At 48.0% G+C, this 57,671-nt stretch carries 50 protein-coding genes (1 of these 50 running past the window's edge); 17 read left to right on the plus strand and 33 right to left on the minus strand.

Annotation, left to right across the window (positions count from 1 at the left end):
- Positions 1-106 precede the first annotated feature (106 nt).
- Both pgm and seqA read right to left on the minus strand, forming a co-directional pair.
- Positions 107-1,747, minus strand: coding sequence for a phosphoglucomutase (alpha-D-glucose-1,6-bisphosphate-dependent) (gene pgm / locus ACN0UN_RS04220; RefSeq protein WP_417658867.1), 1,641 nt, complete (start codon positions 1,745-1,747; stop codon positions 107-109).
- The gene (gene seqA, locus ACN0UN_RS04225; protein ID WP_417658868.1) at positions 1,747-2,274 is read right to left on the minus strand and encodes a replication initiation negative regulator SeqA; all 528 of its coding nucleotides are present in this window, start codon (positions 2,272-2,274) and stop codon (positions 1,747-1,749) included. The genes pgm and seqA overlap by 1 nt, the downstream gene beginning before the upstream one ends.
- 121 nt (positions 2,275-2,395) lie before the next feature.
- On the opposite strand from seqA, the gene ACN0UN_RS04230 reads away from it, so the two are divergent.
- The 4 genes from ACN0UN_RS04230 (at position 2,396) to fur (ending at position 4,495) form a co-directional block, all read left to right on the plus strand.
- Positions 2,396-3,178, plus strand: coding sequence for an alpha/beta fold hydrolase (locus tag ACN0UN_RS04230; protein WP_417658869.1), 783 nt, complete (start codon positions 2,396-2,398; stop codon positions 3,176-3,178).
- A gap of 69 nt (positions 3,179-3,247) precedes the next feature.
- On the plus strand, positions 3,248-3,463 hold the full coding sequence (locus ACN0UN_RS04235; protein WP_417658870.1) for a DUF2788 domain-containing protein: 216 nt from the start codon (positions 3,248-3,250) through the stop codon (positions 3,461-3,463).
- 26 nt (positions 3,464-3,489) lie between these two features.
- Positions 3,490-4,014: a flavodoxin FldA gene (fldA, locus tag ACN0UN_RS04240; protein WP_417658871.1), complete on the plus strand. Its 525-nt coding sequence runs from the start codon at positions 3,490-3,492 to the stop codon at positions 4,012-4,014.
- A 31-nt stretch (positions 4,015-4,045) separates the two neighbouring features.
- A complete protein-coding gene (gene fur, locus ACN0UN_RS04245; protein WP_417658872.1) occupies positions 4,046-4,495 on the plus strand; it encodes a ferric iron uptake transcriptional regulator in 450 nt (149 codons plus the stop codon).
- On the opposite strand, the gene ACN0UN_RS04250 is transcribed toward fur, so the two are convergent.
- The 8 genes from ACN0UN_RS04250 to ACN0UN_RS04285 all read right to left on the minus strand — a co-directional run bounded on the left by ACN0UN_RS04250 (position 4,492) and on the right by ACN0UN_RS04285 (position 11,353).
- The gene (locus tag ACN0UN_RS04250; RefSeq protein ID WP_417658873.1) at positions 4,492-6,186 is read right to left on the minus strand and encodes a PAS domain-containing protein; all 1,695 of its coding nucleotides are present in this window, start codon (positions 6,184-6,186) and stop codon (positions 4,492-4,494) included. The two genes, fur and ACN0UN_RS04250, sit on opposite strands and share 4 nt — an antisense overlap.
- An 86-nt stretch (positions 6,187-6,272) precedes the next feature.
- Positions 6,273-7,943: a glutamine--tRNA ligase gene (gene glnS, locus ACN0UN_RS04255; protein WP_417658995.1), complete on the minus strand. Its 1,671-nt coding sequence runs from the start codon at positions 7,941-7,943 to the stop codon at positions 6,273-6,275.
- A gap of 85 nt (positions 7,944-8,028) precedes the next feature.
- Entirely contained in the window at positions 8,029-9,009 is a 981-nt protein-coding gene (locus tag ACN0UN_RS04260) for a biotin-dependent carboxyltransferase family protein (RefSeq protein ID WP_417658874.1), read from the minus strand.
- Entirely contained in the window at positions 9,002-9,694 is a 693-nt protein-coding gene (pxpB, locus tag ACN0UN_RS04265; protein WP_417658875.1) for a 5-oxoprolinase subunit PxpB, read from the minus strand. Before pxpB ends, ACN0UN_RS04260 begins: the two co-directional genes overlap by 8 nt.
- A gap of 2 nt (positions 9,695-9,696) precedes the next feature.
- Positions 9,697-10,461, minus strand: coding sequence for a 5-oxoprolinase subunit PxpA (locus ACN0UN_RS04270; RefSeq protein ID WP_417658876.1), 765 nt, complete (start codon positions 10,459-10,461; stop codon positions 9,697-9,699).
- Positions 10,458-10,871, minus strand: a complete 414-nt coding sequence (locus ACN0UN_RS04275) for a hypothetical protein (protein ID WP_417658877.1) — start codon at positions 10,869-10,871, stop codon at positions 10,458-10,460. The genes ACN0UN_RS04270 and ACN0UN_RS04275 overlap by 4 nt, the downstream gene beginning before the upstream one ends.
- A 22-nt stretch (positions 10,872-10,893) precedes the next feature.
- Positions 10,894-11,184, minus strand: coding sequence for a hypothetical protein (locus tag ACN0UN_RS04280; protein ID WP_417658878.1), 291 nt, complete (start codon positions 11,182-11,184; stop codon positions 10,894-10,896).
- A complete protein-coding gene (locus tag ACN0UN_RS04285; RefSeq protein ID WP_417658879.1) occupies positions 11,171-11,353 on the minus strand; it encodes a hypothetical protein in 183 nt (60 codons plus the stop codon). The genes ACN0UN_RS04280 and ACN0UN_RS04285 overlap by 14 nt, the downstream gene beginning before the upstream one ends.
- A gap of 150 nt (positions 11,354-11,503) precedes the next feature.
- On the opposite strand from ACN0UN_RS04285, the gene ACN0UN_RS04290 reads away from it, so the two are divergent.
- Both ACN0UN_RS04290 and ACN0UN_RS04295 read left to right on the plus strand, forming a co-directional pair.
- Positions 11,504-12,427: a pirin family protein gene (locus ACN0UN_RS04290; RefSeq protein WP_417658880.1), complete on the plus strand. Its 924-nt coding sequence runs from the start codon at positions 11,504-11,506 to the stop codon at positions 12,425-12,427.
- A complete protein-coding gene (locus ACN0UN_RS04295) occupies positions 12,427-12,903 on the plus strand; it encodes a hypothetical protein (protein ID WP_417658881.1) in 477 nt (158 codons plus the stop codon). Before ACN0UN_RS04290 ends, ACN0UN_RS04295 begins: the two co-directional genes overlap by 1 nt.
- Here the strand turns inward: ACN0UN_RS04295 and ACN0UN_RS04300 are convergent.
- From ACN0UN_RS04300 to ACN0UN_RS04315, 4 genes are all read right to left on the minus strand, one after another.
- Positions 12,900-13,652 carry an SDR family oxidoreductase gene (locus ACN0UN_RS04300; protein ID WP_417658882.1) on the minus strand — a complete coding sequence of 251 codons (753 nt, stop codon included), beginning with the start codon at positions 13,650-13,652 and terminating at the stop codon, positions 12,900-12,902. The two genes, ACN0UN_RS04295 and ACN0UN_RS04300, sit on opposite strands and share 4 nt — an antisense overlap.
- A 4-nt stretch (positions 13,653-13,656) precedes the next feature.
- Complete coding sequence (locus ACN0UN_RS04305) at positions 13,657-14,730, minus strand: phosphotransferase family protein (protein ID WP_417658883.1); 1,074 nt, start codon at positions 14,728-14,730, stop codon at positions 13,657-13,659.
- Positions 14,731-15,957, minus strand: coding sequence for an acyl-CoA dehydrogenase family protein (locus ACN0UN_RS04310; RefSeq protein WP_417658884.1), 1,227 nt, complete (start codon positions 15,955-15,957; stop codon positions 14,731-14,733).
- An 87-nt stretch (positions 15,958-16,044) separates the two neighbouring features.
- Entirely contained in the window at positions 16,045-16,977 is a 933-nt protein-coding gene (locus ACN0UN_RS04315) for a LysR family transcriptional regulator (protein WP_417658885.1), read from the minus strand.
- A gap of 132 nt (positions 16,978-17,109) precedes the next feature.
- On the opposite strand from ACN0UN_RS04315, the gene ACN0UN_RS04320 reads away from it, so the two are divergent.
- The gene (locus ACN0UN_RS04320) at positions 17,110-17,670 is read left to right on the plus strand and encodes an FMN-dependent NADH-azoreductase (protein WP_417658886.1); all 561 of its coding nucleotides are present in this window, start codon (positions 17,110-17,112) and stop codon (positions 17,668-17,670) included.
- A 63-nt stretch (positions 17,671-17,733) separates the two neighbouring features.
- On the opposite strand, the gene ACN0UN_RS04325 is transcribed toward ACN0UN_RS04320, so the two are convergent.
- The 11 genes from ACN0UN_RS04325 to sdhC form a co-directional block, all read right to left on the minus strand.
- The gene (locus ACN0UN_RS04325; RefSeq protein ID WP_417658887.1) at positions 17,734-19,122 is read right to left on the minus strand and encodes a hypothetical protein; all 1,389 of its coding nucleotides are present in this window, start codon (positions 19,120-19,122) and stop codon (positions 17,734-17,736) included.
- Between the two features lie 20 nt (positions 19,123-19,142).
- Positions 19,143-19,427 (minus strand): excalibur calcium-binding domain-containing protein, encoded by a 285-nt coding sequence (locus ACN0UN_RS04330; protein WP_417658888.1) that lies wholly within the window; start codon positions 19,425-19,427, stop codon positions 19,143-19,145.
- A gap of 139 nt (positions 19,428-19,566) precedes the next feature.
- The gene (locus tag ACN0UN_RS04335) at positions 19,567-20,424 is read right to left on the minus strand and encodes a DMT family transporter (protein WP_417658889.1); all 858 of its coding nucleotides are present in this window, start codon (positions 20,422-20,424) and stop codon (positions 19,567-19,569) included.
- 87 nt (positions 20,425-20,511) lie between these two features.
- Entirely contained in the window at positions 20,512-21,384 is an 873-nt protein-coding gene (sucD, locus tag ACN0UN_RS04340) for a succinate--CoA ligase subunit alpha (protein ID WP_128351866.1), read from the minus strand.
- The gene (gene sucC, locus ACN0UN_RS04345) at positions 21,384-22,550 is read right to left on the minus strand and encodes an ADP-forming succinate--CoA ligase subunit beta (RefSeq protein WP_417658890.1); all 1,167 of its coding nucleotides are present in this window, start codon (positions 22,548-22,550) and stop codon (positions 21,384-21,386) included. The genes sucD and sucC overlap by 1 nt, the downstream gene beginning before the upstream one ends.
- Before the next feature lie 145 nt (positions 22,551-22,695).
- A complete protein-coding gene (gene odhB, locus ACN0UN_RS04350; RefSeq protein WP_417658891.1) occupies positions 22,696-24,240 on the minus strand; it encodes a 2-oxoglutarate dehydrogenase complex dihydrolipoyllysine-residue succinyltransferase in 1,545 nt (514 codons plus the stop codon).
- 13 nt (positions 24,241-24,253) lie between these two features.
- A complete protein-coding gene (sucA, locus tag ACN0UN_RS04355) occupies positions 24,254-27,061 on the minus strand; it encodes a 2-oxoglutarate dehydrogenase E1 component (protein ID WP_417658892.1) in 2,808 nt (935 codons plus the stop codon).
- A 101-nt stretch (positions 27,062-27,162) separates the two neighbouring features.
- Positions 27,163-27,882, minus strand: a complete 720-nt coding sequence (locus tag ACN0UN_RS04360; RefSeq protein ID WP_417658893.1) for a succinate dehydrogenase iron-sulfur subunit — start codon at positions 27,880-27,882, stop codon at positions 27,163-27,165.
- Positions 27,883-27,897: 15 nt separating this feature from the next.
- Complete coding sequence (sdhA, locus tag ACN0UN_RS04365) at positions 27,898-29,664, minus strand: succinate dehydrogenase flavoprotein subunit (protein WP_339877652.1); 1,767 nt, start codon at positions 29,662-29,664, stop codon at positions 27,898-27,900.
- Positions 29,665-30,021 (minus strand): succinate dehydrogenase, hydrophobic membrane anchor protein, encoded by a 357-nt coding sequence (gene sdhD, locus ACN0UN_RS04370; RefSeq protein ID WP_339877650.1) that lies wholly within the window; start codon positions 30,019-30,021, stop codon positions 29,665-29,667.
- Positions 30,015-30,389 carry a succinate dehydrogenase, cytochrome b556 subunit gene (gene sdhC, locus ACN0UN_RS04375; RefSeq protein WP_128351873.1) on the minus strand — a complete coding sequence of 125 codons (375 nt, stop codon included), beginning with the start codon at positions 30,387-30,389 and terminating at the stop codon, positions 30,015-30,017. The genes sdhD and sdhC overlap by 7 nt, the downstream gene beginning before the upstream one ends.
- 477 nt (positions 30,390-30,866) lie before the next feature.
- On the opposite strand from sdhC, the gene ACN0UN_RS04380 reads away from it, so the two are divergent.
- From ACN0UN_RS04380 to ACN0UN_RS04395, 4 genes are all read left to right on the plus strand, one after another.
- Positions 30,867-32,147 (plus strand): citrate synthase, encoded by a 1,281-nt coding sequence (locus ACN0UN_RS04380; RefSeq protein ID WP_339877646.1) that lies wholly within the window; start codon positions 30,867-30,869, stop codon positions 32,145-32,147.
- A 233-nt stretch (positions 32,148-32,380) separates the two neighbouring features.
- Entirely contained in the window at positions 32,381-33,469 is a 1,089-nt protein-coding gene (locus ACN0UN_RS04385) for an efflux RND transporter periplasmic adaptor subunit (protein WP_417658894.1), read from the plus strand.
- Positions 33,466-36,705, plus strand: a complete 3,240-nt coding sequence (locus ACN0UN_RS04390; protein ID WP_417658895.1) for an efflux RND transporter permease subunit — start codon at positions 33,466-33,468, stop codon at positions 36,703-36,705. The genes ACN0UN_RS04385 and ACN0UN_RS04390 overlap by 4 nt, the downstream gene beginning before the upstream one ends.
- Positions 36,702-39,758: an efflux RND transporter permease subunit gene (locus ACN0UN_RS04395; RefSeq protein ID WP_417658896.1), complete on the plus strand. Its 3,057-nt coding sequence runs from the start codon at positions 36,702-36,704 to the stop codon at positions 39,756-39,758. The genes ACN0UN_RS04390 and ACN0UN_RS04395 overlap by 4 nt, the downstream gene beginning before the upstream one ends.
- Here the strand turns inward: ACN0UN_RS04395 and kdsB are convergent.
- From kdsB to ACN0UN_RS04420, 5 genes are read right to left on the minus strand one after another with little or no spacing between them, the layout of a single operon-like run.
- Positions 39,736-40,488: a 3-deoxy-manno-octulosonate cytidylyltransferase gene (gene kdsB / locus ACN0UN_RS04400; RefSeq protein WP_417658897.1), complete on the minus strand. Its 753-nt coding sequence runs from the start codon at positions 40,486-40,488 to the stop codon at positions 39,736-39,738. The genes ACN0UN_RS04395 and kdsB overlap by 23 nt on opposite strands.
- The gene (locus ACN0UN_RS04405) at positions 40,485-40,682 is read right to left on the minus strand and encodes a Trm112 family protein (RefSeq protein ID WP_417658898.1); all 198 of its coding nucleotides are present in this window, start codon (positions 40,680-40,682) and stop codon (positions 40,485-40,487) included. The genes kdsB and ACN0UN_RS04405 overlap by 4 nt, the downstream gene beginning before the upstream one ends.
- 2 nt (positions 40,683-40,684) lie before the next feature.
- Positions 40,685-41,671 (minus strand): tetraacyldisaccharide 4'-kinase, encoded by a 987-nt coding sequence (gene lpxK, locus ACN0UN_RS04410; protein ID WP_417658899.1) that lies wholly within the window; start codon positions 41,669-41,671, stop codon positions 40,685-40,687.
- Positions 41,671-43,446 carry a lipid A export permease/ATP-binding protein MsbA gene (msbA, locus tag ACN0UN_RS04415; RefSeq protein WP_417658900.1) on the minus strand — a complete coding sequence of 592 codons (1,776 nt, stop codon included), beginning with the start codon at positions 43,444-43,446 and terminating at the stop codon, positions 41,671-41,673. Before msbA ends, lpxK begins: the two co-directional genes overlap by 1 nt.
- Positions 43,447-43,503: 57 nt before the next feature.
- The gene (locus ACN0UN_RS04420) at positions 43,504-45,795 is read right to left on the minus strand and encodes a DNA internalization-related competence protein ComEC/Rec2 (RefSeq protein ID WP_417658901.1); all 2,292 of its coding nucleotides are present in this window, start codon (positions 45,793-45,795) and stop codon (positions 43,504-43,506) included.
- A 55-nt stretch (positions 45,796-45,850) separates the two neighbouring features.
- Between ACN0UN_RS04420 and ACN0UN_RS04425 the strand changes: the two genes are divergently transcribed.
- Entirely contained in the window at positions 45,851-46,396 is a 546-nt protein-coding gene (locus ACN0UN_RS04425) for a DUF2062 domain-containing protein (protein ID WP_417658902.1), read from the plus strand.
- A gap of 1 nt (position 46,397) precedes the next feature.
- On the opposite strand, the gene ACN0UN_RS04430 is transcribed toward ACN0UN_RS04425, so the two are convergent.
- Genes ACN0UN_RS04430 through ACN0UN_RS04440 form a run of 3 tightly spaced genes read right to left on the minus strand, consistent with a single transcriptional unit; the run spans position 46,398 to position 49,566 of the window.
- On the minus strand, positions 46,398-47,627 hold the full coding sequence (locus ACN0UN_RS04430) for a lipoprotein-releasing ABC transporter permease subunit (protein WP_417658903.1): 1,230 nt from the start codon (positions 47,625-47,627) through the stop codon (positions 46,398-46,400).
- Complete coding sequence (gene lolD / locus ACN0UN_RS04435; RefSeq protein WP_417658904.1) at positions 47,624-48,307, minus strand: lipoprotein-releasing ABC transporter ATP-binding protein LolD; 684 nt, start codon at positions 48,305-48,307, stop codon at positions 47,624-47,626. Before lolD ends, ACN0UN_RS04430 begins: the two co-directional genes overlap by 4 nt.
- A gap of 17 nt (positions 48,308-48,324) precedes the next feature.
- Positions 48,325-49,566 carry a lipoprotein-releasing ABC transporter permease subunit gene (locus tag ACN0UN_RS04440; RefSeq protein WP_417658905.1) on the minus strand — a complete coding sequence of 414 codons (1,242 nt, stop codon included), beginning with the start codon at positions 49,564-49,566 and terminating at the stop codon, positions 48,325-48,327.
- 131 nt (positions 49,567-49,697) lie between these two features.
- On the opposite strand from ACN0UN_RS04440, the gene mfd reads away from it, so the two are divergent.
- The 5 genes from mfd to ACN0UN_RS04465 form a co-directional block, all read left to right on the plus strand.
- Positions 49,698-53,165: a transcription-repair coupling factor gene (mfd, locus tag ACN0UN_RS04445; RefSeq protein WP_417658906.1), complete on the plus strand. Its 3,468-nt coding sequence runs from the start codon at positions 49,698-49,700 to the stop codon at positions 53,163-53,165.
- 2 nt (positions 53,166-53,167) lie between these two features.
- Complete coding sequence (locus ACN0UN_RS04450) at positions 53,168-54,253, plus strand: CsiV family protein (protein ID WP_417658907.1); 1,086 nt, start codon at positions 53,168-53,170, stop codon at positions 54,251-54,253.
- 30 nt (positions 54,254-54,283) lie between these two features.
- Positions 54,284-54,784, plus strand: coding sequence for a MarR family winged helix-turn-helix transcriptional regulator (locus ACN0UN_RS04455; RefSeq protein WP_128351888.1), 501 nt, complete (start codon positions 54,284-54,286; stop codon positions 54,782-54,784).
- Positions 54,747-56,537: an ExeM/NucH family extracellular endonuclease gene (locus ACN0UN_RS04460; RefSeq protein WP_417658908.1), complete on the plus strand. Its 1,791-nt coding sequence runs from the start codon at positions 54,747-54,749 to the stop codon at positions 56,535-56,537. Before ACN0UN_RS04455 ends, ACN0UN_RS04460 begins: the two co-directional genes overlap by 38 nt.
- Before the next feature lie 99 nt (positions 56,538-56,636).
- Positions 56,637-57,671: the 5' portion of an alkaline phosphatase gene (locus ACN0UN_RS04465; protein WP_417658909.1), read on the plus strand. Its footprint extends 330 nt past the window's final position; only the first 1,035 of its 1,365 coding nucleotides appear in the window; it begins with the start codon at positions 56,637-56,639; its stop codon lies off the right edge, out of view.

Here is a 57,671-nt window from a genome sequence, read left to right on the forward strand (position 1 = left end):
CAACGCAGACTTCTGATGAGCTATTAACAACCCTTGCGGATGAGCAGGCTCACATAATCGAAGAAGAAGAGGCTGAAGCGGAAGCGCAACAGCCTAAAGCAAATGCCTAAGCTTGTAACCAACTGGTAACCAGTTGCTGGGCTTGTCCGGCAAGCTCATCAAGGTGGGCTTCGCTGACAAAGCTTTCACAATAAATTTTATAAACCGGCTCTGTCCCTGACGGGCGAGCTGCAAACCAACCGTTAGCCGTGGTCACTTTAACGCCACCAATGATGGCGTCATTGGCCGGTGCTTTAGTCATGATAGCGGTCACTTCATCACCTGCCAGTTCAGTCAATTTAAGTTTATAACCACGAATACCGGCAAAGCCTGCATTCATTTCGGCCGACGACGTAACATCAATACGACGATAATAAGCTGTGCCATATTGCTCACACAAACCATCATAATATTGGCTTGGATTCTTACCCGTTTTGGCACAAATTTCAGCGGCCAACAATGCCAAAATGATGCCATCTTTATCGGTTGACCAAGGCTGTCCTTTTTTATCCAGAAAACTGGCGCCAGCGCTTTCTTCACCGCCAAATGCAGTGGTTCCGGCAAACAGTTCTGGTGCGAACCATTTAAATCCAACTGGCATTTCACGCAGTGGACGTTGGTAGTTGTTTACCACCCTATCAATCATCGCGCTGGAAACCAAGGTTTTGCCAATGGCTAAATCTTTTGACCACTGCCGATGACTGCACAAATAATCAATGGCCACCGCGAGGTAATGGTTTGGATTCATCAAGCCATGCGTAGGGGTAACAATGCCATGACGATCATAATCAGGGTCATTGCCTAGCGCGATGTCATAGTCATTTTTTAATTTCACCAGACTAGCCATGGCATATGGCGATGAGCAATCCATACGAATTTTGCCATCTTTGTCGAGTGTCATAAATCTAAAGCTGGCATCAACATCAGCATTATGAACGTCAATATTCAACTTATAATGTTCAGCAATTGGCGCCCAGTAGCTGGCCCCTGCACCACCCATAGCATCGACACCGATACGTAGGTTAGCTGCAGCTATCGCCGACATATCAATCACGTCATCAAGGCTCTCAATATAGTCCTTACGCCAATCGATTTGCTTTAATTTATCGCTGGCACGTGCTTCGGCGTAAGTCACCGCATTAACCCCCATCAACTGCGATGATAACAGCGCGTTGGCATATTTTTCGATGGTTCGCGTCGCGTTCGTATCGGCCGGTCCGCCATGCGGTGGGTTGTATTTGAAGCCGCCGTCAGTCGGCGGGTTATGAGACGGTGTTATGACCACCCCATCACACAACCCTTCGCTACGGTTACGGTTATAACGCAATATTGCATGACTGATTACCGGTGTCGGTGTATAGCCGTCATCGGTTTGGATGTGCACTTCAATACCGTTACCGATAAAAACTTCCAGTGCCGTCATATAAGCAGCTTCGGATAAGGCGTGGGTATCACGCCCCAGCAACAACGGCCCAGTAATCCCCTGCTCTTCGCGGTAGGCAACCAAAGCTTGGCTAATTGCTAGAATGTGAGCTTCGTTAAACGAGCTATCAAACGCACAGCCACGATGGCCTGACGTACCAAACTTCACTTTCTGGGCGCCGTTGCGCGGGTCAACTTCATTCACAAAATAAGCGCTTACAAGCTGCGCAATGTTCGTTAAATCAGCGGCAATAGCCGGTTGCCCGGCGCGTGGATGCAAAGCCATTATAGAAAGTCCCTTATTTTTTCAGCTTGTTCCTGCGAATAGCCCAATTCCTGCGCAACTTGCGTCAGCATGGATTTTTTGCGCGTAGTATTGTTGTTCGTTACAACGAAATACGGTGCATCAGGAATTTGTTTTGGATTTGTACTTGTGCCAGAAGCCTCAAGTTCGGCTTCCGTTTTGGCGAAATATTGACGGTCTCGTCCGCTAATGTGCAGTACGCTGTCGAATTGGTTAGCGTGACATTTGTACAGCATGCTCAAAATGTAGAGAAAGCGCGCCACAATACTGCGTTGTCCGGCAAGGTCAGCTCGGGTCATCACATCAAAGATACTGCGGCCGGTTATACCTGCTCTGGTTTCTTCGTCCGTTGCCTCAGGAATTGCTATGACAGGTTGCCCCGTTGCTACTTCAGCGGCGGACAAGCCAAGCAAGCGGCGTAATATGGCCGAAGCACTTTCACCGATATGTTGTGTGTGGCTGGCAATATAGCGGTATAATTCGTCATCTATTTCAATGCGTTTGGTCATCACCCGATCACTTTTTGTTAGCGTTTAGTTTAGCTTTTGATTTAAACAAGGGTTGGTGCTTTAAGACACGTGTTCTGCACGCTATTATACCCAAGCACACGCTAGGGTACAGGAAATCAATATGAGCACAGCACAGATTCTTAACTACGAAGTTCTTGGCAGCGGCGAGCCGGTGGTTTTATTGCACGGATTATTCGGTGATTTGGATAATCTTAAAGGGCTAGGCCGCGACTTAAGCGCTGATTTTCAAGTCATCCTCGTTGATGCACGCAATCATGGTGATTCATTTCATAGTGACCACATGAATTACGCCGACATGGCCGCAGATTTAGCAGCAACGCTTGACGCGCTAAATATTGAATCTGCGCATATTGTGGGACATTCAATGGGTGGTAAAATTGCGATGGAATTCGCACTCACCTACCCTGACCGCGCGCGCAGTGTTATTGCAGCAGATATTTCGCCCGTGGCCTACGACCCAAAGCACCGCCACATCCTCGATGCTTTAAAAGCAATCGATTTGAGTACCGTTAGCAATCGCACTGATGCCGATAAGCAACTTGCGCAACACATTGACACCCGTGGTGTGCGCCAGTTTCTATTAAAAAACCTGAGCCGAGAAGACGGACATTACACCTGGCGCATTAACCTTGACACCCTAAACAATTGTTATGAGGAAATATCGGGCGCAGTACGCCAAGGAACCTACAATGGCCCTATATTATTCATTAAGGGTGGCGATTCTGATTATTTAGCGACAGCGCACACCGATGAAATTAAGGGACGATTTAGTAACGTAGAAGTAAAAATTATTGAAGGAACAGGCCATTGGCTTCATGCTGAAAAACCGCGCATTTTCAACCGGCTGGCACGCGCCTTCATTGAGAATCATTCTCGCACCTAAGCACGCAGCATGCTATACTCTGCGTTCTTTTGAAATCATATAAACAACCATACATCAGGTGTTGCTGTTATGCTGTCAGAACATTATGAATTGATTGAAACGCTAGGTACCAACTTTGCTATCGCAATATTATTTGTACTTATCGGGTTAGCAATTCAAGATGTTTTGAAGAAAGGCGATGTTCCTAAGTTTGGTCGTTGGTTTGTTTGGTTAGTTCTATTTTTGGGATGCGCTGGCTTTATTGCGAAAGGCATTATTCAAGCATTCTGGGAATCAGGTCTTTAATTCTCTAGAGCAGGTAGTACGATTCTATGGCAAGTGTAGGTATATTTTTCGGTAGCGACACGGGAAACACTGAAGCTGTCGCGCAGATGATCCAAAAAGATTTAGGCAAGCATCTAATCGACGTATTTGATATCGCAAAATCAAGCAAAGAAGACATCGCGTCGTATGATTTGCTCATGTTCGGCATCCCTACTTGGTATTACGGTGAAGCCCAATGTGATTGGGATGACTTTTTCCCTGAGCTCGAAGAAATAGACTTCAATAACAAATTGATCGCTATCTTCGGTTGCGGTGATCAAGAGGATTATTCTGAATACTTTTTAGATGCCATGGGCACTATCCGTGATATTGTTGAAGCACGTGGCGGTATCATCATTGGTCACTGGCCAACAGAGGGCTACGAGTTTGACGCATCACGCGCTCTAGTTGATGACAACCATTTTGTAGGCTTGGGAATTGATGAAGACCGTCAACCTGAGTTAACCAAAGAACGTGTACACAAGTGGTGTGCACAAATTCGTGATGAAATGGGCTTAGACCAATTAGACTAAGCATAAATAAACCACTCACAGCGAAGATATCATGAGCAGCAAAGACGAATTACAACTAAAAAAAGCAGGCCTTAAGGTCACGTCGCCGCGGATTAAAGTTCTCGAGATTTTGAAGAACCCAAACAATCAGCACATTAGCGCTGAAGACGTGTATAAAATCTTACTCGAGAACAACGAAGAAATAGGTCTTGCAACAGTTTATCGCGTACTCAACCAATTTGATGATGCGGGAATTGTAAGCCGGCACCATTTTGAAGGTGGTCGTTCCGTGTTCGAATTAAGCGCGAAAGATCACCATGATCATCTGGTTTGCTTAACCTGTGGTCACGTATTCGAGTTTGAAGACGATGTCATCGAGCAGCGCCAGTTGCAGGTTGCAGAAGCCAACAATATCAAACTAACCAATCACAGTTTGTATCTTTACGGCGAATGCAAAACCCCTGAAACCTGTGTTAACAATTTAGAAGCTGACGCTGACTAGTCGATTTCTGACCATACTACGCAGTTTCGTCCATCACGTTTGCCGCGATACAACGCTTCATCAGCACGGTGTAAAACATCATCGCGGGTGTCTTGCGGGGTCAGCATCGTCATACCAATCGTCGCGGTTACTTGATAGCTTTCACCGTTATGACAAAACGCCAGCTCACTGATTAACTGGCGAATTGCATTCAAGCGGCGTTTTGCATCCGCGCCTTCCACCCGGTGCAGTAACAATGCGAATTCTTCCCCACCAATACGCGCAAACACATCGCCAGGACGCAATTGTTCGTTAATAAAAGCAGATACAGTTTTCAGAACCAAATCGCCCTCGGCGTGGCCGTATTGATCGTTAATGATTTTAAAGTAATCGATATCGATAATCGCGACGCAAATTCGTGATGCGGTTACGATTGATTTTAGCTCGCGTTCAAGGCTGGCAATAAAAAACCGACGGTTGTTCACTTTCGTCAATTCATCGGTCACATTCAAGCGCTCCAGCTCACGCTGGTAAAGTTTTTGCTCGGTCACATCGCGAACGGTACCAATCATCACATCGCGACTGTCATCCCCCCGAAAACCTGCTAACTCATGCACCCATCGAATCTCTCCATCCGCGCGCACAATGCGATGCTCCACGTCGTGAACGCCGGTTTCACGCGCCCGTTCCATACTGGCTTTTACGGCCTTGAAATCATCGGGATAAATAGCCCGATCAAACACTTCAATCGTCGGCTTTACGTGCTCTTTATCCAGCCCGAAAATACGATATATTTCGTCCGACCATGCCAACTCACCCGTCGTTAAATCGACACGCCAATAACCAATATTGCCAAGTTCCTGCGCTTTTTCTAAAGTGATCTTACTTTCAAGCAATTCCAGCTCGAGTTCTTTATCTGCAGTCGTATCAACAATCTGCCCATACCAACGAATCACGCCTGACGCATTATCGCGCTCAGGAACCGCGTAGCCCGTTAACCAGCGTTCACTATCACCTTTAATCAAACGGTATTCACAAAACCATTCATTAAGCGACTGGGCGGACTCCAGAATACTGTGCTGCACTTTGCCTATATCATCTGGATGGATCAGACTAAAAAGTACACTCACATCATCACGAATTTGTTCTGGCGAAACGCCCGCAATATCGATAATTCCCGCGCTGGAATACGGGAAGCGCATGGTGCCGTCGGGATAAAGCTCGAATTCATAGATAACACCAGGAATGGTGCGGGTTATCTTGCGCAGCCGTTGACTTGATTCAACCATATCGTTCACATCAAACCATGAACCTACGATTTTTTCAGCACGCCCATTGGGGGCCATGCCCACTGCAGTGCCTATGTCGCGAATCCAATGCCAGCTACCGTCAGCAAATTTAACGCGAAATTCCACCTCGAAATCTTTGCTTTCCCCGCCAAGATACTGTTTAAATTGTCTCGTAGCGCTTGAACGATCATCAGGATGAATGATCTTAAGCACGTCATCGAAGGTAAAGGTTAATTCAGGATGCCAGGTTAGCCCGAGCAGCTCCGCAAAGTATTCATTAACTGACAGTTCGCCGCTGGCGACACACAACTGCCAAACTCCAACTTTTGACTTCGCAACCACAGCCTCTAAGCAATACAAACGCTCCCGCAGTTGGTCTGCAGTGAGATTGTTATAGCGTTCGGTCAAATCCTTCATTGGCATTAAAAAATCCCTAGTAACAGTATGCTACTAGGGATTCTGGCATGATCGTGATAGCAAACGCAAACGTGCACGTGTTGACAGTACACTTAAGCGGCGGCTTCACTCTCTGACCAAGTATCGCGTAAACCAACGGTCTGATTGAATACGAGATGGCCTTCATGGCTATCCTGACTGTCGGCACAGAAGTAACCAATGCGTTCAAACTGATAAGCTTTTTCAGGCTCCGCAGTGGCTAAACTTGGCTCAACAAAGCCATGTTTAATTTGCAACGAAGCCGGATTCAACGTGCTGAAAAAGTCTTCTTCGGCACCCGGATTAGGCACTTGGAATAACCGATCGTACAAGCGGAATTCACACGGCACAGCGTGGGCTGCAGCCACCCAATGAATCACACCTTTTACCTTGCGGCCATCAGCTGGGTCGGTTCCCAACGTTTCTGGATCATAGGTGCAATAAATGGCAGTAATGTTACCTTCAGCGTCTTTATCAACACGTTCGGCTTTAATGACATACGCATTGCGCAAGCGCACTTCTTTACCTAGTACCAGACGCTTGTATTTTTTATTGGCTTCTTCACGAAAATCTTCACGTTCTATCAGAATTTCACGTGCAAACGGCACTTGGCGTGTGCCCATGGCTTCATTATTTGGATGATTTGGCGCATTGAGCTGTTGCTCATGCTCTTCCGGGTAATTTTCGATGACTAAGCGCACCGGATCAAGAACTGCCATAGCGCGTGGCGCGTCTTGGTTGAGTTCATCGCGAATACAGGCTTCAAGCATACTCATTTCAACCTGGTTATCCATTTTTGTCACGCCAATGCGGTGGCAAAACTCGCGCACCGATGCTGGCGTATAGCCGCGACGACGCATACCCGCAATGGTTGGCATCCGCGGATCATCCCAGCCACTCACCTTGCCTTCTTCAACCAGTAAATGAAGCTTACGCTTACTCATCACGGTGTACTGCAGGTTTAAACGTGAGAATTCAATTTGCTGCGGATGACAGTCAATGCTGATGTTATCCAGTACCCAGTCATACAAACGACGATTGTCTTGGAACTCGAGTGTACACAACGAGTGCGTGATGCCTTCAATCGCATCCGAGATACAGTGCGTGAAGTCATACATTGGATACACACACCATTTATCACCCGTTTGATGATGGTGTGCAAAACGAACCCGGTAAATTACTGGGTCACGCATACACATGAACGGTGAGCTCATATCAATTTTGGCGCGCAGGCACACTTCGCCTTCCTGGTATTTGCCCGCTGTCATGTCAGCAAATATCTTGAGGTTCTCTTCTATGGCCGTGTCGCGGTATGGACTATTTTTGCCCGGTTCTTTCAATGTACCGCGCAGTTCACGCATGGTTTCCTGGCTTGAAAAATCGCAGTACGCCAAACCTTTTTCAATCAGTTCGACTGCGTAGCCGTGTAACCGATCAAAGTAATCGGAAGAATAACGCGGTTTACCTTCCCAGGTATAACCTAACCATTTCACATCAGATTGAATGGAGTTTACATAGTCCACTTTTTCTTTCAGCGGATTGGTATCATCGAAACGCAGATTGCACGTGCCATGGTAGTCTTGCGCAATACCGAAGTTCAGCACAATGGACTTAGCATGACCTATATGCAAAAAGCCATTTGGCTCTGGTGGAAAGCGCGTGTGCACCATTTTATGCTTACCACTAGCAAGGTCTTGGTCGATAATTTGACGGATAAAATTACTGCGCGGCGCGTTTGCTGCCATGTCTGCGGCCATGGATACCTGTACTCCAATTCTAATTCGATAAAGTGGGCGCTATGATCGCAGTTTCTGCCAGACTGCGCAAGGGCTATACACTAAGGTTAAAAAACCGATAAGCCTGCCTTAATTCGTCTTGTGCTTCGCCTAATTCGGCACGTACAAAGCGAACTTGAGTGCCCGCCGTTGCTTGCGCGAGTGCCATTCGAGCCGACCAACTCAACACACCTATTTTCGGATAGCCGCCCAGCGTCTGACAGTCATTGAGCATAATGATTGGCTGCCCATCGGGCGGAACCTGAATAGCCCCAATAGGCAGGGGTTCAGAAATGATTTCGCCATGCGACCACTGTAACGGTTGATCGGTATGTAGCCGAACACCCATGCGGTCTTGCTTGGCAGTAACCGCAAACGTTTGCTCGAAAAATTTTGCGGTTTCGGACTCAGAAAATTGCCCATACTGAGCAATCGGAATCACCCCTAATGCAAGCGTTGAGGTGGCCGATATGCGTGGGATAAACGCGTGTTTCGGTCGTCGGTGGACAATCACGTGCTGGGGTGCATACTCACCAACATTTAAGGTGTCGCCGCGTTTTAGGGGCTGTCCATCGCCTTGTAAGCCTCCTAACCCATCACGCATCACTGTCGCGACAGAGCCGAGCACCTGCTGTGCTCGAATACCACCAGCTACTGCCAAATAACTTCGCAGCCCACGCGGAGGACTCGCAATGGTCACAGTGTCGCCTTTTGCAACGGGAAATACCTGCCAGGTAGCTTGCTGCTGGTGGTTTTTGGTCACCACGACTGGCGCGCCGCACACAACCCAAAAGCCATCGCTCAATGCGGTCACCGTTAAGTCGCCTAGCGTGATTTCCAGCTGCGCCGCAATCGGCTTATTGCCGAGCAGTTTATTGCCCCACAAAAATGCGCGCTCATCAATTGGACCGCCGCGCGTGATTCCCTGTGCCAGTTGACCATACCGCCCCCAGTCTTGCAGCGTTGTGAGTAGCCCAGGCTGATCGATTTGCAAGCCCGGCATTGAGGACTTGAGCCAATTATCCACTTCAGTCATCCGCCCGCCCGCTCACTTGCCGTTCAATGTGGTCATACTCAGCGCGGCTAATGGGTATAAATTTCACTTGGTCACCCGCTTGCATGGTTAATCCAGTCTCGAACTGCCAACCGGCAACACGACCAATCAGATTCCACCCGCCCGGTGACGGCCTTGGATAAATCGCAGTTTGCTGATTTGCTATCGCAACGCTGCCCGCTGGAACTTTGGTTCGCGGTGTCTTTTGCCGCGGCACTTGCAAGCCTTCGACAACATCGCCTAGGTACGCAAAGCCCGGAGCAAACCCGATGGTGTAAACATGATAAGTAGGCGCACTATGGCGTTCAATGATTGCCGAGGTGCTGAGCCCTGTCAGCTCACTTACGCGACTTAAATCGATGCCAAGATCAGCATCGTAGCAAACTTTAAACTCATGCAAGGTGCCCGTGTGCGCAAGTTCCTGATCAGATATACCATGCAATTGTTTATTCAGAACACGTTCAACAACTGCATACTCGGTAGTTTGCACATCGTAAACAACCATTAATGTATGATAAGCCGCAACCACATCAACGAGCCACGGAGGATTCTCAGCCAAAATTTTCGCACGCAAGGCGTGCACCTGTTGATTAATGGTTTTATCAACGCGTGCTTCAAATACCACCATTGCCGCATCAACGGCGGCCACTTCGACACGAGCTTGCACCTTCACGCCTCTAACAACGCTTGGCGGATTGCCACCACCGTTGCGATAGACTCTGGATTGTCGCCATGCACGCAGAGTGTATCCGGCACCAATGTTAATGCTGAACCGTCCGCAGCAGCAATTGACTGCCCCCTTGCGAACGCAATCGCTTGTGCAAGAATTTCATCACGCTCAGTAAGCACTGCGTCAGCATAGTTGCGCGAACGTAAACTACCATCTGCTTCATAACGCCTATCCGCGAAGGCTTCAAAACACAAACTCACCTGATGTTCGGCGGCAATCCGTTGCTGAACACTGTTATCTGCCTTCGCTAGCGTTAACAAATACAGCGGCCGCTGCTGCGACTTTGTAAGTCGGCTTTTATTTATTTCTGCCATCACTCGGCACACCAACTCAAACAATTCTTGGTCGCGCTGCATATCGTTATACAACGCTCCGTGGGGTTTCACGTAGCTCAGCTCAGCTCCAGCATGGTCACATAGTGCCTGCATTGCACCAATTTGATAGTGCAAAATGGCTTTTAATTCCGGTGCACTAAAATGCAGAGTGCGGCGTCCGAAACCCGCTAAATCAGGATAGGCTGGGTGCGCCCCAATGGTCACACCGTGTTCTAGTGCTAAATTAATCGTTTGAACCATAATTGCTGGCCCGCCAGCATGAAACCCACAGGCTATATTTGCCATATCGATGTGCGGCATCACGGCACTATCATCTCCCATAGTCCAGGCCGCAAAGCTCTCGCCCATATCACAATTCAGTTTAATCATGGCTTCTTATCGACCGCTTCCTTTGCTTTTTCACTAGATCGCGCACCCGTAAACCGAGCGTAGCTGTAGGCAAACAAATACATGCCAACACCAATGCTGCTTATCGACAGCGGCACAATCACTAACCCGGACACTTGATGAGCCCCATACACAGCAGCGCATCCAGTTAAACCGAGCGTGACCAATGAAGCTGCCACGAGCGTTATCGGCTCCAACCATTTAATCAAGACAGTACCGCCTAACAAGTTCACCAATGCGCCTAAAATAACACCCCATGCAAGCGGTACGCCAAGCTTGTACCAACCCAGTTGCCAATCGATAATAACCGCCCATAACTGTTGTTCTGTAGCATTGTAGAACAGTAGGCCAACCAGGCCGGCTAAAATAACTAATCGTGTCGTTACTGACATAGTGTTTCCTTAACTCCAGGGGCTATAGCATTAACCACGATAGCAAGGCGATAATGGCCGCGATTACAGGCACCCAAAAGATTGGGGATTGATACCATTTCAATACGGGTTGTTGAAACGGTTGTTGGGTAGCTTCCCGTTGCGGCTCCGGGCGTTTTTGCCGAAGCAACCACACCACACCCACAACAAGTAAAACAAGCCCTAACTGACGGTAACTTGACACCGTTTCGCCCGCTGGTGCTAAAACGGCTAATAAAACCCCCGCTATGATTATTGCGAGAGCACTGATTCGTGTTGCACTAGTTGTTTTCATTTTTGTGCGTTTGCCCCTGTTTTTTCTGTTTTCGCCAGGCTATGAAAAACCATATCCAGCCCACTAATTGCATGACTATTCCCACCATAATGGTGGTAAGATTTTGTTCCCAAACGCCGCTTAACATGGCGGCGAAGCCAATCACAGCTAACAGCAAAGGATAAATCATTTTTATCTCCTTGAGGTGTACATACACCTTACTGAAATCTCTCGCGCTACGGAAGTACTCTTGTATTATATTCGACTATTGTATGGGGCGATGCCATACTGCTTACAAGCATGTATGCGTCTTTTAAAATAGCGGAATCATGAGGTAGTTATGACCCGATCTGCTCAGGAAACTACAATTGAAACCTGTGAGTCAGAACACTTGCAACACGATGCACGTGTGCATTCATCACTGCAGCGCCAACTCACACCTCAACTCTTAATTCACCGGATACTCCCACAACGTGCCATTCGTATGATTGGACCCTGGTGTTTTCTTGATCATTTTGGCCCAGTCGCCCCCGTAGACTATCGTAAATTCGATATTCCACCACATCCGCATATTGGCCTGCAAACCATTACCTGGCTGTTCTCAGGTCAACTGTTGCATCAAGATAGTTTAGGTTACGAACAGCCATTACGCAGCGGTCAACTCAACTTAATGACCGCTGGGCGCGGCATTAGTCATGCTGAAGTTGCTGATCATAATCCCGATCAACCACTGCATGGGTTGCAACTGTGGTGTGCACTTCCTCCAGAACACGAGCAAACGGAGCCGCGGTTTGACCATTATCAGCAGGTGCCGAAGTTCAGTATCGGCGACTGTACCGCAACCCTCATTATTGGCTCCTATGCGGCTAACGATCGCCGCTGGACAAGCCCAGCATTGAGCTTTAGCCCGGCACTTGCGTTGATGCTCAGTACACCGCGCGTCACAGCCATTGAAGTTCACCTTGATCGTGATTTTGAATACGGGATTTATGTCGTTCGCGGACAAATTGAGCTACTTGATAAAACCGTTCGGGCGCATCAACTTATCAGTCTAGGCAGCAGTCGACGCCATCTTGTTATTGAGGTGAGCGCCGATACAGAAATTCTCGTGGTTGGCGGTGAAGCCTTTGAACAGCCCGTTAAAATGTGGTGGAATTTTGTAAGCGCGTCGCAACAGCGGGTTGAACAGGCTCAAAGTGATTGGGACGCAGGTCACGAACGCTTCGGACAAGTCAGTCACTACACCAGTAAAAAGGCTACATAATGGGACTTATTCGCGCACTGGGAAATTTCACACGCCGCCTTGGTTTGTGGTTTTTAGCAGCTGGAATTACGCTCGCTGTGCTGTTTACGGCAGTGTTGATTTACAAGCTCACGGTGTTTGAACCTGATCCACCAACCGTTGCAAATTGCCAGTCCATACAATTAATTACTACTGCAGGTAATGCTGCAGAAATTCACGTGCATCAGTGTCAACGGGGGACGAATAAATCCGCGTGGAAAGGCTACGAGGTATGGTTATTTGAACCATCAACCAATGATTGGCTGCGCATTGCGACTGCTGAACAGGGCGATTGTTTAAGTGTGTCATGGCAGCGTCCGGGCGAGCTGGTGATTCACCACGGCCATAGCCGCGGCGATTTAAATATCGCGAAAAACTCGGTGATCTATCGTGACGCCAACACGATGCCAAATACCATTAGCGTCACCACCCAACGCGAAGATGATTGCCCGCTTTAACCGAGCTTCATCACCCATTTCAATGGTAAGCGCTTCATCAGAAAGCCGATTAAAGCCCACGGCCAAGTTGGCACGTACGCTTGTACCGGTTCCTTTTCGATAGCTTTGACTAATTTTCGGCAACCGGTTTCGGTGTCGATCATAAATGGCGTGTTTTTAACTTTTTCATTAATTTCAGAGCGTATGTAACCTGGCAAAATCGCGCTGACTTTAATCGGTGATCTAGACTTGATCAGATCAGCCCGAATACCCTCAGTTAATGCTAACAATCCGGCTTTGGTTGCGGCATACACTGTCATTGCACGCGGCATGCCACGTAGCGCACTAATGGAGCTAATGGTAACCAAATGGCCACTATTTTGTGCACGAAAAATCTCCAACGCAGCTTCGCATTGGGCCAGCGCTGCCACAAAGTTGGTTTGCGCCGTTTGCACATTGGCATGAAAATAGCCGGTACCTAATGATGCCCCTTTGCCCATACCTGCATTAACGATAACCCGATCGAGCGTTCCGAATTCAGCTTGAAACTTCTTAAAAACACGAAACACATCTTCGTGTTTATTCACATCTAACGCTTTTACACGAATTTGGATATCTGGGTATTGTTGTTCGAGTTCTTGTTTGAGCGCATCGAGCCGCTCAGTGCGCCGCGCGCACAATGCCAGATTGCGGCCATGCTTGGCAAACTCACGCGCCATGCCCTCGCCGAGACCTGAACTCGCGCCTGTTATAAGAATAGTTTTGCGCATTGGATTATCCTTGTTTCATTAATTTGCGGGCTCGCCACTGCAAGTAATTCACCAAAAACCAAAAGTTCTTAAAGGCTGGATTACGTGTTTGCTTGTGGTAATAACGGTAATAGATTTGTTGTGCGATAACGCTGAGGCGAAACAGCCCAAAAACTTCGTAAAAACGAAAATCTGCGACGTTAACGCCCATTTTCTCGCAGTAATAATCAATGACTTGTTGCCGTGTCAGCATGCCTGGCAAATGCGTGGGTTGACGCCGTGTCGACCGGGCTATACGGTCATCATCTGCTTGTATCCAATACGCTAGGCTATTGCCTAAATCCATTAGCGGATTTCCTAGCGTTGCCAATTCCCAATCTAAAACACCAATAATTCGTGTTGGATCATTAACATCCAACACAAGGTTATCGAACCGAAAATCATTATGTGTCATACAGATGGTTTCTTGCTTTGGCATATTCTTGGTCAGCCAACGAATAATTTTCTTTCCTGAAGGCACGTTCCAAGTCTTGGCTTTTATATAGCGTTCACTCCAACCTGTTACCTGACGCTCTGTATACCCTGCACCTTTGGCCAAATCAGTTAACCCAGCCGCTTCAATATCAACCTGATGCAATTCAATCAGCACATTCAGCGCATTTAAACAAAGCTGCCGTGTTTGTGATTCACTCAGCTTCAGGTCTCGCGGCATATTTTTACGCGGAATAATGCCAGCCACCCTATCCATAACGTAAAACTCAGCACCAATGATGGAATCATCGTCGGTGTATAAGTGCATTTTCGGTACATAAGGAAAAACAGGCTTTAGCGCCTTTTGCAGCCGATATTCCCGCCCCATGTCGTGGGCTGATTTGGCCTTGGTGCCTGCTGGCGGTCGGCGTAAAATGAGATCGGCGTTGTCGAATTCTAACCGATAGGTCCAATTGGACGCACCGCCACTGTATTGGGTGACCCGCATAGCGCCTTTTAACTCGGGTAACTGCTCACGCAGCCACTGGCTGAGTTGTTGTTCGGGAAGTTGTTCGCCAGCACGAACTTCACCGGCTTTATCTTCAAATCTTGCTCCCGCGTTCGCCACTTAAGCCTCCCGATACTTGGCTAGTTCAACTTTAGCAATGGTGGTTCGGTGTACGGCATCGGGGCCATCGGCAATGCGTAGCGCACGAGCCATCGCATACAATGCTGGTAACGGTGTATCTTGGCTCATGCCAGCACCACCATAGAGCTGAATGGTTTCATCAACAACTTTTTGCAATACGTTCGGTGCAGCCACCTTAATTGCCGAAATTTCGGCCAAAGCTTTCATGGCACCGACTTGATCAATCTTCCACGCCGCATAAAAAGTTAGTAAGCGCGCCTGATCGATTGCAATACGCATGTCTGCTACACGCTCAAGGTTACCGTTTAACTGTAATAATGGTTTGCCAAACGCAATACGATCCTGACCTCTGCGCATGTACAGTTGCAGCGCTTTCTCTGCTGCTCCCAAGGCCCGCATACAATGATGAATGCGGCCTGGACCAAGTCGGCCTTGCGCAATTTTAAATCCATCACCTAACGCACCAATCACATTAGCTTTCGGTACCCGAACGTTTTCGAACAACACCTCACCGTGACCATAGGGTGCATCGTACTCACCAAATGCAGGTAACATACGCTCGATGGTTACGCCCGGCGTATCAAGTGGCACCAGTACCATCGAGTGGCGTTGATGCTTCGGTGCATCGGCATGCGTAAGCCCCATAACAATCGCAAACTTGGCATTCGGATGCCCCAATCCGGTTGACCACCATTTACGGCCTCGTATCACGACGTCATCACCGTCTGCCACAATACTTGCTTGCATGTTGGTCGCATCAGATGATGCAACGTCAGGCTCGGTCATACAGAATACAGAGCGAATTTCCCCGTTTAATAGCGGCGTCAGCCATGTTTTCTTCTGGTGTGCGCTACCAAAGTGATACAGCACTTCCATGTTACCGGTGTCCGGTGCATTACAATTGAATATTTCGGGTGCAATAATGCTATGCCCCATCACTTCAGCAAGCGGCGCATAATCAAGTGTGGACAAGCCGGCACCAAGCTCGGCATCGGGCAGAAATAAATTCCACAAACCAGCTTCTTTTGCTTTTGCTTTCAAGTCTTCAATAATCGGCGCCACCTGCCAGTCGCGCCAATTTCCATCTGGATTCAGCCGGCGGTTTTCCTTGTGGTAGTTCGCTTCAATCGGTTCAATATGATCACGCATGAAAGCAATAAGCTGCTTGCGAAATTTCAGTGTATTGTCACTTGGGGTAAAATCCATAACGATGCCCTACTTGAGTCGCGGTTGCGAAATTATTTAAACAACTGTTTGAATGATTGTAGTGAGTTAACTTGAAAATAAAAGCCTTTATATCGTATTTAACGAGCGTTGTGCCGTAGCAGGTAAACGCTCTGCAAGAAAATCAATGAATACGCGAACTGCAGGAAGCAACCCCCGCCGGTATGGATATACCATGTGCATAATTCCCATCGGTAGCGACCAGTCTGGAAGAACGCGTTCTAACAAGCCTTCTTCTACCGCTTGTTTACCTAAGTAATTGGGCAGTGACACAATGCCTAAGCCAGCTATTGCCGCTTCACGTAAAACAATCATGTCGTCTGTGATGAGCCGCGGGCGAAAACTAACAGTTAACTTTTCGCCCTGCTGAGAAGTCATGTCATACCTGTAGCGACCGCTGGTGTAGTGCAAACTCAAATGGGGAAAATTAACCAGATCAAGGGGGTGTTGAAGCGGCTTAGTAATCTTGGCTACGTCACCGCGATTTGGGCTACGGTAAAGCGTACCGGGGGCATCAGCAAGCGGCCTTGCAATGAGTGATGAGTCCTCGATAAACGGCCGTACGCGCAAAGCAACATCAACGCCTTCATCAATTAAATTAACGGGGCGATTGGTTACCATTAAATTGATTCGAACGTCTGGGTACAGTGCCATAAACTCGGGCAGCAGGTTTACCAACATGCTCTGGCTAATCGCATAAGGCGAGCTTACATGAATATCGCCTCGAGGAGTTTCCTGAACCATTTGCGTCACCTGTTGTGCCGCTTCGGCCGCGGCAACCATGGTTTCGCAATGCACCAAGAAGGCTTGCCCAATGTCCGTTAATTTCAATCCGCGGGTGCTTCGATGCAATAAACGTACCCCCTGCTGGTCTTCAAGTTCGGTCAACCGCCGACTTACCGTTGATTTCGGCATATTTAATTCCCGCGCACCAGCACTGACACTGCCCGCAGCAACAACCCGCGCAAAAATTAAGTAATTGGTTAAATCTGGTATCGCCATAGCCCCTCTCTTAACCGTTCCATATATGGAACATTGATTCCCAATATAACCATCTACCGACATAAATGGAACATTCGTATACTGTGCTCATCAGATTAAATTCTACAGCGCACAGATTTTGAGAGGTCTTTTATGAATATATTACATCTTGATTCAGGTATTTTCGTTGACCAGTCGGTCAGTCGTAAGCTCAGTCGTGATATTGTGGCGCACTTAAGCCAAAGCAGTGACACCAAAGTTATGCATCGCGATCTGGTAACCAATGCGGTACCGCATCTTGATGCAGAAACATTATTAGATAACGAGAATTCACTAAGCACAGAACTCATTGCGGAAATTCAAGCGGCGGATGTGCTTGTGATTGGCGCACCTATGTATAACTTTACCATACCGACTCAGCTCAAGGCTTGGCTGGATCGCGTGCTCAAAGCAGGTGTTACCTTCAAATATACTGAGCAAGGCCCAGTTGGATTGTTAACCGGCAAAACCGCTTACATAGCATCAGGCCGCGGTGGAATTTATAGCCAAGGTGACGCCGCAGCGCTCGATCACCAAGAAAGCTACTTGCGCAACGCCTTAGCATTTATTGGTATCACAGATGTGCATGTTGTTCGTGCTGAAGGCTTGAACATGGGAGACGAACCACGTCAAAAAGGATTGTCAGAAGCTGAAGAAGCAATTGCTCAGCTGTAAACCGTTATACTTTCTATGACCATCCCGACGGTCTTTGGCGCACCTATTTGGTGCGCCTTTTTTTTAGTCTTGCTGTAAATAGCGCAGTAGCGCAGCTTGCCGGTCAACCGTCGATTGCCGCAGTGCGCCTTCGTACAGTGCAATGGTTGCGCTGCATAACAACCGAGGGGAGCTCACGTACTGTTCAGGGTCATCAAGAACCGAAAGATATTCTGGATTGCGTTGCTCAAGCTGTATGATCACCGAATCGAACAGTATAGGTGCTGTGCCAGTTCGGCTGCGATAGTCCGGCCGCAACTGCGTACGCTCAATTAATTTTATCACCGCGTTTTCATGTGCATCAAGCAGGTTAGCCGGCAACATATTCTTCACATCGGCACCCTCGGCGCTCCACTGCGGATACATATAATTCACGCAATGCCGTGGTTCTAAGTAATTTAAATAATTAAGAATATCAACCGTCGCCTGCCAATACTCTACGAGTTCAGCATCAGGCGCTTGCTGCAGATGCTCAGGTTGCCAGTTGGCCTTCACATCACCGAACGCATTGGTTGATGCAAAGCGCTCGCTGGGCACCATTTCATCCACGACGCGTGCATCCAATAACTCTAACTGACCCGGATACCAAATATCAGCCCCAGCCACTCGTACAGCTTGTCTGATAAAACTTTCGGATACCCCGTGGCGTCGATAAATGCGTTTAAATTCATCATTCAGTGCTGCCACGTCATTGCCATCGACAGACTGTAACGAGGCACTATGAAACCCCAGAATGCCGCGCTTCCCGAGGTATCGCTTCGCCCCCCCCATAAAGGCTATGGTACACGCACTTGAGCATTCACTGGGGCTATATGTATCCAGATTGTATTGCTGAATCAATTGATACAACCGAACGCCTTCACTAATTCGTCCGCCTTTTGAATTTAAATGAATCACCTGAACATCTGGATAGCGTTCAAGTAGAGCCTGTACACTGTCTGCTGTACCGAACGGTAAACTGCCAATTAGCTCTAATTCCTTACCCTGATTTAATACACGCAGTTCAAAAGTGCCGAGTGACTCACCTTGCGCCAATAAGCCAAACCCTTCTTGCAATTGCCCAACCCCAAACTGATTAAAGTCAAACACGGCTCTTACAGCAGCAATAACGACCATAACGCGAGCTGCGTTAGCCCACATAGCGCGCCCACCACGCGACGTGTGATACCGCGCAGAACGCCAAATACCAACGAGTTGCCAAAGTGTGATTAGCAGCACAAGACCGCAGAGAAAGATTAACACCCCGCCATAAAAACTGACATTAACTGAGAGTATGGTCGTTAGTTTATCGACAAGAAAAATGATCAACGAAAGCAATAATGTGACACCAACGCCGATAACCCAATAAGCAAAACCTAGCGAGAAGTCTCCCTGCCAATGCTCTTTAATAAGCTTTCTTATCGATGCCAGCATAATTACCAGGTCCTTAACGCCTAAAAGCGAGAGTCGTTCTCGCAAGGAATGCCATTCTGGTTGTCATCAAGTTCGGTGTTGGGGCAAAAATGCATAAAATATTCGGCCTCTTCACGTGACGTCATTTGGGGGCAATACCGACGACCGTCGCAATGAAATTCTGGACTTTTGCGGAGTACCTGACCTTGCATGGTTTGCACGAGATCACCCAAAAGGCCCGACCGATTTACCGGTTGCGGCTTCTGAGCTTCGTAATAATTCCATACAGCAAGGATTAGCGCAGCGAGTAGTATTATTTTTTTCATGGGGAGTACCTTATTGATTTAACACTCACACCACTTTTGTTATGAATTAATACTAGACAACTGTTTTAAAATTACAATTTTATAATAATCATAGAGTGAATTAGATATTTTTGTTTTAAGGTTATATCAAACAATATAGTTACCGGGCTTTATTTCGCCAAGACACAATCAAAATACCGCCAATGATTAGCGAGGCAGCAATAACTAACTGACGTGTAAACAGTTCACCGGCGAAGAGTACACCACCATAGGCTGCGATAAGCGGAACAGAAAGTTGACCTATTGCCGCCGTAGTAACGGATAGACGCGGCAAAACCAAGTACCACACCGCATACCCTAGCCCTGACGTAACCGCACCCGACAAAACGGCTAACAGCATACCCTCTGAGGTAACCGTAGCATTGGGTAAAGCAAATAATAACGCGGCAGTCACAATGGGGGCTGCACGCACAAAATTATAGGTTGTGTCGGCTAACGGGTTAACGCGACCGCGGCCATGCAATGAATAAAACCCCCATGCACTGCCTGCCATGATCATGGTTATAGACGCCAACAATGAATCGGGAACGCTGATTGTTGGAGCAACCAGATACGCCAGCCCTCCAAACGCAATGATGCACCCGACCCATTCGGTCTTGGTGAGCAAAACGCCACGGCTTATATTGACGCCAAGCATGGTTAACTGCACAGCTGCAAACAGCACCAAAGCGCCAAACCCTGTTTCCAACTCAACATACGCGTATGAAAACGCGATTGCGTAGACACTTAGCATGAGCGCTCCCCACCAACTGCCTCGCGTTGTCATGGTGCGTTTGGATTTTTCTGTGCGCTGTCGCAGCAATGTCAACAGTAACCACAAGGTCACGGCACCACTTAAAATTCGAATGATGATAAACGAAGCAGGATCAATAGCCGGTTCTAATAGTGCGTAGCGTGCAATAATCGAATTTCCTGCAAACGCAAATAAAGCAATTAAAAATAGCGCAGCTGTTTTCATCATTAACCTTTAGTGGTTGGGATAATTGGACTGTAGATACAAAAAAGCCGCTCAATTTGAGCGGCTTTCATCGTATCAAAACTGAGCTTACCAGCCAGTCTTTTCGCGCAATGCTTTGCCGATATCAGCCAAGCTACGCACAGTTTTCACACCAGCAGCTTCAAGGGCAGCAAACTTCTCGTCTGCAGTACCTTTACCACCAGAAATGATGGCACCAGCGTGGCCCATACGCTTACCAGGAGGTGCTGTAACACCTGCAATGTAAGAAACAACTGGCTTGGTGACGTGATCTTTGATGTATTCTGCAGCTTCTTCTTCTGCAGTACCACCAATCTCACCAATCATCACGATCGCTTCAGTTTCAGGATCTTTCTCGAATAATTCGAGAATATCGATGAAGTTAGAGCCTGGGATTGGATCGCCGCCGATACCAACACAGCTTGACTGGCCAAAACCTTCGTCAGTGGTCTGCTTCACCGCTTCATACGTCAAAGTACCTGAACGCGACACGATACCCACTTTACCTTTCTTGTGGATATGGCCTGGCATGATACCAATTTTGCACTCGTCAGGTGTGATAACACCTGGGCAGTTTGGACCAATCATGCGCACGCCTTTGTGCGTTAGATATTCTTTCACATACAGCATGTCCAAAGTAGGAATGCCTTCAGTGATACAAACGATAAGCTCGATACCTGAGTCTGCAGCTTCAATGATTGAATCTTTACAGAAAGGTGCTGGAACGTAGATAACTGATGCAGTTGCACCCGTTGCTTCTACCGCTTCACGCACAGTGTTGAATACTGGTAAACCAAGGTGCGTTTGACCGCCTTTACCTGGTGTTACGCCGCCAACCATTTGCGTGCCGTATGCAATCGCTTGCTCAGAGTGAAAAGTACCCTGGCCGCCAGTGAAACCCTGACAGATTACTTTGGTATTTTTATCGATCAAGATAGACATTATTGACCTCCTGCCGCAGCAACCACTTTATCAGCAGCGTCAGACAAGCTCTCTGCTGCGATAATGTTCAGGCCACTTTCTGCTAATTTCTGACGACCTAACTCAGCATTGTTACCTTCAAGGCGAACAACCACTGGAACCTTCACGCCAACTTCTTCTACTGCACCCATAATACCTTCTGCGATCATATCGCAACGTACGATGCCGCCGAAAATGTTAACAAGAACGGCTTTTACCGCGCTGTCAGACAGGATGATTTTGAACGCTTCAGTAACGCGTTCTTTGGTTGCGCCGCCACCAACGTCAAGGAAGTTAGCTGGCTCGCCACCTGCAAGTTTAACGATGTCCATAGTACCCATCGCCAAACCAGCACCGTTAACCATACAACCGATGTTGCCATCAAGTGCAACGTAGTTTAGTTCCCACTTCGCAGCTTGTGCTTCACGCTCGTCTTCTTGCGAAGGATCGTGCATTTCACGGATTTTTGGCTGACGATATAGCGCGTTGCTGTCGATATTGATTTTACCGTCTAAGCAATGCAAGTTGCCTTCGTCAGTGATAACTAGCGGGTTGATTTCTAACAGAGCGAAATCATACTGTTCGAACATTTTCGCTAAGCCCAAAAAGATTTTAGTAAATTGTTTAACTTGATCTGGATTCAAACCCAATTTAAAACCAAGCTCACGACCTTGATAAGGCTGAGCGCCTACAGTTGGGTCAATGATTGCTTTAAGAATCTTTTCAGGCGTTTCTTCAGCAACTTTCTCGATTTCAACACCACCTTCCGTTGACGCCATGAACACGATTTTACGTGTTGCGCGGTCAACAACTGCGCCTAAGTACAGTTCTGAAGCGATATCAGTAAGGCTTTCTACCAAAATTTTAGCAACCGGCTGACCGTTTGCGTCTGTTTGATAAGTAACCAAGTTTTTACCTAACCAATTGTTCGCGAAATCGCGAACTTCATCGTGGCTAGATACGAGTTTAACACCGCCCGCTTTACCGCGACCGCCTGCGTGTACTTGAGCCTTAACAACCCAACGATCACCGCCGATTTTTTTGGCAGCTTCAACGGCTTCGTCTGCAGTGTCTACTGCAAAGCCTTCAGATACTGGCAAACCGAACTCTCTAAAGAGTTGTTTAGCCTGATACTCATGCAAATTCATGATGATCTTCCGATTCGTTTGAACAACAAAAGCAGCTTCGTGCTGCTTACCCGAAAATTCGCGCGTATTTTACAGTTTTGCGCGCAAAAAAGACAGCTGCCAGTACAATTGTTACCCAATTGCAACACAGCAGCTGTGCAATATGTTAAAGGTCCAGCAACAAACGCTGTGGATCTTCTAACAACTCTTTGATGGTAACCAAGAAACCAACAGATTCTTTACCATCTACGATGCGGTGGTCGTAAGACAACGCTAAATACATCATGGGTAGAATCTCAACTTTGCCATCCACAGCCATTGGCCGATCTTGGATTTTATGCATACCCAAGATAGCGCTTTGTGGTGGATTCAAAATTGGTGTTGAAAGCAATGAACCAAATACACCACCATTCGTGATAGTGAAGTTGCCACCTTGCATATCGTCCATGGTCAATTTGCCGTCACGGCCTTTAATTGCCAAATCACGGATACCATTTTCAATTTCAGCGATGCTCATTTTGTCCGAGTCACGTAGTACTGGCGTAACCAATCCACGCGGCGTAGAAACGGCAATACTGATATCGAAATAGTTGTGATAAACAATGTCATCCCCGTCAATTGACGCGTTCACTTCTGGGAATCGCTTCAGCGCTTCAGTTACCGCTTTCACATAAAAGCCCATAAAGCCCAAACGCGTGTCATGACGTTTTTCAAATTCATCTTTGTATTTTGAACGTAAGTCCATGATTGGCTTCATGTTCACTTCATTGAACGTGGTCAACATGGCTGTTGCGTTTTTAGCTTCAAGCAAACGTTTCGCAATTGTTTTACGCAAACGTGTCATTGGTACACGTTTTTGATCACGGTCACCCGCTACTGGCGCTGGTGCACTTGCAGCCTTCGCTGGCTCGGCTTTCTTAGAGCCATCCTTCAGATGCTTCTCTACATCTTCTTTGGTGACACGACCGCCTTTGCCAGTGCCTTTTACGTCAGACACTTTCAAATTGTTTTCGGCCAGCATACGGCGAACTGCTGGGCCTGCTACTTCGCTGTCGCCTTCATCCGATGATTCTTCTTTGCTATCGCTTGATGATTCTTTAGCTGACGCGCTTGAATCTGCAGAAGCACCTGCTTCAACAATACCGATAACATCATCAGCACCAACATTGGCGCCTTCTTCATGCTTTATTTCAACCAGTACGCCGTCGGCCGGAGCAACAACTTCGAGTACAACTTTGTCAGTTTCGATATCTACCAAGTTTTGATCACGTTTTACTGCATCACCGGCTTTTACGTGCCAAGTAGCAATCGTCGCATCAGCAACCGACTCAGGTAATTGCGGTACCTTAACTTCAAGCTTTTCGCCTGAACCTGAGGCTTTCTTAGCAGCTGGCTTGTCAGCTTTTGCCTCTGACTTTTTGTCTGACTTGTCGTCTGACTTCTTGTCGTCGGCTTTATCAGCGCCTGCACCGTCACCTTTTTCAAGTTTACCGATAACTTCTTCAGCACCAACTGTAGCGCCTTCTTCCGCGATGATTTCGCCGATTACGCCATCATCAGGAGCAACCACTTCCAACACCACTTTGTCGGTTTCGATATCAACCAGATTTTGGTCGCGCGATACTTTGTCACCTGGCTTAACGTGCCAAGTAGCAACTGTTGCATCAGCAACAGATTCAGGGAGTTGTGGAACTTTAATATCAATAGCCATGGTCAATTATCACCTATTTAATGGTTAGCGCGTCATCGACTAATTTTTGTTGTTGTTTGTTATGCTCAGACAAATAACCCACTGCTGGTGCTGCCGAAGCTTCGCGACCTGCATAAGTTAAATCTGCGCCTTTCGGAAGTGCCGCACGGAAGTTGTGCTGACTGCTGTACCAAGCTCCTTGGTTTTGCGGTTCTTCCTGACACCAAACAAAATCTTTCACATGCTGATAATCTTTCATGATTTCAGCAACTTCGTCTGCAGGGAACGGATACAACTGTTCGATACGAATAATTGCAACGTCCTCTTGCTCACGTTTACGCCGCTCTTGCAGCAAGTCGAAATAGACCTTACCTGAGCAGATTATCACGCGTTTTACCTTCTTCGGCGTTAACGAATCGACTTCTGCAATCGCATTCTGGAAGACGCCTGTTGTCAATTCATCAAGGTCTGAAACCGCGAGTGGATGACGTAACAGTGATTTCGGCGTCATAACGATTAGCGGACGACGAACCGGGCGCAAATGTTGACGACGAATCATATGAAACACTTGCGCTGGAGTGGTTGGTACACACACCGACCAGTTATGATCAGCTGACAACTGCAGGAACCGCTCTAAGCGCGCCGAACTATGCTCAGGCCCTTGCCCTTCATAACCATGCGGAAGTAACAGGGTTAAACCACACAACCGGCCCCACTTCTGCTCGCCTGAACTTAAGAACTGATCGATAACGACCTGGGCACCGTTCACGAAGTCACCGAACTGCGCTTCCCACATTACCAAAGAGTTAGGCTCAGCGGTCGCATAGCCATATTCGAATGCAACCACAGCAGCTTCTGATAATACCGAGTCATACAATTCGATTTGGCCTTGGCCTTCTCGAATATTGTTTAACGGCATAAAGGTCGCTGCGTCTTTTTGGTTGTGTAACACCGCATGACGATGAAAGAACGTACCACGACCACTGTCTTGACCGGTGAGGCGAATGTGCACGCCATCATCAACCAAACTTGCGTAGGCCAGGTTTTCCGCAAAGCCCCAATCGGCCGCTTTGTCTCCTTTAGCCATTTTCATACGCTCATCGTATACTTTTTGTACACGCGAGTGTAGCTTGTACTCTTTCGGCACGGTACTCATTGCTTTACCGAGCTTTTCAACCTCTTGTCGACTGATTTTCGCGTCGTAGGCTACATCCCAATCGTGCCCAACATAGGACGACCAGTCAGACGAGTGGCTTTTCATTTCGCGCCATTCGTCCACCACAATTTCGCCTTTATCAAGCGCATCGCGATAATCACTGACAAATGTTTCAATATCGGATTCAGCAACCATCTTCGCCTGCTGTAAGCGATCAGCATAGATAGCACGCGCTACAGGGTGTTTCTTAACCTTGCTGTACATAAGCGGCTGCGTTGCACTTGGCTCATCCGCTTCGTTGTGCCCATGACGACGGTAACAAACCAAGTCAATCATTACATCGCGCTTAAATGTATTGCGATAATCCAACGCTAACTGGGTGACGAAAACAACAGCTTCCGGATCGTCAGCGTTCACATGGAAAATTGGCGCCTGTACCATTTTGGCAATGTCAGTACAGTACTGTGTAGAACGCGTATCTTCACGTTTCGACGTGGTAAAACCAACTTGGTTGTTGATAACAATACGAATCGAACCGCCAACCTGATAGGCACGCGTCTGTGACATGTTAAACGTTTCTTGCACGATACCTTGACCGGCAATCGCGGAATCGCCGTGAATGGTTATCGGTAAAACCTTAGCACCGGTTTTATCGCCAAGACGATCCATACGAGCGCGCACAGAGCCCATAACTACTGGGTTAACAATCTCTAAATGCGATGGGTTAAATGCTAACGCCAAATGCACATCGCCACCTGGAGTGGCAAAATCTGACGAGAAACCCGAGTGATACTTCACATCGCCCGAGCCTTTATTATTAATGTGCTTACCCGCGAACTCATCGAACAAGTCTTGTGGTTTCTTACCAAGCACGTTCACCAGTACGTTCAAGCGACCGCGGTGAGCCATACCGATAACGACTTCTTTACCGCCTTGCTCGCCAGCGCGGCTAATCAGCGCCTTAAGCATAGGTATTAGGCTATCACCACCTTCTAACGAAAATCGCTTGGCGCCAGGGAATTTTGAACCTAGATATTTTTCAAGGCCATCTGCCGCAACAAGCTCTTTTAAAATCTTCTTCTGCTGATCAGATTTAAATTCTGGACGGCCACGCACACCCTCTAAACGTTCCTGAATCCAGCGCTTTTCTTCGGTCGAAACAATGTGCATGTATTCCGCACCGATTGGGCCGCAGTAAATGCTGTTCAGTAGCTCATAGATTTCGCCCAACTTCATGTTTTCTTGGCCGACAGCCAAAGAACCAACATTGAATTCTTTATCGAAATCGTCTTTAGAGAGTTCGTGATGTTCAAGCGACAAGTCAGGTACTGATTCTTGCTTCCATAAATCGAGTGGATCAAGGTTTGCGTGCTGATGACCACGGAAGCGGTACGCATTAATCAGCTGCAAGACTTTCACTTGTTTTTGGTCGGGAGCTCCCGCAGTTACTGTACCTGCTTGCTTTAACTTATTTTTTGCAAGCGTACGGAACTGTTCACGAACTGCGCTGTGCTTCGTGTCCACACCAGCGCCTTCGCGCGGCAATTGATCGAAGAAGTTGCGCCACTCATCACTGACCGCTGTCGGATCGTCGAGATACAACTCGAACAATTCCTCAACATAGGCCATGTTACCACCAGCCAGGTGGGAGGATTTTAGCCAGGCTTGCATTACGCCATCTTGCATCGCTGTTCCTTCACACTCGTTTTATAAAAAAATAGCCATCCAAGCTGGATGGCTATTTCGATACAGCTCGGCCACTACTATAGCAAATCTGCGCGACTTAATTAAATCGCGCGATTCAATAGCATGGATTTGATGTTACCAATAGCCTTCGTCGGGTTCAGCCCTTTCGGACATACGTTGACACAGTTCATGATGCCATGGCAGCGGAAAACACTGAACGCATCATCAAGCTCATTAAGACGCTCTTCAGTGGCTGTGTCGCGGCTATCAATAAGGAATCGATAAGCGTTCAACAAACCGGCAGGGCCAATGAACTTGTCTGGGTTCCACCAGAACGAAGGACATGATGTTGAACAGCATGCACAAAGAATACACTCGTACAATCCATCCAACTTCGCGCGATCTTCCGTCGACTGCAAGCGCTCACGTGCTGGTGGCGTTTTGTCATCGTTGATCAAGTACGGTTTAATTTTTTCGTACTGCGTGTAGAACTGACTCATATCAACAATCAAGTCACGAATAACCGGAAGGCCTGGCAACGGACGTACCACAATCTTCTTGTCACCACCTTTGAGGGCTGACAAAGGCGTGATACAAGCCAAGCCATTTTTGCCATTCATATTCAGACCATCCGAACCACACACGCCTTCACGGCATGAGCGACGGAATGCCAGAGTTGGGTCTTGTTCTTTCAACAGCAATAACAAGTCCAGCACCATCATATCGCGGTTTTTTTCCACCTCGACAGTGTACTCTTTCATGTAGGGTGCGTTATCAACATCTGGGTTGTAACGATAAACTGAAATATTCAACTTCTTCATCGTTGTCACCTAACCTTAGTAAGTCCGCGCTTTCGGCGGGAATGCTTCACGCAGTTTTGGCTGCATATTCACTTCGCGTTTCACCACTGAGTCGTCTTCCGGACGATACACAGAGTGCACCAACCAGTTTTCATCGTCACGGTCTGGGAAGTCCGCACGACTATGCGCGCCACGGCTCTCAGTACGGAAGTTCGCTGCTACTGCAGTTGAATACGCAGTTTCCATCAAGTTATCTAACTCTAAACACTCAATACGCTGCGTGTTAAATTCTTTGCTGGTGTCATCCAAACGCGCATTTTGCAAACGTTCACGGATTTTTTTCAGCTCTTCCAAGCCTTCAGCCATCGCTTTACCTTCACGGAATACCGAGAAGTTTAGCTGCATGCACTTCTGTAAATCTTTCTTGATTTGAACTGGGTCTTCACCGTCTTTATTGTTTTCCCAACGGCGAACACGAGCCAGAGCGGCGTCGATGTCATCTTGGCGCGCTTCTTTAGCATCACCAAGTGCTGCCATGGCGTCAGCCAAATGCAGACCTGTTGCACGACCAAACACCACCAAATCAAGCAGTGAGTTACCGCCGAGTCGGTTCGCACCGTGTACAGATACACAAGCGATTTCACCACAAGCAAACAAACCATGAATTGGCGTTGCATTGCCGTCAGCATCAATCTGTAACGCCTGACCGTTCACATCAGTCGGAATACCACCCATCATGTAGTGACAGGTTGGAATAACTGGAATTGGTTCTTCCGCTGGATCAACGTGAGCAAAGGTTTTCGCCAAGTCGCACACGCCAGGTAAGCGGCTTTCGAGAACGTCGCGACCTAAGTGATCGAGTTTCAGTTTCAAGTGCGGGCCAAGTGGACCATCACAACCACGACCTTCGCGGATCTCGGTCATCATTGAACGGGCAACAACGTCACGCGACGCTAAGTCTTTCGCGTTCGGTGCGTAACGTTCCATGAAGCGCTCACCATCTTTATTTAAGAGGTAACCACCTTCACCACGGCAACCTTCAGTTACCAGCGTACCCGCACCAGCGATACCGGTTGGGTGGAATTGCCACATTTCCATATCTTGTACTGGCACGCCAGCACGCAATGCCATACCAACGCCATCGCCGGTATTAATGTGCGCGTTCGTGGTAGAAGCGAAGATACGACCTGCGCCGCCAGTTGCAAGAACAACGGCTTTGGCTTTTACATAAAAGATTTCGCCGGTTTCAATGTTCAGTGTTGTTACACCAACAATCGCGCCGTCTTCGTTTTTAACCAAATCAAGTGCATACCACTCAGAAAATACCGTGGTTTTGTTCTTCACGTTTTGCTGATACAGCAAATGCAACAAGGCGTGACCGGTACGGTCGGCAGCCGCAGCTGTACGTGCTGCTTGCTCGCCACCAAATGCTTTTGATTGACCGCCAAATGGACGTTGATAAACGCGGCCGTCTTCAAAACGAGAAAATGGCAAACCCATATTTTCCAGTTCTAAAATAGCTTCAGGACCGGTTTTACACATATATTCGATGGCATCTTGGTCACCGATATAGTCTGACCCTTTGACAGTATCAAACATGTGCCATTCCCAGTTATCTTCATGGGCGTTACCCAAAGCAACGGTGATACCACCTTGCGCAGATACTGTATGAGAACGGGTTGGGAATACTTTAGACATCAAGGCACACGTCATGCCTGATTGAGAGATTTGTAAGGCCGCGCGCATACCAGCGCCACCAGCGCCGATTACAACGGCGTCAAATTCAAGTGTTTGTACGCTCACTTAGACACCCTCCACCGGCCACACAACCAGTAAACCGGCTAACCAGTAAACGATTAATGCGACACATACTGCATATTGAAGAAAAGCTCGTAAGCCAGTTTTTTTAACGTAGTCAGTCAGCACTTGGAAGATTCCGATCCAGCCGTGAATCAAAATAGCTGTTAACGCCAGCATGGTGAAAATCTTCATGCCCAAATGCGCAAACAAATTGGTCCATGAAGCGTAAGTAATTACGTCAGCAGAAACCAAAAAGCTCACCATAAAAATGCTGTATAACGCCAAAATGATGGCGGACGCGCGTAGCAAAATAAAGTCGTGGCTACCGCTGCGGCCAAATGTTGAAGCTGCCTTTACCATAACCATACCCCTGCTAATACTGAAAGAATGATTGCTAGCACGAACACCACTTTTGCGCTGACTCGACCTGAGTCAAGTTCTTCAAAATAGCCCATGTCCATAAACATGTGGCGTACCCCAGCGAGTAAGTGGTAGCCCAGTGCGCTCATGATGCCCCAGGCAATAAACTTAGCGATAAAGCCAGTTAGTAAGCCGTGCACCAAGTCAAAACCTTCAGCAGATTTAAGTGAGATAGCTAGTGCCCACACCAAAAAACCAACGCCAACCAACATAATGACGCCAGAAATACGGTGAAGAATTGAGCTAATGGCTGCAGCCGGGAAGCTGATAGTATTTAAGTCTAAATTTACAGGTCTTTGTTTTTTCACGATTGTTGTGCCTTAACGAAAAGCATTGTTAACATGCTCGGAACTTCAAACATCCTCGTCTATTCCTGACGGCGAGAGGACCCTGTGAGATCGCCGCCAAAGTATATAAGCCATAGTAATGAATTACAATTCCTTAGCGGCCTCTTTCGGTTAAAAACGTAAATTAATTATCAATAGATCAAGCCAATAAAATCCAGCGTTGAATAACAATTCTACCTTAGTCGCATACAACGAGGTCGTATAAGCGCGTATAACACTGACTCGATAATTTTTAATTCCGATCCATGTCATCCAACTTTAACGAAATTTCGTAAAGCTGATGTGTTAAACTGACCAGCTCGATCAATAAAATGATTGATGTGTGTCAGCACATTCGATCGGTTTAAACAGCCGTTTGAATTGACATCAACGGTTAAGATCAAGTAAATTCTATCGCCCTTTTAGTGATGAAGCAGACTTAAACAAGGAGATTTCCTTATGGCTGATCGTAAAGCCACCCTGCAGATTGACGGCCAATCCATTGAATTGCCAGTATTATCTGGTACAGCCGGCTATGATGTAATTGACGTGCGTACTTTAGGCAAGCATGGTTTCTTCACCTTTGACCCTGGTTTCTTAGCTACAGGTTCATGCGAATCAAAGATTACCTACATTGATGGTGAAAACGGCGTTCTTCTGCATCGCGGATATCCAATTGATCAGCTTGCGACTCAAGCGGATTATCTCGAAGTATGTTATATGCTGCTGCATGGCGAAGCGCCAAACGAAGAAGAATACGCAAAATTCAAGCAAACAATCACCAAGCACACCATGGTGCACCAAGGCTTGCATAACTTCTTCAACGGTTTCCGCCGCGACGCGCACCCAATGGCAATGCTATGTGCTGTCACTGGTGCTTTATCGTCGTTTTATCACGATGATTTAGACATTCATGATGAAAAACAGCGCCTACGCAGTGGCTATCGCCTGATTGCGAAAATGCCAACTATTGCTGCTATGGCTTATAAATTCAGTATCGGTCAGCCGTTTGTGTATCCGCGCAATGATCTCAGTTACTCAGAAAACTTCCTGAACATGATGTTCTCTGTACCTGCTGAAAACTATAAGATTAGCCCAACTGTTGCGAAAGCAATGGACCGCATCTTTACCCTGCATGCTGACCATGAGCAAAATGCATCCACATCAACAGTGCGCTTGGCCGGTTCTTCGGGAGCCAACCCTTATGCCTGTATCGCTGCTGGTGTTGCGTCTTTGTGGGGGCCTGCTCACGGCGGCGCGAACGAAGCTTGTTTGCGTATGCTGAAAGAAATCGGTTCGGTTGAAAACATTCCTAAATACATCGACAAAGCAAAAGACAAGAACGACCCGTTCCGTCTGATGGGCTTTGGTCACCGTGTTTACAAAAACTTTGACCCGCGTGCGACCGTAATGCGTGACAGCGCGCATGAAGTGTTGAAAGAGCTTAAAATCAGCGACCCATTACTTGATGTGGCAATGGAACTGGAGCGTATTGCGCTTGAAGACCCATACTTCGTTGAAAAGAAACTCTATCCAAACGTTGATTTCTATTCAGGTATCATTTTGAAAGCTATTGGTATTCCAACCAACATGTTTACGGTTATCTTCGCATTATCGCGCACCGTTGGCTGGATTTCACATTGGCACGAAATGATGGGCGAATCGAACCAGAAAATTGGTCGCCCACGTCAACTCTATACCGGTGAGTCAAAACGCGATTTCAAACCACTGAAGCGTTAATTTCACCAATAATTAGCAAAAAGCACTCTTCGGAGTGCTTTTTTTTTATTTTTTTCACCACTCAACTTTTCCCCTTCTCCGCACGTCTAAAACGCATACCTCTCGTATAAGTCTTTAAATTAAGGGGTTTATCGTTACTTTTCATACACAGGTTACTTTTGGCACGAAAGCTGCATATGCTCTGGGTACTATAAATTAATAACTAACGTTTGATGACTATCGGGATCACACACATGAACACGCAAATTTCGATTACACGCACACTCACTGCCACCGTTTTGGTGGTTTGGTTAGCCTTAACTACAGCAGCTTGCAGCGATGCTGGAGCCGCTAGCGAGCAATCCGAAAAGCCTGAAGTTGCGCGTATACCTGTCGCAACTCAAACGGTCAAAGCTGGTGACATTACCTCTAGCTTCAAGACCACTGCAACCTTGGAAGCACGCGATGAAGCCGACGTAACCAGTAAAGCTAACGGCATTGTCGAAACCATTCTGGTTGAAGAAGGTGACTACGTGAAACAAGGGCAATTGCTAGCCCGTATACGTGACGATGAATACCGTATTCACGTTGCGCAAGCGCGAGCAGAGCTTAGCTCAATTCAGCAAGAGCTAAAACGTGTGAAGGATATGGCTGAGCGCGACATGATTAGTGCCGATGCGTATGACAAACTGCGCTTTCAAGCCGATATGCTGCAGGCAAAATATGACATGGCGGCGCTTAATTTGGCGGAAACTGATATCCGTGCCCCAATTAGTGGCTACATTGCAAAACGCTATGTAAAGCCCGGCAACCTTGTGCGTCAATACGAACAACAGAAACTGTTTCATGTGGTTGCCCTTGATCAATTGCAAGGTAACGTCTATTTGCCTGAGCGCGAATTACAACACGTGCAAGTGGGCCAAACTGCACAGTTGCAATTAAGTGCATTACCCAACACTACTGTAAATGCCGTAGTTGCGCGGATAAGTCCTGTCATTGATACACAGTCCGGCACCTTTAAAGTCGTACTGAACGTTGCTAATCCTGACAACACACTTAAAGCAGGCATGTTTGCACACGTAAACCTGAACTACGCAACTCACAGCAATACGCTGACAGTGCCAAGGTATGCAGTGCAAAGCCTTGATAATCAACACAGCGTATTCACCGTTGATGCCGAAGGAGTGGCTCACAAAGTGGACGTAAAAATTGGTTTTGAAGACGAATCAAACTTAGAGATTATTAGTGGCTTAAAAGCAGGTGACGCCATTGTAATTAGCGGCCAGGCGAACTTAAAAGACGCGGCCTTGGTTGAAGTTATTCGTAGCGAACATCAATCATGAGTATTGTACGTTTAGCCGTGAAGCGGCCTGTCACAATCGCCATGTTAACCTTGGCAGTAATACTCTTCGGAATGGTATCACTGGGGCGTATTCCCGTCACGTTGCTGCCTGATTTAGCCTACCCGACACTCACTGTGCGTACCGACTATCCCGGCGGTGCGCCCAATGAGGTTGAGCAGTTGGTGAGTAAACCCATTGAGGAGAACCTCGGTACCGTAAAGGGTATTCGTCGCATTGAATCCATTTCTCGTGCGGGACAAAGTGACGTATTACTGGAGTTTAGCTGGGGCACGGACATGGACATGGCGAGCTTAGACGTTCGCGAAAAGCTCGATTGGGTGGAACTGCCTTTAGATTTGGAAAAACCAGTATTGTTACGTTTCAATCCCAGTGAAGAACCAGTCTATCGGCTAGCACTCGGCTTCACTGACGGAAATCAATCCGTTGCGTCATTAAAACGGTTACGTACCTACGCCGAAGAAGAATTAAAACGTCAACTCGAAAGCATTGAAGGTGTTGCTTCAGTGCGTCTTGGTGGTGGGCTTGAAGATGAAATTCAAGTATTAGTTAATGAGCGCCAAGCTGCTGCATTAAAAATTCCGATGACGCTAATTATGGAGCGTTTGCGTGAAGAAAATATCAATTTATCGGGTGGCCGAATTGAAGCCGACCGCGCCGAATTTTTGGTACGCACATTAAACCAATTCGAAAACCTCGACGACATTCGCAATATCTATTTAACCACACGCAATGACCGCCCTATCGTTTTAAAAGACATCGCTGTCATTGAGAACAGTTATAAGGAACGTGATTCGATAAGTCGCATTGCCGGAATGGAAGCTGTTGAAGTATCACTCTACAAAGAAGGCGACGCCAACACCGTTCATGTTTCGAAAGCAATTCAGTTGCACCTGGAACAATTGCAGCAAGCCAAGCTCATTCCCGATGAATACTCGATCAAACCCATATACGACCAGGCAGTATTTATCAGTGCTGCGATAGCTGAAGTGCGCGATGCAGCCATTATGGGCGGGCTGTTGGCAATGGTTATTATCTACTTCTTCTTACAGCGGGTATGGCCAACTGTCATTATTAGTTTGGCAATTCCAATTTCAATTATCGCGACCTTCAATTTACTGTATAGCTATCAAGTATCGCTTAACATGATGTCACTGGGCGGTATTGCGCTGGCCGTTGGTATGCTCGTCGATAACGCCATTGTGGTGCTTGAGAATATTGCACGCCATAATCAGGATAAATCCGCCGATGTTGCTGCTGAACTTGGCACAACTGAAGTAGCGGGTGCGATTACAGCTTCTACCTTAACGACCATGGCGGTATTCTTCCCGCTGGTGTTTGTTGAAGGCATTGCCGGGCAGTTGTTCCGTGATCAAGCCCTCACGGTTACTTTTGCCCTTGCGGCGTCATTGGTGGTGGCCCTTACGTTAATTCCGATGCTTTCGAGCCGCACTAAGAACGCCGCTGCAACGGCACAATTACCGTCGCAACCGTACGCAACTGGATGGCGATTCTGGGTTCGCTTACCCGTGTACCTCGTATTTCGATGGATACCGCTGGCGTTAGCGACTGTTTTTATCGGTCTGTGGCGCCTGTTGGCTAAGCTATTTTACTTGACCAACACCCCATTGTTGCGGGTGTTCGATAAGCTCTACTCGCTGCTGGCAAGTGGCTATGAACGACTATTAGCCATGGCTCTGCGTCATGCAGCAAGCACACTCGGTATTATTATGCTGGTTGCCGCAAGCTGCTATGCACTACTCCCACAACTACCAGTCGCTCTGTTGCCGAACATGGCGCAAGGCGAATTTTATGTGGAAGTTGAACTGCAGCCTGGTGCAACCATTTTCGAAACCGATTCGGTATTGGATGCCCTCGGTGATGTGATTGCCAGCAATGAACAACTCAATGCTAGTGTTGATCGCTATTACACCATCGCCGGCACGGGCAGCTTGCTCAATGCCGCACCTGGTCAAAGCGGAAACCAATGGGGCCGACTCAATATTGTCATGGCATCAAGCGCTACAGCGGAACAACAACAAACGCTTCAATCAGAGTTGCGCTCAGCGGTACAAAATATGCCCGGTGTTATGGCTAAATTCGGCTCTCCCGAATTATTTAGCTTTGCTAGCCCTGTAACAATTGAACTTACCGGTTACGACCTAAACCTGTTGCAGCAAGCCGCGCAGCAATTAGGTAACGAGTTTGAGCAACACCCGCGCTTTACTGACATTCGCGTGAATATGACCGACGGGCAACCGGAATTAGCGATTTACTTTGACCATGCGAAACTAAGCCAATACGGTTTAACCAGCGCCGAAGTTTCTGAGTTAATCGCCACGAAAATCGGCGGCCGGGTAGCCAGTCAGTTTAATCTTGATGACCGTAAAATTGACATTCTGGTGCGTAGCCAGGCCACTGACAGAAATTCGTTGCGTGACTTACAGCAGCTCATCATTAATCCGGGTGCTGGCCGCGAAATCTCATTGCGAGCAGTTGCTGACGTAGTTCCGGTGGTTGGGCCAAGCGAAATCACTCGCGTAGATCAACAACGCACCGCCCTTGTGGAAGCAAATTTAAGTTATGGTGATCTTGGCGCTGCTGTTGCAGAAGCTCAGCAGATTTTGGGGGACACGCAGTTGCCACTTACCATTACCGGCCGTGTCGCTGGTCAAAATGAAGACATGCAGCGTTCATTTACTTCACTGCAGTTTGCCTTAGTACTGGCGGTATTTTTGGTCTATTTAGTTATGGCTTCGCAGTTTGAGTCATTGTTACACCCGTTGTTCATATTGTTCACCGTGCCACTGGCAGGTGCAGGCTCTATTCTTGGCCTTTATCTTGTTGGCACCGAGCTCAGCATAATCGTATTTATTGGGCTTATCATGCTGGCCGGTATCGTTGTGAACAACGCCATTGTGTTGGTCGATAGAATTAACCAACTGCGTAGCGAAGGTAGCGACCGTTATGGGGCTATTTTTACCGCCGCACAGCAGCGTTTACGGCCTATTCTAATGACCATGCTGACCACCGTGTTAGGTTTATTGCCGTTGGCTATCGGCCTTGGTGAAGGTGCGGAAATAAGAGCGCCGATGGCGATTAGCGTTATTGCTGGCCTTTTGTTCTCAACCTTATTGACCCTGTTGTTTATCCCGTGCTTGTACCTACTCGTTGATCGCAAGCAGATAGCGCACAACACTACGGAGAACGCCGCATGAACGCCGCACAGATAGGTTCGGTGTTGGCGCGGTTTGCGCTACGCCGTCCGGTTACAACTTGTATGGTATTTTTGTCGATGCTGCTACTGGGCGCGATTAGTTCGCGCTTGCTGCCACTGGAAAAATTTCCAGGCATCGAAATCCCTGAAATCGTTGTTCAAGTCGCCTACCCCAACTCAACGCCAGCTGAAGTAGAGCGTCTTATAACACGGCCACTTGAAGAGGCGCTGGCTACCTTAAGCAATGTTAGCCGCATGCGTTCAACATCGACTTCCGATAATGCTCAGGTTTTATTGCAGTTTGAATGGGGTCAAGACATCAAAACAAAGAGCATTGAAGCGCGTGAAAAAGTCGATGCAGTAAAGCATTTACTGCCCGACGATGTCGACCGAATCGTGGTGTTTCAGTTTAATACCGAAGATATGCCAGTGTTTCAGTTGCGCATAAGTAGCCAACGTGATTTATCCAACGCGTACGACCTACTCGACCGCAGCCTGCGCAGGCCTATCGAGCGCGTTGAGGGCGTATCACGGGTAACTTTATACGGTGTTGAACCACAACAAATCGTGATTCGCCTTGACCAAGCGGCACTGCTAGCGCACCAAATTTCTGCAGCAGATATTACCAAGCTATTGCAACAAGCTAATTTTTCGTTGACCGCTGGCTTCATCGAAAATGAGCATGAACGAATTCTTGTAAACCCCGTCGGTGAATTTCAAGACGAGTACGCTATTGGTAACTTTCCGATTCGGCCCGGTTTGAAATTGCGCGATATCGCTACTATTGGTCGCGAAATGCCAAGAAAAATTGACGGTCGCCATTTAGATCAGCGATATGCTATTGGCATGGAGGTGTTTAAGGAATCAAGCGCTAACCTGGTTGACGTGTCAGCGCGTGTCATGAAAGTTGTGGAGCAAATTCGCACCGACCCGCAGTTTAACGGCATCAATCTTTATATTATGGACGATACCGCTAACGGCGTAACCACATCGTTAAGTGACTTAGTAAGTGCCGGGTTACTGGGGGCATTTCTGTCATTTTTAGTTCTGTACGGATTCTTGCGTAATTTAACCACCACGCTGGTGGTAGTGCTCAGTGTACCTATAGCAATCTGCATCGCGTTGGGCGGTATGTACTTTCTGGGCTATTCACTTAACGTATTATCGCTGATGGGCCTCATGTTGGCAGTCGGCATGCTGGTTGATAACGCCGTCGTTATTACCGAAAGCATTCAGCACGAACGCGAACAAGGCGCTGATGGTGAAGCCGCAACTATCCACGGGGTTGGCAATGTGTCACTTGCTGTTATAGCGGGTACACTCACCACGGCAATCGTATTTTTACCGAATATTTTTGGTAAGAAGACTGACATAACCATCTTTCTGGAACACACTGCCGTCGCAATTTGTTTATCATTGCTAGCGTCCCTGCTGCTCTCACAAACGCTCGTGCCACTGCTAATTACCCGCTTAAGTAAATTTACAAAAGGTAAATTAAAGCCGGTAAAACAACCGAAACGCTATCGTAAAATGTTGGAGTGGAGCTGGCGTCATCCGAATTGGACCGGGGTTATCGCATTAGTGTTACTGGGAAGTATTGTCATTCCATTTGCCGGCGTTAGCGGCGACGAAGGCCCACAAGGTTTTAATGATCGATTGTTTATTTCCTACAACCTTCACACGCAATACAGCCTTAGCGAAGTTGAAGATGAAGTGACACAACTCGAGAATTATTTATACAAAAATCAAGATAACTTCGATATCGACGCAGTTTACAGCTATTACACGCCAAATTATGCGATTTCGACACTTCTCCTTAAAGAGGATCGGAACGAGAAGATAACGGATCTCATGGAACGAATCCGTAAAGACATGCCGACCTTATTGCGTAGCGACCCTAAATTTGGGTTCGGTGGCGGCCGTGACGGCGTGCGCGTTAGTTTAAGTGGCCAGTCAACGGATGTATTGCAACGCATAGCGGTAGATTTATTGCCGAAGCTTTCTGCGATTAACGGGCTCACCGACGTTCAAACCGAAATGGATACGGGGCAATTTGAATTAGTGATTAAGATTGATCGGCAACGCGTACATCAACTCGGTTTAAGTTCAGCAGATGTTGCTCGTACTGTTGCCACTGCATTGCGTGGGCAACGTCTCCGTTCGTATCGTGGCGATCCGAATGGTGAGATTGATCTTCGTGTGGCGTTTGATAAAGAGCTTGAAACTTCACTCACCGCTCTTGAAAATCTGCCCATCCTACAAAGCAACGGTCGGGTGATTGCGTTAAAAGATGTTGCTCGGTTAACCAAGCAACCGCGATTAAGTCAAATCCGTCGTACCGATCGCAGAACCTCGTTAAATATCGACGCAAACTTAAACGAGTTAACAACCAGCGAGGCACGCGAAGCAATCACCAAGGTTCTGGACCAGGTTCAACTGCCACAGGGTTACTTGTGGAGCTTAGATGGTAGTTTCCAGCGGCAACAAGAAAATGAGAGCGTCATGCTTGTTAATACACTGCTGGCGGTGGCTCTTATTTATATCGTAATGGCGGCGTTGTTTGAGTCATTGCTATTACCAACCGCCGTCATCACATCGTTGCTATTCTCGATTGTTGGGGTGTTCTGGGCGCTGCTGCTCACAGGTCAGTCAATTTCCGTTATGGCCATGATTGGTATCTTAATTTTGATGGGAATTGTGGTGAACAACGGCATTGTGCTGGTTGATCGCATCAACCAGTTGCTCGACCAAGGCGCAAGTTTAGAAAGGGCGATTATTGATGGCAGTGTAAGCCGTTTGCGGCCAATACTCATGACGGTAGCAACCACGGTTCTTGGGCTATTCCCCCTAGCCTTCGGCACCACACAAATTGGTGGTGACGGTCCGCCCTACGCACCTATGGCTATTTCAATTATTGGCGGGCTACTGTTTTCAACACTCACCAGTTTGTTCTTAGTACCCTATGCATATGCGCGACTACTCGGAATGCGGCAGCGCTGGCGCAATTTACGCCAACGCGCCAGCCAACAAGTTAGTCGGATACTGCCAGGTTAGCACGTTCAAGGTCGGCTGGCGTATCAATGCCAGCCGGCGGCAACGCAATGGCTTCCGCCACATGAATGCGTTCGCCGTACCACAATACGCGCAACTGCTCGAGTGATTCGATTTGCTCGAGCGGGCTTGGTTCCCACTCGGTATAACGCCATACAAACCCAGCACGATAAGCATAAATACCAATGTGGCGCCGATAGTCGGCTAACTCACCTAAGCGGTTCTGCGCAAGGCCATCGCGTTCGTAGGGTATAGGTGCGCGACTGAAGTAGAGTGCATAGCCATTCACATCAGTAACAACCTTGACTGCGTGCGGACTTTGCACTTCGTCAAGTGATTCAATTGGCACCGCCAGTGTGGCCATCTGTGCCACCTTCTGGTTGGCAAGGTTGTCTGCAACTTGTCGGATAATTTCGGGCGGAATAAACGGCTCGTCACCTTGCACATTTACCACCACCTGATCATCTGCAATCGCAAGGTAATCAATAACCTCAGCAATGCGTTCCGTGCCCGAATTATGATGGGCAGAGGTCATCATTGCCCGCCCACCAAAGGCTTCAACTGCATCAATAATACGTTGGTCATCGGTTGCGACAATAACTTCTGCAGCACCCGCGGCCGCTGCACGTTCGTACACCCGTTGAATCATGGTTTTGTTACCAATCATCGCCAACGGCTTACCGGGCAAGCGCGACGATGCATAGCGCGCTGGAATAACTACCGTAAAGCTCATGAGGGTATTTTCTCCAACTCTTCATGACTTATTTCACGTGCTTCGTGACTCAACAACATAGGTATGTCGTTGCGCACAGGAAACGCTAATCGATCACCGCGACACACTAACTCACTTTGGTCGCGTACCCAAACGAGCTTTCCCTTACACAACGGGCAGGCCAAAATCGCGAGTGTTCGTTCATCAACTGCCATAATTACTCCTTGTTGGACACTTTCTGCAGGCGCGCCTGCAATTGTTGCCAAAAACCGTCTTCAAACTTAGCTGAAACTGGCAAATAGAACCAGTTGTCTTGAGCAAATGCTTGGCATTTAGCCGCATCTTTTTCGGTCATAAGAACAGTGACTGCTGGGTCAATACTTGCAAAATCAGTCGCGCTAAACGGATGGTGATCGGCATAAGCATAGGTTTCAGTAACAGTCACTCCGGCCTGCTTGAGCGTATCAAAGAAACGTTGCGGATTGCCGATGCCAGCCACAGCAATGGACTCGCCCTGCGGCACAGGCACTTCCTGCTCATCGCGCACACGCCGCCAATTGCCAGGTTGTAATGAAAAGCGCCAACCATAACGTGCTTCCGCGCCACCGTTTTGCACCACAATATCGGCTTGCGTAAGGCGCTGTTTCGATTCACGCAGCGGCCCCAACGGCAGTCTCCAGCCATTACCCAAGCCACGTTCGCCATCAATAACGACAATTTCAATATCGCGCGCTAAACGGTAATGCTGTAAGCCGTCATCACTGATTATTAGATTAACCTGCGGGGCTTCGTGTAACAGTTTGGAAATGGCTTGCTTACGGTTCGGACTAACGACTATGGGTACGCCGGTGCGCTGCGCCAGCAATTTAGGTTCATCGCCGACAACTTCAGCAGGTGACGTAGCCGTTACGCACTGTGGAAAGGGTCCTTTACCGCCATAACCTCGCGAAACAATCGCCGGTGAATACCCGTTGTTCTGGGCCCATTTCACCACAGCTTCGGTCACTGGCGTTTTGCCCGTGCCTCCAACACTAATATTGCCAATGATAATCACTGGCACCGGAGCCCGGAACGTTGGCAGAACGCCAATGCGATATAATGCTCTGCGCAGCCAGCTTAAGGCGATAAAAACAATCATCAACGGCCATAAAAGAATTAACCGAAAATCGAGACCCGAACGGTACCAGGCTCGCTGCCAGAACATTAGAGATCAGCTCCGCTAAACTGCAAACTATAGAGTTGGTAATAAGCACCTTGCTTTTCGAGTAGGGTTTGATGATCGCCACGTTCCAGTACCTTGCCCTCTTCCATCACCAATATTTCATCAGCACTTTCTATGGTGGACAAACGATGCGCAATCACTATCGACGTACGATTCTGTTGCAGTTGGCTCAATGCCTTTTGAATGTGGCGCTCTGATTCGGTGTCCAGTGCGGACGTTGCCTCATCAAGAATCAAAATTGGTGCGTCACGCAACAGGGCTCGGGCAATAGCGATACGCTGCCGCTGCCCGCCCGACAACATCACCCCATTTTCACCAACCATAGTGTCTAAACCTAAGGGCAAATTGTCCGTAAATTCGGTAATAAATGCTTGCTCAGCAACCTCGCGAATGCGCGCGTCGCTAACATCACCATGCGCACCATAAGCAATATTATTCGCAATACTGTCGTTAAATAAAGTGACATGCTGCGAAACCAGAGCGAACTGACGGCGCAAACATTTCAGTTTGTAGTCATAAATATCAACGCCATCAAGGTAAATCTTGCCGCCCTGCGGTGCATAAAAACGGGTAAGAAGATTAGAAATAGTTGATTTGCCGCTACCTGATCGGCCAACTAACGCAAGAATTTTACCCGGCTTCACTTCAAAATTAACGTGATCAAGCGCTGGCGATTCAGCTTCGTCATAAGTAAATGTGACGTCTTCGAAGCGAATATTGCCCTGTGCTCTTTCCACAGAATAGGTTCCAGTATTCGGTTCCGGCTTTTCGTCAAGCACTTCAAAAATGCTTTGTGCCGCAGCGATACCCCGCTGAAAGTCACTGTTAACCGTTGTCAGTTGTTTTAATGGCCGCAGTAACATGATCATTGAGGTCAGTAAGGTGGTAAATGCCCCCGCTGAAAGCTGTTCCAGCATATCTGGGAAGCTGGCTAAAATGAGCACCATGGACAAGCTAAACGACGCAATCAACTGAATAATTGAGGTACTTACTGTTTGCGCATTAATCAGTTTCATATTCTGATTACGAGTGACATTATTAATGTCGCGGAAACGTTTCGATTCACGCTTCTGCCCTTCATACATCACCACAACTTTGTGGCCGTTGAGCATCTGCTCAGCGGTGGTCGTCACATTACCCATGGCGGTTTGAATGCGTCGCGAAACCTGACGAAAGCGCTTAGATACAACCGAAACCACCTTCGCAATTAACGGCCCGACCACCAAAAACACCAAGGACAATTCCCAACTGATGTAAAACATCAAACCCAACAAGCCAATGACGAATGCACCTTCGCGAATCAACACCAGAATGGCGCGCGAACTTGCCTCTGCCACTTGTTGTGTGGTGTAGGTGATTTTTGAGAGCAGATCGCCCGTTGAGTGCCGGTCATGGAACGACACCGGCAACTTCATCATGTGGTCAAACAACTGTTGCCTTAATGTGGTGATGACACGAAAGCCCACCCAATTCAGCAAATAAGTCGAAATAAAGTTGAACGCCCCACGTGTAATAAACACCAAGGGTACAAAAATAGCACCGTAGATCAGTATGGTTGGGTCTTGTTCCGTTAAGCCATCATCAATGAGTGTTTCTATTTGCGAGAAGAAAAATGTATCAACCGCCGCGTAGCCAATCATGGCAAACACTGAAAAGATAAAGGCCGCACGATACGGTTTTATGTAACCTATTAAGCGGCGAAATGTGCGCTTTTTTAGGGTTTCAGAGATGTTTTCAGAAATGGTTTCAGAGCTCATGCAAGTCTTAATAAGTTCAACAATAACTGCATTCTAACCGTTTTAGTGGGCGACTGGCTAGTTATCCGCATCAAACCATGCGCGATGTGTTGCGGCCCAAGGTTGTATCGCGTGCCATCCTGACTTACTCAGCGAGATATTAACTTGGCCACCTACCGCGGTATCAATGAGTTTTACGCCCATATCCCGCAGCCGCGTTCTAACCGGTTCGGCAACCATGCCATACGCATTATTACGCCCGCGACTTGCCACGGCTATGTGCGGCTGTACAGCGCGCAGAAAATAGCTTTCACTCGAGCTATTACTCCCATGATGCGCCAGCACTAAGATATCGGCACGTACGTCGGCCGCATGCGCCAACAACTGGCGTTCGGCGCGCTTACTTATATCTCCGGGTATCAGAATCCGCGTTCCGTTTACGTCCAATAGCAATACGCATGAGTCATCGTTGTTCACGTTCTCAGTTACTTCGCGTGGATGCAACGCAGACCAACGCACTTTCCCCCAAACGCCAGTTTGCCCGGCGGTGCAAGGAGCTCCTTGCCCGCTACCGTACCAACGTAGGTGCGGGAATATGGCGCGAATGGCTGTAGCCCCGCCTTGATGATCATTATCGGTATGGCTTACAAATGCCAGTTCAGGAACCAGTTGATGGTGCCGCAAAAACGGCAAAATGGCACGTTCCGCCATATTTCCGCCCAGTTCCCAATCAGCGCCGGTGTCGATCAACAAAGCGCGATTGCCTTGCGCAACAACAATGGCGGAACCTTGGTCAACATCCAAAACATACAAATTTATCGAAGTGTCTAAAGCTTGCAACTGCCGCGCAATAAGCAATCCAACAATGAATACGCAACTTGCCGCAAGTTTCCAACGGTTACGCCATGGCAATAGCCATGCAACCAGTAATATTGCTAACCAGCTGATTGAGCCGCTGACATGATCAGGTAGCCATTGCCAAGGCGATCGCGCAATAGCCTCTAGCACGGGCTCTACTATATTTAACGGCCATTCCGCCACCCGAAATAGCCATACAGCACCACTATCTTGCTGCAATGACAACACCAGTAATGCCATCAAACTCATCGGCAATACCCACATCGCAATCACCGGAACCATCACCATGTTGGTAAGCGGCGCGAGCACAGGCAAGCCGCCAAACCACAACGCTGTTAGCGGCCACAGGCCCAAGGTCAGCACCACTTCCAGGCGCCACAATGCGCGTATAGCGTGCCACCGTCCACGAATGACAGGCCAGCGCCAATGCATCAATAAAATCGTGCCGACAGCACCAACACTCAGCCAAAATCCTGGTTGCAATAACGCCATGGGTTCAACGACAACAACAACCGCTACCGCCCGCAGCAATACCCGTGACGGTGGTGTGTGCAATGCATAGTATTTGTGCAGCATCACCACCGAAAACATGGCAAATGCGCGTAACGTTGCCGTGGCAAAACCAGCTAACCACGCATATGCAAAGGCAGCCAGCAGCGCCAAAATTGTCCCTACTATCCAACTGTTAAGAAGTTCTCGACGGCTTCGGCTACGGCCCAAGCGCGCGCTAAATGTTCTGCTGAGAAGTAATACGCCACCAGCCACCAAGCTTAAGTGCAAGCCTGAAATGGCAATTAAATGCGCGAGACCGGTGCGTTGGTAGGTTAGCCACTGTTCGGGCGAGAGCGCTTGGCGATCACCCAGTGTTAGAGCGAGTAAAATACCAAACTGTTGAAATTCATCACTGTATGCGGCCAGTTGATTAAAGAGCTGCTGCCGGTAGCTTGGTTTACCGCGTACATAATGGCCGCTTCGAATACTTCCCAACGCGTGAATACCGCGACTCACTAAATAGCGATGATAAAGAAAGCTGCCGTCATTGCGAATGCCTTGTGGATGTTTGAGGCGAGCCTGGAAACGCCAAATCGTGCCAGCCTGCGGCGGACGAACAGTCTCTGCGGGAGGTTCATACCAGTTGAGCCGAATCGAGGAGTTTTGAAAGATGTTTGCCGGTAATGCTGTACCGTTTAGTTGAACAATTTCCCCTTCTACCCGCCAGAATTTATCACGGACTTGCGTTATACCCGTTATTGCAACCTCAACGGACAATGTTTTGCCAAAATTAGCCGGCAAAATTTGTGCTGATTGATGCAAATAAGCGTTGCCACTGCCCCACCCAATGCCGCACAATACACACCCTATGACTGTCGCATAACGTCGCATTGACTGAAGTTGCCAAACAATGAGCACGACTAAAGTTGCAGCTACAAGCCATTGCTCAATAGCCAATGGCTTGCTAAAACTAAACGATAGGGCATAGCCTAACAGCGCTGCGCACAACCACCTATCCATGGACGTTGTACCTGTTTTGATGAATTAAATTCGGCCAGAACTAAACGGATTAAACATGCCACGAAAGTTTATTCAACGCATCATGCCTAGTCATGAAACTGTGAGAAACAGCCGTAGCCTTCAGGTCTTCGGTAAGTTGCTGCACGATGCAAACTTGTGGCATCTCAATCGACGCTCTGCCGCAGGAGGTTTCGCTGTTGGTTTGTTTTGTGCCTTTATTCCAGTGCCCTTTCAAATGGTACTGGCGGCAGCGGCTGCAATTCCGTTTCGCGTTAACTTACCGCTTTCGGTAGCGTTGGTGTGGGTCTCGAACCCCATCACGATGCCGGTGCTCTTTTATTTTTGTTATCTTATTGGCACATGGTTACTCGGCCAGCCCTCGCAAGCCTTTGCTTTTGAACTGTCTTGGCAATGGCTTGGACATAGCATCACCACCATAGGCCCTGCATTCTTGTTGGGCTGCCTGATTATGGCCATTGTCAGCAGTTTAGTTGGCTATTTCACCATTAGTTTGCTGTGGCGCCAGTCGGTTGTCAGCGCTTGGCGCGAGCGCGCTCAACGGATGCTCGAAAAAGCCAAGCAGCATAAATCAAAGCATTAATTTAGCCACTAACCGCCTGCACTATTTCCGTTTTTGCCGCACGCCAAGCTGGATAAATCGTTGCCAAAATGCTCATCAATACCGCCACCGCCGCAACCAAAAGCACATCAAGCCATTCCAGTTCCACCGGAATTTGATTGATAAAATACACATCGCTCGCCAGTAACGTTTCACCGCTAAACCATTGCACCAAACTCATTAAATCAGGCAAGGCAATCGTGAGTAATAAGCCCGCAATAACGCCCAGTAACACGCCAAACATACCGTTCTGTAGCCCCTGCCAGACAAATACTTGCATGATTTTCTTCGAGCGTAAGCCCATAGTAGCTAAGATACCAATATGTCGCTGTTTCTCTTGAACTGTCATGACTAGGGTCGACACAATATTAAAGCAAGCAACAGCCAATACTAAAACCAACACCAAATACATGACCACCCGTACCAATTGAATATCGCGATATAAATGTCCTTGCGATCGCATCCAACTATCCAAATAAATGTATTCTTGTATTTGACTTCCTAATTCGCTGGCAACGCGCTGGGCTTGCAGAATGTCCGTTACGCTCAGTTCAACAGCTGTTGTTCCTGTCTTGATACCCACCATTTCTCGCGCGGTATCGAGTTTCACATAAGCAAATTGATGATCAACCTGCCCGCCAAAATTAAAGAAACCAAGTACCTGTAAACGGGTTCGTTTGGGCTCGCGGAAATTACCATTTTGGGCGACCAATAAAATAATTGAATCGCCCGCATCAACCTTAAGCTTTTTACCCAACTGGGCACCCAACATCACGCCTTTGGGAGTGTCTTGTAACGCCTGCCACGTTGACGCATCCGTATAACTTTCAATTGATTGAGGTTGACTGGTATCAACGCCTTGCACCTGCACTCCGGTAAATTGGGCGCCTTGTTGCACCATACCCTGCGTACGAATCACACGTTTTGCGCTAATCACCTGTGGATGCGCCAGGCTGATATCGATAATTTTCTGAGCATCTTCGAGTTGACTATTAACGGCGCGAAGTTCAACATGCGGAATGAGGCTCAAAAAACGCTCTTGCAACACCTTTTCAAAACCATTCATCACGCTTAACCCAGCGATAAAAACCATACAGCCGAGCGCAATTCCTAGCGTTGACGAAGCCGATATAAATGACACAAAGCCGCTGCGCTCTCTGCGTTTGCGAAAGCGCCTTGCCAACTGCCATGTTAGATTCCAGGGCTGCATCATGTGTTATGTTCCGGAGGCACCAGTTGCCCATGATGCAAAGTTAATGTGCGCGGCAGTTGCGCGGCCAACGACTGATCATGTGTAACAATGACAAACGCTGTGGTTAGTTCACGGTTTAATTCTTGCAACAACTCAAATATTTGAATGGCTGTTGTATCATCGAGATTACCGGTCGGTTCATCCGCGAGCACGAGACGCGGCCCATTGACGAGAGCCCGCGCGATAGCCACACGCTGACGCTCACCACCAGATAACTCTGCCGGACGGTGGTTCACCCGCTCGCTTAACCCGACACGCTCCAGTAACGCCCGCGCCCGCGCTTCAGCAGCGGTGCCATTAATACCAGCTATCAGTTGCGGCATGGCAACATTTTCCAAGGCAGAAAACTCAGGTAACAAATGATGAAATTGGTAAATAAAACCCAGTTCTTGATTGCGCCAGTCTGCTAGCGTATTTGCGGACCAATTCTGAATCGGTTCGCCTGCGAACAACACGTCGCCGGAAGTTGGTTTATCAAGCCCCCCCATGCAATGCAGCAAGGTACTTTTCCCTGACCCCGAGCTGCCAACAATGGCAAGCATTTCACCGGTTTCGATAGTAAGTTCAACGTGTTGTAGCACCCGTAATTGGCGGTCACCGTCTTGATAAACACGGGATAATTGGCGGCATTCCATCAACATTCTGTGCAATCCTTGTATTATTCGTAGCGTAATGCTTCGGCAGGCAATATTTGACTTGCTCGCCAAGCAGGATAAAAGGTTGCCAGTAAGGTCAGCAACATTGCTGCCAGCACAATTGTGATAATTTGTTCTGGCTGCATCAACACGGGCAGGCCAGCTTGACCGGTAAAGCTCAAGTCTACCCGCAATGCTGACAGAATTTCATTCACATAACTCGCACCCGTAACACCCAAAAGTAAGCCCACTAATGCACCTACAACACCATTAGCTAAGCCTTGTATCATAAACATCGAATACAAATGACTGCGGCGCATTCCCATGGTTTGCAAAATAGCAATATCAGAGCGTTTGTCTTGAATAACCATCATTAGTGCAGAGACGATATTGAACGCGGCCACAGCAATAATGAGGCCTAACATGAGGCCGACCATGCGCTTCTCCATGCTCACTGCATCAAACAACTCACCATACTGCTCACGCCAGGTATGCGTCGTTAATTGATCGTCCAACAAGGCCTTCAGATGCGGCTCAGCAGTCAATGCATTAAATGGATCATTGAAATAGAAGCGTAACGCAGAAACATGCCCTTGCGGTAATCTCAAAAGTCGTGCGGCATCGGCACCATGCATGATAAGCAATTGCTTATCGGCTTCGGATTGCATGGCAACAATGCCAGCCACAGTAAACTGGCGTTGTGCAGGCATCAGCCCTAATGGGGTATAAATGCCGCCTGCAGCAGCGATAACACGTATTGAATCGCCCGGCCAAACGTCAAGCTGCTGCGCCAATGTTTGCCCCAACACAATGCTGTAACTGCCCTCCTGAAGCGCGTTCAGGCTGCCATAGAGAATATTATCTTCCAGTGGTTGAAATTGTTCGCGCGCGTCTGCTGCATCAGGAAACAACCCCTGAATGTATACGGGCCGCAATTGACCACTGCTTTGCACCACCCCCGCACTGCCCACCTGAGGCACCAAAGCGCGTTGACCAGGTAGCGTCGGTATACTGGTGGCCAATTGCTGCCAATCCGAAATGCCTGAAGTACTGTTTGAGGTAATTGTTAATTGCGGCACAACGCCTAAAATACGTTGCTTGAGCTGGGCTTCAAAGCCATTCATAACCGAACTAACAATAATTAATGCGGCGACACCGATAAGAATTCCAGCAAGGGCAAATCGATTAATAAATCGCGTAAACCGATTCCCATGACGGGCTCGGCTATATCGTATTCCCAAAAATAAAGCAGCTGGTTTAAACATGTGTGTCCTAAATAACTCATTGCTAAATAGCTCGCGCAGCAAGCATAAAGAAAACTGACGACTGATCCAAGCGTCAAGTTGCGGTATACTTCAATGCATACAATGAAACGCAGTAGAGAATTCAAAAACTCATGACCAAAGCGTCTATTCTTACGCCACCAAAACCCGCGAATGCAACTCGAGACATCACCTGGCAAAATCTTGCTGGTAGTAGTGTTGCACTTGCGCTTGGGCAGCTCATTGAACAACATGACGGGCCGGTACTGGTCGTCACACCAGACGCGCCCCAAGCGCATCGTCTTGAACATGAAGTGCAATATTTCACCCCTACCTGGCGCCAACAGGTGATGGTGTTTCCTGACTGGGAAACGTTGCCCTACGACAGCTTTTCGCCGCATCAGGATATTATTTCAGAGCGTTTGAGTGTGCTCGCACGCCTGCCAGATATGCAGCGTGGCGCACTTATTGTGTCATTAAATACGTTAATGCACCGTATTGCTCCCACTAACTATGTTGCGGGGCAAGCGGTACAGGTTAATAAAGGTCAGAAACTGGACATCCATGGCCTGCGTCAGCGCCTTGAGCGCGCTGGCTATCGGCACGTTGCCCAAGTCATGGAGCATGGCGAGTTCTGCGTACGCGGTTCCTTGCTCGATTTATTCCCAATGGGTAGTTCACAGCCCTATCGCATTGATTTTTTTGACGATGAAGTTGATTCAATTCGTATATTTGACCCAGACACGCAGCTGTCTTCGGCAGAAATTGACGCAATCAACTTATTGCCAGCCCATGAATTCCCTACCTCGCCTACGGCTATTGATGCGTTTCGCGCGCGCTACCGCGAGATGTTTGACGCTTCGAATTCCCGTGATTCAGTGTACTATCAAGTTTCGAATCAACAGTTCCCCGGCGGTGTCGAATATTACTTACCGTTATTTTTTGAACAAACCGCTAGCCTGTTTGATTATTTACCGGATAACACCCTGTTGGTTTCGTTTGGCGATCTACAAGGCAGCCTTGAGCAGCTTTGGCAGGATATCAACCAACGTTACGAACAACGCCGCTATGACCCGCTGCGGCCATTAGTTCCGCCAGCGCAGCTGTTTTTATCCGCTGATCAGGTACACGGCGCATTTAAGGCCATGCCACGTATTCGTGCCATGGTACCCGAGGGGAAACCGCAACCCGGCCCGCAGCTGTTCAAAACAGACAGTTTGGGCGAGATTGCGGTTAATCATCAATTAAAAAACCCACTCGAGAGCTTACAAAAGCGCTTACAACAGGCGTTCGCTGAGAAACAGCGCGTGCTGTTTTTGGTGGAGTCGGCTGGGCGCCGCGAAACCTTGCGGGAACTATTGGCACCGCTGCAATTGCACCTGGCGGAGTTTGACCAGTTTGATGACTTTATAGCAAGCACCGATACGTGCGGTATCAGTGTTAGCCCTATTATTAATTCGTTTGCCTTACCTGAACAAAAACTACTGGTCATTACCGAAACCGAATTATTAGGTCAGCGCATTGCCCAGCGCCGTCGTCGCGATCAAAAAGCGACTGTCAGTGCTGAAAATATGGTTCGCAACTTAGCTGAGCTGCGCATTGGCCAACCGGTTGTTCATATTGATCATGGCGTGGGCCGGTATCAAGGCCTACAAACCTTGGACACAGGTGGCGTCACTACCGAGTTTGTGACTATCGAATATGCCAGTGGCAGTAAGCTTTATGTGCCGGTAGCGGCACTGCATGTATTGAGCCGCTACAGCGGTGGTGAGGAAGCCTCAGCACCACTGCACAAATTAGGTAACGACCAATGGGAGAAAGCGAAACGCAAAGCTGCTGAGAAAATTCGTGATGTTGCGGCCGAGTTACTCGATGTGTATGCCCGTCGCGAAGCGAAGCCAGGTTACGCCTATCATCTTGATACTGAAGAATACCAGCGCTTTGCTAACAGCTTCCCGTTTGAAGAAACTGATGATCAGCAGGCGGCAATTGCAGGCGTATTGGCCGACATGCAATCTGACCGCGCGATGGACCGTTTGGTGTGTGGTGACGTAGGTTTCGGTAAAACAGAAGTGGCTATGCGTGCCGCTTTTGTTGCAGTGAGCGACGCGAAACAAGTCGCGGTGTTAGTGCCCACAACATTATTGGCTCAACAGCATTTTGAAAACTTTAAAGACCGTTTCGCGGATTGGCCGATTCGCGTTGAAGTTTTGTCACGGTTTAAAACAGGCAAGCAAACGCAAAAGATTTTAGAAGACCTTGCTCAAGGCAAAATTGATCTGGTTATTGGCACGCACAAACTGCTTAGCGCCGACGTAAAATTTAAAGACCTCGGGCTGTTAATTGTGGACGAGGAACACCGCTTTGGGGTGCGCCAAAAAGAAGCCGTCAAACGCTTACGTGCTGACGTTGATATTTTAACGCTTACCGCAACCCCAATTCCGCGCACATTAAATATGGCCATGCACGGTGTACGTGATTTATCCATTATCGCAACGCCACCGGCTAAGCGCTTGGCCGTTAAAACCTTTGTGCGTGAGTATGATGAACCAACAATTCGTGAGGCCGTATTGCGTGAAATACTGCGTGGCGGGCAAGTATACTTTTTGCACAATAATGTTGAAACCATCGAGAAAACTGCTGAAACCATAGCAGCGTTAATTCCGGAGGCTCGGGTTACCGTAGCGCACGGCCAAATGCGTGAACGCGATCTTGAGCGCATTATGTCCGACTTTTACCATCAACGTTATAACGTGCTGGTGTGCACAACGATTGTGGAAACTGGTATTGATGTGCCAACCGCCAACACCATCATTATGGACCGGGCTGATCACCTCGGCCTTGCCCAAATGCATCAGTTACGCGGCCGTGTTGGGCGATCGCACCATCAAGCATACGCATACTTATTAACTCCCAACCCGAAACGTATAACCAAGGATGCTATAAAACGTCTGGAAGCCATTTCCCAACTTGAAGACTTGGGTGCGGGTTTCATGTTGGCGACGCACGACTTAGAAATTCGCGGTGCTGGTGAGTTGCTTGGTGATGACCAAAGTGGACAAATTGAAACCATCGGTTTTACGCTGTACATGGAAATGCTCGAGCAAGCAGTGAAAGCATTACGTGAAGGCAAACAGCCTGCTCTTGATCAGCTACTTAAAGCACAAACAGAAATTGACCTTCGTGTGCCAGCGTTATTACCGGAAACCTACATTGCCGATGTGAATACGCGGTTAAGCCTCTATAAACGCATTGCCAGTAGTGACGATGTGCAAAGCTTGCATGAAATTCAGGTTGAGCTGATAGACCGCTTCGGTCTTTTACCTGATGCGGTTAAAAACCTCGTTCGGGTAACTGAGCTGCGCAATCGGGCTGGTACACTGGGAATTCGTAAAATAGACGGTGGCCCGCAGAGTATTAACATCGAGTTTGCCGATGATACGCGTGTTTCTCCGCACATTTTGATTGGTTTAATTCAGTCTCAACCAGATGAATACCGTCTTGATGGCCCTAATCGTTTACGTATTCTTCGTAAAATAGAAGATACTCAAGGTCGTCTGAAACTGGTAGAGTCGTTATTAGACGAGTTTGCACGAGGATAATTATGACTGCTTGGTTGCGCACGAGCCTAATCGCATTTGGTTTAGCTATTTCTACCGCTGGTTTCGCTCAGGAAAACCCTGAAGATTGGCGTTGGTTTGAGGTTGAGGTGTTGGTTTTTAAACACACTGAAACGCCTGATATCGAAGAATTCCCCTGGCACCCTCCTCGCCAGGTGGAAGCAGCCAATGATCCGCTTTCAGAGTTTTATGCACCAAATTTTTACGGCATGCTTCATGATATTCCTAAATGCCCTGATGCAGAGCAAGAACTTCAAGTGCGCCCGGTGTTTTGCGCCCAAGCCGAAGAACTCGACCCGTTCGCGGAGCCCTGGTATCAACCAGCACGTATTTTAAGTGGCTTCAAACATGCGCCAGCATCTGTAATTAACGGTTTTGGTGGTGACATGACACAGGCAACTGGACCTTACTTACTCGCTGAATCTGCGCATACCTTTAATGATTTTCGTGAACAGTTAGAGCGTCGAAATGTTGGCACACCGCTGCTGCATGTAACCTATCGAATTCCCGTTTTTAACCGTAGCGCCAATAATAAAGTTCGCTTGTTCGGTGGTCGTAACTTTGGCCAAAGGTTCCTACCCAGCGGATACGAGCAGCCACCTTTGGCTCACATTGAAGCCGTTGACGATAAAAACGAAAGCGAGCCTAAGCTATTTGAAGAGCTCGAAATATTGTTGGATCAGGTTAGTCAGAATGCGCTGAATTTGAGTTATCGTGATCACCGTACTCCAAATCCACCCCCACTGCTGCCGGCACGAGAGCATTCAGAGCGCCCAACACCGGTGTGGGAACTCGATGGTACTTTGCATATCTATTTGGTTGGCAACTACTTGCATATCGACAGTGACCTTGAATTGCGATCGCCACAAAAGGTGCGCTTCAATCAACGCGAACTGCCAGCGCAGCTCGAACAAGCCTTGCAAGTGGAACGAATAACTTCACAATTTTTGCGTAGCTATCGACTGAACCAGTTACGCCGCGTGATCAGTCATGAAACCCATTATTTTGATCACCCACAACTCGGTTTGGTGGTTCAAATTCGTCGCACTGACTTATCGGCGCGACGTTAAGCTGCGCCAAGTAAGAGCATAGGAATTGCTATGGAAAAGTACGAAGAACTGCTGCTTGCGCTCAGAAAGGTCATACGTGCAACAGATTTGTACTCAAAACAGTTGAACAAATTAACAGGGCTAACTGCCCCACAATTATTGATTCTGCGCGAGATTGCAGCGGCGCCGGACGGTATTACAGCCAGTTCGGTTGCCCAAAATATTACCTTGAGCCCAGCTACGGTCAGTAATGTTATCGATCGGTTAGAGCATCGCGAACTGATTCACCGCGAGCGCAGCACACAGGATAGACGCCGCGTTGTTTTATCACTAACGCCAACGGGCCGGGCGCGTCTTGCCGAAGCTCCGCGGCCGCTGCAGGAAGATTTCATTCATAAATTTCAGGCGCTTGCTGATTGGGAACAATCACAACTTGTGGCTGGAATGCAACGAATAGCTGCCATGATGGATGCGGAACGACTCGATGCCGCAAACGTGCTTGAAGTAGGAACCTATGAACAAAAAAAATATCGTACGCGCAAGCCTAAGTAGCCTCTCCATACTGCTACTTGCCAGTTGCGCTCAAGTAACGCAGCCACCGCTGTGCTTAAGCGACGTTACCCGTATTAATCAAATACAAGGTACCAGTGCAGAATCAAGCTTGGTCGGCCAGCAAGTGACTACCCGAGGTGTGGTAACCGCAGCATGGCCGGGCGCGGACGCGCTGGATGGCTACTTTATACAAAGCGTACCTAATGACGTCGACGACAACGCGATGACATCCGAAGGGCTATTCGTTTCAACTGCGAATACCACACTGGAGATGAATGTCGGTGAACTGGCGTATGTTACCGGTACCATTGGTGAGCGTAATGGTCTGACGCAAATCGAGACTGTCACAGACTTCGCTGTTTGTGACAGCAACCTGACCGTAGAACCCATTCAGTTTGAATTGCCGGTTGCGAATATTGAGCAATTCGAAGCACTTGAAGGCATGTTGCTGTCGTTAACCCAGTCATTAACGGTAAATGGACATTATCAATTGCTTCGTCACGGTCAGTTCGATGTTGCACCGCAGCGTTTATACACGCCAACTCAGCACGTTGAACCGGGTGAGCCGGCTCGTAAGCGTGCCATAGAAAATAAACTTGCTCGGCTTGTTATTGATGACAACCAAGCACCAAACCCTGATGAAATAAAAGTTCCAGCACCCACGCTTAGTGCCGACAATAGCTTACGCAGTGGCGATACCATTGGCCCAGTGTCAGGTATCTTAAGCGAGTTTCGTGGCGATTATCGGCTGCAACCTATATCAACCATCGAAGTGGTTAAAACGAACAGTCGTCCGCAGCCACCGCAAAGCCCAGCAACAAATACTGTAAGAGTGGCAGCATTCAATGTGCTTAACTATTTTAACGGCGAGGGTCGTGAAAAATTATTCCCCACTGAACGAGGGGCAAAAACTGCGGAAGAATTTGCTCGCCAGCATCAAAAGATCATCGCAGCGCTGAGCCAATTAAATGCCGATGTGATTGGCTTAATGGAAATTGAAAACGACGGCTACGCTAGTTACAGTGCCATTTACGAGCTAACCGATGCCCTAGCTACAGCCACTGGGCACCCATGGCGCTTTATTCAGGCCGATCAAGACCGCTTCGGCAGTGACGCCATTACCAATGGCTTAATTTATCGTAGAGATAAGGTTCGGCCAGAAGGAAAACCGCTAACCATTAACCAAGCGCCTTTTGGGCAACGCAGTCGGCTTCCGCTCATTCAACGTTTTGTGCCTTATAACACCGTTGAAAATCTCGTGGTTGCGGTCAATCATTTTAAGTCTAAAGGCAGTTGCCCAAGTGATCGAAACGATGCCAACGCTAATCAGAACGATGGCCAGGCCTGTTGGAATCAAGCCCGCACAGAATCATCCCAGTTGCTTGCTGACTTCATTGATAATCATCCAGAACTGCGGCGTCACTCGTTGCGCGTACTCATGGGCGATTTCAATGCCTACGCACAAGAAGACCCTATTCAGACCTTATTAAAGCACGGTTATTACAATCGAATAGACTATTTTAATCCGCAAGGTTATAGCTACGTCTATGATGCTCAGGCTGGCAGTCTTGATCATCTATTGGTTTCATCGGGCCTCACCGCTCGCGTGGTCAATCAAGCCATTTGGTCAATAAATGCCGATGAGCCAACGTTATTGCAATACAATAACGCGGATAAAAACCCAAACTGGTATGCTCCTTCGCCTTACCGTGCGTCAGACCATGACCCAGTATATGCGGACATACAGTTTTAAATCGAAATAATGACAGAATCGGCAGCGGATGAAGCGTCATACCGCTGTCATTTTTACCAATTAAAATATCTAAAATTCATCATTCAATGGATACTCATTATGTTGTTACGCGTAACTACAGCCATGACGGTGGCTACACTGGTATTATCAGGCTGCGCCGCTCACTCAGCGACTGATAAACCAGAAGCTTCTGCTCAACCCAACTCAGCACCAAATATTATCTTTATGATTGGTGACGGCATGGGGTTTGAATATATTTCCGCTTACCGTTATGCCATGAGCGAGATAGGTTCCGAACATCTAGCTTCCACGCCCTTTGATGACCTTTTGGTTGGCGCGGCAACCACCTACCCTGACGATAGCACCTGGGTTACTGATTCAGCCGCAAGTGCAACAGCTCTGGCTACTGGTCATAAAAGCTACAATGGTGCAATTGGTATTGATGCGCAAAAACTACCGCAACAAACGCTCATGGAGCTTGCTCGCAGTAAAGGCTGGTCCACTGGTGCTGTGGCAACGGTACAAGTAAACCACGCGACGCCAGCCAGCTTTTTTACCCACCATCCTTCGCGCAATCTCTACAACGCCATTGCCGACTCTTATGCTCAGCAAGTCACTGAAGGCGGGTGGAGTTTCGATGTATTACTTGGCGGTGGCTACGACTACTTTAATCGTGACGATATGAATTGGTTGCCGAAATTAGAGCAACAAGGCATGACTGTGGTCACGGAAATGGACCAACTCGATACGGTTGAAACAACACCTGTGTTGGGCTTGTTCGCTCCAACTGCACTGCCCTTTGCAATTGATGATGAACCAGAGCGCTTAGCCAAAATGACCCAACACGCGTTACGTACGCTAACGCAAAAATCAGCACAAAACGGTAAGCCGTTTGCATTGATGGTTGAAGGCAGCTTAATTGATTGGTGTGGGCATGCGAATGATATTGCCTGTGCAGTACATGAAATGGCTGACTTTGCGGCTGCTGTTCAAGTCGTGCGTGATTATATGCAGCAGCACCCAAACACGTTGCTCGTGATCACAGCTGATCATTCCACTGGTGGCTTAACGCTTGGACAAGGCGGTGAGTATGCGTGGTATTCGGACAAGGTTATGGGTATCAACCAGTCGCTT

Source organism: Pseudidiomarina sp., from assembly GCF_048267825.1.
GTDB lineage: Bacteria > Pseudomonadota > Gammaproteobacteria > Enterobacterales > Alteromonadaceae > Pseudidiomarina.

Coding starts and splice junctions, on each gene's coding strand:
- pgm (WP_417658867.1), bottom strand. CDS start 1,747: ATGGCTTTGCATCCACGCGCCGGGCAACCGGCTATTGCCGCTGATTTA.
- seqA (WP_417658868.1), bottom strand. CDS start 2,274: ATGACCAAACGCATTGAAATAGATGACGAATTATACCGCTATATTGCC.
- ACN0UN_RS04230 (WP_417658869.1), top strand. CDS start 2,396: ATGAGCACAGCACAGATTCTTAACTACGAAGTTCTTGGCAGCGGCGAG.
- ACN0UN_RS04235 (WP_417658870.1), top strand. CDS start 3,248: ATGCTGTCAGAACATTATGAATTGATTGAAACGCTAGGTACCAACTTT.
- fldA (WP_417658871.1), top strand. CDS start 3,490: ATGGCAAGTGTAGGTATATTTTTCGGTAGCGACACGGGAAACACTGAA.
- fur (WP_417658872.1), top strand. CDS start 4,046: ATGAGCAGCAAAGACGAATTACAACTAAAAAAAGCAGGCCTTAAGGTC.
- ACN0UN_RS04250 (WP_417658873.1), bottom strand. CDS start 6,186: ATGCCAATGAAGGATTTGACCGAACGCTATAACAATCTCACTGCAGAC.
- glnS (WP_417658995.1), bottom strand. CDS start 7,943: ATGGCAGCAAACGCGCCGCGCAGTAATTTTATCCGTCAAATTATCGAC.
- ACN0UN_RS04260 (WP_417658874.1), bottom strand. CDS start 9,009: ATGACTGAAGTGGATAATTGGCTCAAGTCCTCAATGCCGGGCTTGCAA.
- ACN0UN_RS04270 (WP_417658876.1), bottom strand. CDS start 10,461: ATGATTAAACTGAATTGTGATATGGGCGAGAGCTTTGCGGCCTGGACT.
- ACN0UN_RS04275 (WP_417658877.1), bottom strand. CDS start 10,871: ATGTCAGTAACGACACGATTAGTTATTTTAGCCGGCCTGGTTGGCCTA.
- ACN0UN_RS04280 (WP_417658878.1), bottom strand. CDS start 11,184: ATGAAAACAACTAGTGCAACACGAATCAGTGCTCTCGCAATAATCATA.
- ACN0UN_RS04285 (WP_417658879.1), bottom strand. CDS start 11,353: ATGATTTATCCTTTGCTGTTAGCTGTGATTGGCTTCGCCGCCATGTTA.
- ACN0UN_RS04290 (WP_417658880.1), top strand. CDS start 11,504: ATGACCCGATCTGCTCAGGAAACTACAATTGAAACCTGTGAGTCAGAA.
- ACN0UN_RS04295 (WP_417658881.1), top strand. CDS start 12,427: ATGGGACTTATTCGCGCACTGGGAAATTTCACACGCCGCCTTGGTTTG.
- ACN0UN_RS04300 (WP_417658882.1), bottom strand. CDS start 13,652: ATGCGCAAAACTATTCTTATAACAGGCGCGAGTTCAGGTCTCGGCGAG.
- ACN0UN_RS04310 (WP_417658884.1), bottom strand. CDS start 15,957: ATGGATTTTACCCCAAGTGACAATACACTGAAATTTCGCAAGCAGCTT.
- ACN0UN_RS04315 (WP_417658885.1), bottom strand. CDS start 16,977: ATGGCGATACCAGATTTAACCAATTACTTAATTTTTGCGCGGGTTGTT.
- ACN0UN_RS04320 (WP_417658886.1), top strand. CDS start 17,110: ATGAATATATTACATCTTGATTCAGGTATTTTCGTTGACCAGTCGGTC.
- ACN0UN_RS04325 (WP_417658887.1), bottom strand. CDS start 19,122: ATGCTGGCATCGATAAGAAAGCTTATTAAAGAGCATTGGCAGGGAGAC.
- ACN0UN_RS04330 (WP_417658888.1), bottom strand. CDS start 19,427: ATGAAAAAAATAATACTACTCGCTGCGCTAATCCTTGCTGTATGGAAT.
- ACN0UN_RS04335 (WP_417658889.1), bottom strand. CDS start 20,424: ATGAAAACAGCTGCGCTATTTTTAATTGCTTTATTTGCGTTTGCAGGA.
- sucD (WP_128351866.1), bottom strand. CDS start 21,384: ATGTCTATCTTGATCGATAAAAATACCAAAGTAATCTGTCAGGGTTTC.
- sucC (WP_417658890.1), bottom strand. CDS start 22,550: ATGAATTTGCATGAGTATCAGGCTAAACAACTCTTTAGAGAGTTCGGT.
- odhB (WP_417658891.1), bottom strand. CDS start 24,240: ATGGCTATTGATATTAAAGTTCCACAACTCCCTGAATCTGTTGCTGAT.
- sucA (WP_417658892.1), bottom strand. CDS start 27,061: ATGCAAGATGGCGTAATGCAAGCCTGGCTAAAATCCTCCCACCTGGCT.
- ACN0UN_RS04360 (WP_417658893.1), bottom strand. CDS start 27,882: ATGAAGAAGTTGAATATTTCAGTTTATCGTTACAACCCAGATGTTGAT.
- sdhD (WP_339877650.1), bottom strand. CDS start 30,021: ATGGTAAAGGCAGCTTCAACATTTGGCCGCAGCGGTAGCCACGACTTT.
- ACN0UN_RS04380 (WP_339877646.1), top strand. CDS start 30,867: ATGGCTGATCGTAAAGCCACCCTGCAGATTGACGGCCAATCCATTGAA.
- ACN0UN_RS04385 (WP_417658894.1), top strand. CDS start 32,381: ATGAACACGCAAATTTCGATTACACGCACACTCACTGCCACCGTTTTG.
- ACN0UN_RS04390 (WP_417658895.1), top strand. CDS start 33,466: ATGAGTATTGTACGTTTAGCCGTGAAGCGGCCTGTCACAATCGCCATG.
- ACN0UN_RS04395 (WP_417658896.1), top strand. CDS start 36,702: ATGAACGCCGCACAGATAGGTTCGGTGTTGGCGCGGTTTGCGCTACGC.
- kdsB (WP_417658897.1), bottom strand. CDS start 40,488: ATGAGCTTTACGGTAGTTATTCCAGCGCGCTATGCATCGTCGCGCTTG.
- ACN0UN_RS04405 (WP_417658898.1), bottom strand. CDS start 40,682: ATGGCAGTTGATGAACGAACACTCGCGATTTTGGCCTGCCCGTTGTGT.
- lpxK (WP_417658899.1), bottom strand. CDS start 41,671: ATGTTCTGGCAGCGAGCCTGGTACCGTTCGGGTCTCGATTTTCGGTTA.
- msbA (WP_417658900.1), bottom strand. CDS start 43,446: ATGAGCTCTGAAACCATTTCTGAAAACATCTCTGAAACCCTAAAAAAG.
- ACN0UN_RS04420 (WP_417658901.1), bottom strand. CDS start 45,795: ATGGATAGGTGGTTGTGCGCAGCGCTGTTAGGCTATGCCCTATCGTTT.
- ACN0UN_RS04425 (WP_417658902.1), top strand. CDS start 45,851: ATGCCACGAAAGTTTATTCAACGCATCATGCCTAGTCATGAAACTGTG.
- ACN0UN_RS04430 (WP_417658903.1), bottom strand. CDS start 47,627: ATGATGCAGCCCTGGAATCTAACATGGCAGTTGGCAAGGCGCTTTCGC.
- lolD (WP_417658904.1), bottom strand. CDS start 48,307: ATGTTGATGGAATGCCGCCAATTATCCCGTGTTTATCAAGACGGTGAC.
- ACN0UN_RS04440 (WP_417658905.1), bottom strand. CDS start 49,566: ATGTTTAAACCAGCTGCTTTATTTTTGGGAATACGATATAGCCGAGCC.
- mfd (WP_417658906.1), top strand. CDS start 49,698: ATGACCAAAGCGTCTATTCTTACGCCACCAAAACCCGCGAATGCAACT.
- ACN0UN_RS04450 (WP_417658907.1), top strand. CDS start 53,168: ATGACTGCTTGGTTGCGCACGAGCCTAATCGCATTTGGTTTAGCTATT.
- ACN0UN_RS04455 (WP_128351888.1), top strand. CDS start 54,284: ATGGAAAAGTACGAAGAACTGCTGCTTGCGCTCAGAAAGGTCATACGT.
- ACN0UN_RS04460 (WP_417658908.1), top strand. CDS start 54,747: ATGAACAAAAAAAATATCGTACGCGCAAGCCTAAGTAGCCTCTCCATA.